Origin of the sequence: Rathayibacter sp. AY1E3, assembly GCF_002932235.1 — a bacterium.
Taxonomy (GTDB): Bacteria; Actinomycetota; Actinomycetes; order Actinomycetales; family Microbacteriaceae; genus Rathayibacter.
Genome location: NZ_PSVN01000020.1, coordinates 1 through 52,124, shown reverse-complemented (window position 1 = coordinate 52,124; position 52,124 = coordinate 1). Strand labels below are relative to the sequence as shown.

The following is a 52,124-nucleotide window of genomic DNA, read 5'->3' as shown; positions in this document are numbered from 1 at the left end:
GCCCGCCGTTCGGGCAGCGCGTCTCGCGACTGCGCTGGCCCCCCGCACGCCCCCAGCCTCACGCGAAACGTCCCGCCACCTCCGCCAGGCACTCCCGGAACACCCGCACGGCCGGCGACGCCAGCTGCGCCTCGCGCTGGGCGGTGAAGATCGTCCGGCGGGGCGTGCCGGGCAGCTCGAGGAGGCGGCAGTCCGGGGCCTCGCCCGCCCAGACCAGGTCGGGCATCAGGGCGACGGCGTGGCCGGAGGCGGCGAGGCGGATCTGCGCCTGCAGGTCGGCGGTCTCGAAGCGGACGTCCGGCTCGAACCCCGCGACCCGGCAGGTCTGCTCGGCGAAGTGGCGGCTCGCGGTACCGCGCGGCTCCATCACCCAGGCGGAGTCGCGGGCCGAGGCGAGGTCGACGACGGCGGAGTCGCGGCTCACGGCGAGGCGGATCGCGTCGGTCGTCAGGTCGCTGCGCACCAGTCCGGGCAGCCAGGAGGTCGAGTGGCCGGGGTACTGCTCGGCGACGACGAGGTCGAACTCCCGCGCCCACGACGTCTCGTGCAGCGCACCCTCGGGCTCGCGCTGCACCATCTCGACGCGCACCTCGGGGAAGCGGTCAGCGACGGCCCGGAGCGCGCCCGGCATGAGCGCGAGCGCGGCCGACTGGAACACCGCGACGCGCACCCGGCCGGTCACCGACTCCCCCGAGGCCGCGAGCGCCGCCTCCGCCCGCTCGAGCAGGGCCATCACCTCGCCGGCCGCTTCGACCAGGATCTCGGCCTGGGGCGTCAGCTGCACGCGCCGGCCCGCCTTCCGCAGCAGCTCGACGCCGGCCTCGCGCTCGAGCACGGCGAGCTGCTGCGAGACGGCGGAGGGACTGTAGGCGAGGGCCTCGGCCGCGGCGGCGAGAGTGCCGCGGATGGCCACCTCGCGGAGCAGGACCAGGCGGCGGACATCGAGCACGGCGTCTCTCCGATCGTTCAGCTGAGCTGACCGGTACCGGTAAGGAACGGTCGCTTCTGCTCAACGGTAGTCGGTCGAATACTGAAGACACCGCCTCTCAGAGCAGAAGGACCGCACCATGACGGATCTCGCCAGCCCCGCTCTCGCCACCGGCCCCGCCGCCGACGGCCCGTCCGCCGATTCGATCGATCCCCGCCTGGTCGACGAGAGCGTCGCGCTGGTGCGGCGCTGGCTGCGCGAGGCGTCCGCGATCCCGATCGACGCCTCCGGGGCGCAGCTGGCGGGCGTGCTGAAGGACCCGGCCGGCCTGGACTTCACGGTCGGCTTCGTCGACGGCGTCGTCCGCCCCGAGGACACCCGCGTCGCGGCGGCGGCGCTGAAGGCGATCGCGGGCGGCGTGCCGTCCTTCCTCCCTGCTCCGATGCGCGGCGCGGTCGCCCTCGGCGGCGTCATGGCGCCGCTCCTCCCGGACGTCGTGGTGCCGATCGCGCGCCGGGTGCTGCGACGGATGGTCGGCCACCTGATCATCGACGCGACCGACTCGCGCCTGGGCCCGGCCATCGCCGCGATCCGCCGCGACGGCGTCCGGCTCAACATGAACCTGCTCGGCGAGGCCGTCCTCGGCCGCGAGGAGGCCCACCGCCGCCTGGAGGGGACGCACCGGCTCCTCGCCCGCGACGACGTCGACTACGTCTCGATCAAGGTCTCCTCGAGCACCGCCCCGCACAACCCGTGGGCCTTCGACGCCGCGGTCGACGACATCGTCGAGGAGCTGGCGCCGCTGTTCGCCCGGGCCGCCGCCTCCTCGCCGCAGAAGTTCATCAACCTCGACATGGAGGAGTACAAGGACCTCGACCTCACCATCGCGGTCTTCACCCGCATCCTCGACCGGCCGGAGTTCCTCGGCCTCGAGGCCGGCATCGTGCTGCAGGCCTACCTGCCCGACGCGCTCTCGGCGATGATCCGCCTGCAGGAGTGGAGCGCCGCCCGCCGGGCCCGCGGCGGCGCCGGCATCAAGGTGCGCCTGGTCAAGGGCGCGAACCTGCCGATGGAGCAGGTCGAGGCCTCGGTCCACGGCTGGCCGCTGGCGACCTGGAGCAGCAAGCAGGACTCCGACACGAACTACAAGCGCGTCGTCGACTACGCGCTGCACCCGGAGCGGATCCGCAACGTGCGGGTCGGCGTCGCCGGGCACAACCTCTTCGACGTCGCGTACTCGTGGCTGCTCGCCGGCACCCGCGGCGTCCGCGAGGGGATCGAGTACGAGATGCTCCTCGGCATGGCCCAGGGCCAGGCGGAGGCGGTGCGCCGCACGGTCGGCTCGCTCCTGCTCTACACGCCGGTCGTCGCGCCGGCCGAGTTCGACGTGGCGATCGCCTACCTGATCCGCCGGCTGGAGGAGGGCGCGTCGAGCCAGAACTTCATGTCGGCCGTCTTCGAGCTCGAGGCCGACCCGGCGCTCTTCGCGCGGGAGGAGGAGCGGTTCCGCGCCTCCGTCGCCGCCCTCGACGGGGCCGTCCCCCCGGCGCACCGCGTGCCCGACCGGTTCGCCGCGAGCGGCCGTCCGGGACCGGGCGACTTCCGCAGCACCCCCGACACCGACCCGTCCGTCGCCGCGAACCGCGAGTGGGCGCAGGCGATCCTCGCGCGCGTCCCCTCCTCCCGGGCCGGCGCCGACGCGATCGAGGCCGCCACGATCGGCACCCTCGACGAGCTGGAGTCGGTGCTCTCCGGCGCCCGCGGCAGCGGCTGGAGCGACGTCCCGGCCGAGGAGCGCGCCCGCATCCTGCACCGCGCGGGCGACGAGCTGGAGGCGCGCCGCGCCGAGCTGCTCGAGGTCATGGCGGCCGAGGGCGGCAAGACCCTCGACCAGGGCGACCCCGAGGTCTCGGAGGCCGTGGACTTCGCCCACTACTACGCCGAGCGCGCCCTCGAGCTCGACGCGGTCGACGGCGCCCGCTTCCACCCGGCCGCGCTGACCCTGGTCGCTCCGCCGTGGAACTTCCCGGTCGCGATCCCGGCCGGCGGCGTCCTCGCGGCGCTCGCGGCCGGCTCCGCCGTGGTGCTCAAGCCCGCCGGTCCGACCGCGCGCTGCGGCGCCGTGGTGGCCGAGGCGCTGTGGGCGGCGGGCGTGCCCCGCGAGGCCCTGCGCCTGCTCCGCCTGCCGGAGGAGGAGCTGGGGCGCGACCTGATCGCCTCCCCGCAGGTCGACCGGGTGATCCTCACCGGCGCCTACGAGACGGCGGAGCTGTTCCGCTCCTTCCGGAACGACCTCCCGCTGCTCGCCGAGACGAGCGGCAAGAACGCGATCGTGGTCACCCCCTCGGCCGACCTCGACCTGGCGGTGAAGGACGTGGTGGCGAGCGCCTTCGGGCACGCGGGCCAGAAGTGCTCCGCCGCCTCGCTCGTGGTGCTGGTCGGCTCCGTCGCTCGCTCGAAGCGGTTCCGCGCGCAGCTGCTCGACGCGGTCTCCTCCCTCACGGTCGGCTACCCGACCGACCCCGCGACGCGGATGGGGCCGGTGATCGAACCCGCCGAGGGCAAGCTGCTGCGCGGCCTGACCGCGCTCGGCGCCGGTGAGACCTGGCTGCTGCAGCCGCGGAGCCTCGACGACTCCGGACGCCTGTGGAGCCCCGGCGTCCGCGACGGCGTGCGCCGCGGGTCCGAGTTCCACCGCACCGAGTACTTCGGGCCGATCCTCGGGATCATGACGGCGGCGACCCTCGACGAGGCGATCGCGATCGTCAACGAGGTCGACTACGGGCTCACCTCGGGCCTGCACGCGCTCGACCCGGAGGAGATCGGCACCTGGCTCGACGGGATCGAGGCCGGCAACCTCTACGTGAACCGCGGGATCACCGGGGCGATCGTGCAGCGCCAGCCGTTCGGCGGCTGGAAGAAGTCGGCGGTCGGCCCGGGCACCAAGGCGGGCGGGCCGGACTACCTGCTCGGCCTGGGCTCCTGGACCGCGGCGCCGTCGGAGGCGACCGCTCCGGTCGTCGGACCGGCCGCCCGCCTGCTCGCCGCGTCGCGCGCGGAGCTCCCGGCGCAGGAGCAGGCCGCGGTGGAGCGGACGGCGCGCAGCTGCGCGGTGGCGTGGGCCGCGAGCGCTCCTCGCGACGTGACGGGGCTGGAGGCGGAGCGCAACGTCTTCCGCCGCCTGCCCTACGACTCCGCCGTGCTGGTGCGACTGGCCGCCGGGGAGCCGCTGGGCTCGCTCGTGCGGGTGGCCGTCGCGGCGGCGACCGCGCAGGCACGGGTGGTCGTCTCGAGCGCCGCGGCGCTGCCTCCGCAGCTCGCCGCCGGTCTCGACGAGGCGGCAGGCGCCGTCGTGGTCGAGGACGACGCGGCGTGGGAGGCGCGGGTGCGCGCGCACGGCGCCGGACGGGTGCGCCTGCTGGGCGCGTCCGCCGCGACGGTGACGGCCGTGACGGGCGGGCGCCCCGACCTCGCGGTCTACGCGGGCGCGGCGACCGAGGCGGGCCGGCTGGAGCTGCTGCCGTTCCTCCGCGAGCAGGCCGTGTCGATCACGGCCCACCGCTTCGGCACGCCGGACCACCTCACGGACGGGCTGCTCTGACCGGCGTGATCCGACCGGCGTGATCCGACCGCCTGCCACGAGGTGCCGCTCCGGTACGCCCGCTCCGGCGTGTCGCTACCGGAGCGGCGTCTCGCGGAGAGGGCGACGGAGGGACGACGGGGCGGAGAGGGATCAGCCGCAGGCCGCACGTCAGTCCGCGTCAGCTCCGCGACGGGGCCGCAGGGGTGGAGCGCGCGTCGTTGCTGGTGCGCGGGCCCTCCGGGAGGAGCGCGGCGCGTCCCACGCCCGATCGACGGCGGCGGCCGGGATCAGCAGGATGTGCGCATGACCCGCCAGGAGAACGTCCGGCGCACCGCCGCGCCCGCCCGCGCGCCACGCACGCGCCCGACCGTCGGCTCCGCCTTCGACCCGCGGTCGAACAGCATCAACGCCCTGCGGCTCGGGCTGGCGGTCCTCGTCATCGTGTCGCACTCCTTCCCCCTCGGCGGCTACGGCGACGACCCCGGGCTCGGCGGCTCCACCCTCGGCGCCTGGGCGGTCGGCGGGTTCTTCGCCACCTCCGGCTTCCTGATCACCGCGAGCCGGCTGCGCTCGCGATCGCTGGTCGACTTCCTCTGGCGGCGCTTCCTCCGCATCTATCCCGCCTTCCTCGTCTCGCTCCTGGTCGTGGCCTTCGTCGCCGCACCGCTCGCGTCGCTCCTCCTCGGAGCCGGCGAGTACAGCGCGGCCGGGGCGGTGCGCTTCGTGGTCGCCAATGCGGCACTCTACATCCGGGAGTACGGCATCGCGGGGATGCTCGGCTCCGTGCCCTACCCGGGCGCGTGGAACGGCTCGCTCTGGAGCCTGTTCTACGAGTTCGTCAGCTACGTCGTGATCGGCCTGCTCGTCTCCCTGGCGCCCGCGCGCTGGGTGCGCCCCCTCGTGGTCGCGGGATTTGCGGGCCTCACCCTCGTCGCGGCGGTGCTCGCGACGGACCTCGTCCCGTTCCCGGCGCCCCTCAACCAGACGGTGACGCTCGTCGGGTACTTCCTCGCCGGCGCGCTCGTGCACCTGTACCGCGACCGCCTCCCCCTGACGGGCGCGCTCACCGCTGCCGCGGCCGTGCTGCTCGTCCTCGTGATCGCGGCCGGCCTCTACCGCGTGCTCGCCGGCCTCCCCCTCGCCTATCTGATGGTCGCGCTCGGCGCCAGGCTCCCCCTGCGTCGAGTGGGCGCGACCCACGACGTCTCCTACGGGATGTACATCTACGCGTTCCCCGTGCAGCAGCTGCTCTCGCTGGCGATCGTCGGAGCCGGAGCCGACGTGCCGCTCTGGGCGTACATCGCGCTCTCGGTCGCAGCGACGGTCCCCCTCGCGTGGGCGAGCTGGCTGCTGGTCGAGCGCCCCGCGATGCGGCTGAAGCGCCTCACCGCCCGGGCTCCCGTCGACGTCGAGGGCCACGTCCTGCGCTGAGGCCCGGAGCCGCGAGCCCGGAGCCGAGAGCCCGCGGCCGAGAGCCGAGCCGAGAGCACGGAGCCGCGAGCCCGGAGCCGAGAGCCCGCGGCCGTCCACGCCCGGTCGCGCCCCGGAGCCGCCCGCCCGCAGCCCCCACCGGCGCCCGCGAGCCCCGCGCAGCCGCCGGACTCCGACTCTCCGCGTCAGCCGTCCCAGCCGCCGGGGAGGTCGCGGACCACCCGCCAGCGAGGGTCGAGCTGCGTCGCCGCCCCTCCGTTCCACGCGCGGCTGTGGAACCACGGCGCGATCACGTCGGCTCCGCCGTGCACGTGGTCGCCGAGATGCGCGCCCCAGTACGAGAAGGTCGAGTTCGTCAGCACCAGGCGGCGGGACGCGGCCAGCAGGGCGAGCTGCTGCGGCACCGGCGTCCCCGCCCCCGGGAAGCGCACCTCGAGGCCCTCGAGGACGCGGGCCAGCTTCACCCGGCACCAGTCGAGGTCGTCCGACACGATCAGGACGCTGCGCACGGGCTCCCGCTCGCGGGCCAGGGCGAGCGCCGCGTCGACGTACTCGACCACGTCGAAGGAGTAGCGGCCGCGGAAGGCCGGGACGCTGTAGTAGTCGCCGCGCCGGATGTTCACGGTGAGGTCCGCCTCCGGTCGCGCCGCCGCCACCAGAGCGGTGAAGGGACCGCCGGGCGGGAGCAGCATCGTCGCGACGAAGTCCGCCAGCTCGTCCGTCGTGAACTCCACGCCGAGCTCCTGGTGGACGCTCCCGAGCTCGCGGGGGCTGAAGAACGACATCCCCGCCGGGGGCACCACGAGCTCCTCGACGACCCGCGGGAAGACCTCCGCCCACTCCGCGGTCCTCCGCGTCGAGCGCACCGCGGTCGGCACCCCGCGGCTCCGACGGGCGTGGGCCTGCAGCCAGAAGTAGGCGAGGTTCCCGACCCCGAACGACTCGCCGGGCAGCAGCACCGTCGTGCCCCGTCGGCGGAGGGGCGCCAGCAGCGTCGAGCGGACGTCGCCGAGCGTCACCACCGCGGGCCTCCCCCGCTCACGAGAGCTCTCCGAGCGCCACGAGCTGGGCGAAGCCGGGGTGCGCGGCCCGCACCTCCTCGAAGGTGCCGGCCCCCTCGATCCGGCCGCCGTCGAGGAAGAGCAGCCGGTCGGCGCCGCGCACGGTCGAGAGCCGGTGGGCGACCACGAGGACGGTCATGCTGCCGTGCAGCTCGGCGACGGCCCGCGAGATCTCGTGCTCCGTGCGGTTGTCGAGCGCCGACGTCGCCTCGTCGAGGACGAGGACGGAGGGGCGCCGGTACAGCGCCCGGGCGAGGCCGAGCCGCTGGCGCTGGCCGCCGGAGAGGCGGACGCCGCGCTCGCCCACGCGGGTGTCCAGACCCTGCGGCAGCCCGCCGACGAACTCCTCGAGCTGCGCCGTCCGCAGCACCTCGCGCACGCGCTCGTGGTCGACCTCGGCCGCCGGCACCCCGAAGGCGACGTTCGCGGCGACCGTCGCGTCCAGGAGGAACACGTCCTGCGGCACCACGCCGAGCCCCGCGTACCAGGCCGCCGGGTCCTCGTCGATCGGCCGCCCGCCGCAGAGGATCCGGCCGCTCGTGGGCGGGAGCAGGCCGAGGACCAGGTCGAGGAGGGTGCTCTTGCCGGCGCCGCTGGATCCGACGAAGGCGGTCGTGGCGTTCCGCTGGATCACCAGCGAGACGTCCCGCACCACGTCCACGTCGGAGTCGGCGTAGCGGTACGTGACGTGCTCGAGCGCGATGTCGCCGGAGTAGCGGCCGCCCGGCCCGGGCGTCTCGTCGTGCGCCCCCTCGGAGGCGAGCTCCTCGGCCGCCTCGGAGACGATCCGCAGCCCCGCCTGCCCGCTGCGCACGATCGCGAACGTGGCCGAGACGCGGTTGAGCGTCGGCAGGGCGCGGAGGGAGGCGGCCGCGAAGACGCCCAGGACGGAGAGCGCCTCGGCGCCGGAGCCGGTGGCGACGAGGATCCCCGAGACGCCCACGACGGCGACGACGAAGCCGATCTCGAGCAGGTACTTCGGCAGCTCCGAGACGAGCGAGAGGGAGCGCAGAGCCTGGGCGCTGCGGCGCTTGGCCCCGCTGAAGCCGGCGACCAGGCTCGCCGCGCTCGAGGTCAGGCGCGCCTCGCGGAACCCGTCGAGCGAGGAGAGCAGGAACTGCCACGACTCCAGCGCCGCCTCCGCCATCTCCTCGCCGATCCGGCCCTGCCGCCGCCGCAGGAGGGCCTGGACGCCGCCGAGCAGCACCGCGAAGAAGACGGCCGCGAACAGGGTCGCGACCGGCGAGGCGACCAGCAGGATCGCCACGATCGCGACGAGCACCAGCAGGTCGGAGGCGATGCCGATCACGCCGAGGAGCACGCCGGCCGCCTGCGCGCTGGCGTCGTTGATGGTTCGGTACACCTCGGCGAGGCGCCGGGAGCGGTGGACGGCGTAGGGCGCGAGGACGTACCGCCGGAGCAGCTCCGTCGCAGCGTCGGCCGAGATCCGCGTGGTGCGGCCGAGCAGCCACCACCGGAAGACGATCGTCCCGGCGCTCTTGAGCACGAAGACGACCGCGACGAAGCCGGCGATGATCGGGAGGAGGGTCTGGACGTCGGTCGAGCCGAGGACGCCGGAGAGGACGCCGAGCGCGCCCGTGGTGGTGTCGGTCCCGGTGAGCAGCGCCATGAGCGGCACCATCGCGGCGACGCCCAGGGTGTCGAGGACCGCGAGCGCGAGGGAGCCCGCGACGGCGGCGGTGATCCAGCCCGGAGAGGCGGCGCCGGCCAGCGAGAGGAGGGTGCGCAGTCCCGGTCGCAGGGACCCGCCGCTCACGCCGCCACCCCCTCGTACACGGCGGCGATCCCGCCGCACATGGCGGCGACGTCCCGCACGGCGCGAGGAGCCGCGGCCCTCGACGCCTGCCGCTCCAGCGCCGCGGCCACCGCCTCCGGGTCGTCGGCGTCGACCAGCGAGTCCCGGTCGACGATCTCGGGGTTCCCGCCCACCGCGGAGGCGACCACGCCGATCCCGCGGGCGGCCGCGTCGAGCAGCGTGTAGGAGCAGTTCTCCCAGACCGAGAGCTGGGCGACGACGTCCGCCGCGGCGAGCGCCGCCTCCGGATCGGCGAAGCCGGGGAAGGACACCGCGTCGCCGAGGCCGAGCCGCTCGGCCCGGGCGCGCAGGGCGCCGTCGAGCGGTCCCTCGCCCGCGACGGTCAGCGTGGCGCCGGGGACGCGCCGGCGCAGCACCGCGAAGGCCTCGAGCAGCGCGTCCAGGCGCTTCTCCGGCGCCAGGCGCGCGAGCGAGAGGACCCGGAGGGAGCCCGGCTCCCCCTGCTCGCGGTCGCGGGGCGCGGCGTCGACGCCGTTCAGCACGACCTGCACCGGCAGGCTCGGCCGCCACTTCTCGATCATGGTGCGGCGGGTGGCCTCCGAGACGGCGATCGCGCCGTCGAAGGACCGCAGCCGCGCGTGGTGCGCCGCCGCGGTCGTCCGCGCCCGCAGGGCGGTGGGGTGGTAGACGTCGGGCCCGGCGATGCCGTGCTCCGTCGTGACGCGGCGGACCCCGCTGGGCAGCGGGGTCGCCGCGGTCACGAGGTCGGCGTGGGCGAGGTGGGAGTGGACGATCGCCGGGCGGAGAGCCGCCGCGGTCGCGCGCAGGGTCGCCACGGAGGCGGCGGCACCGGCGGACACTCCGAAGCGCCCGGTCGTCACGGCCGAGCCCTGCTCCCGCAGCCGCTCGGCGAGCGCTCCCTCCGGGCAGAGCACGACGAGGCGGTGGCCGGGGATCCCGTGCCGGGCGGCGTCGAGGACGTGGCGGGCCACCCCGCCGAACTCGCCGACCGGCACCGCCCAGAGCGCGAGCGGGGTCACAGCCACTCCTCCAGCCGCTCGAGCGCGGTCCAGAAGCCCTCGCCGCTGTTCACGTGCCCCTGCCAGATCTCGGGGATGAACGGCACCCCGGGCGCCAGCTCGTCGAGCGACGCCGCGAAGTCCGGCCAGTCGATCTCGCCCTCGCCGATCTGCACCCCCTCGCCGTCGACACCCGTCGCGTCGACGAGGTGCAGGTGCGCGCTGAGCGGAGCGAGCAGCGCCACCGCCTCCGAGAAGGCGAGCCCGAGGTGGTTCGCCGCGAGCTTGGTGTGCGAGGCGTCGAGGCAGAGCGGCGTGCCGGTCGCGGCCGCGAACTCGGCGGTGTCGCGCGGGTCCACGAAGAGGTTGTGGAACTGCTGCCCGCCCATGAGCCACGGGTAGGGCGGGAGGGTCTGCGCCAGCACGCGGACGCCGCTCGCGTCGATCCGCTCGAGGGCGTCGGCGACGCGCTCGTAGAGGGGAGCGCGCTGATCCGGAGCCACGTGCGCGTGCCGGGTGAAGCCGCCCATCGTGACGACCATCATCGGGTCCTCCTCCTGGCGGAACCAGCGCGCGAGGCTCCGGGTGGTCTCGACGGTGCGCTGCACCTCCGCGATCGAGCGCTCCCACACGTCGTCGTCGAAGGAGGCGAGGTCGACGAGGAAGTCGCCCGCGAACAGGTCCGGCAGGTGGGTGGTGAAGCCGGAGTCGAGGCGGCGGGTGAACACGTCGTCCGGCTCGATCTCCAGGTCGCGGTACGAGAAGTGGAACTCGAGGAAGTCGGCGTTCGACTCCGCGGCGAGCGCCGCGTGGTCGTGGTACCGCACCGGCAGGCCCCAGGGGCGGCGGAACCGGAACGGCCGGCCGGACGGCGTGCTCTCGCGCAGGTCGCCGGCGAAGAAGAACCCGCCCTCCTCGACGTCGCGGTGGAGCGCGCGGCCGAGCAGCTGCGGCAGCTCGTTGGGCTGGAGGCCCCGGCCGGGGCTGCGGACGACGACGTCGGCGGCGCGCACCACGTCCCCGATCGAGAGGTCGCGGGAGGCGACCAGCGACTTCGCGAGCGAGACGCGGTTCATCGACTCCCCCGTCGAGACCGATCGGGCGTCGCGCGTGCCGAGCGAGTCCTCGATGTCGCGGATCTCGCCGACCATGCGGCGGAACTCGTCCGGGAGCAGGGACACCGTGTGGTCGTTGCCCTCCATCCCCCGGTCGACCGTGAAGTGCTTCTCGACGATGCGGGCCCCGCGGGCGACGGCGGCGACGGGGACGTGCCAGCCCCGCTCGTGGCCGGAGTAGCCGACGACGCCGCCGCCGATCTCGGCGAGCCGGTCGAGGTAGGCGAGGTTGAGGTCGCGGTAGGGCGCCGGGTACGTCGACTGGGTGTGCAGCAGGGCGAAGGAGGTGCCGAGCGAGCGCAGCAGCGCGACCGACTCGAGGATCTCGGACTCGCGGGACATCCCGGTGCTGAGCAGCAGGGGCAGTCCCCGGGTGCCGGCGTCCTCGATCAGGCCGTGGTTGGTGAGGTCCGCCGAGGCGATCTTGAGGCCCGGGATCCCGTAGTCGACGAGCGCCTGCACGCTCGGGGCGTCCCACGGGGTGCAGAGGACGTCGATCCCGGCCTCGGCCGCGTGGTCGAAGACCCGGAGGAGCGGCTCGGCGGGCAACGAGAAGCGGCGCAGGAGGTCGATCGTGTACTGGGCGCCGAGGTCCTCCCCCGCGGTGGCCCCGCCGGCGCGCCGGTAGAGAGAGTCGAGGTCGCGCAGCTGGAACTTCACCGCGTCGGCTCCCGCCTCGACCGCGAGGTCGACCAGCCGCCGCGCCAGATCGACCGAGCCGTTGTGGTTGTTGCCGATCTCCGCGATCAGGAAGGCCGGGTGGCCGTCGCCCACCTCGTGGCGGCCGATCCGCAGCGCCCGATCGCCCTCGACCGCGATCGCGACGAGGTGCCCGCGGTCGTCGACGAGCGGGAGGTGGCTGATCCCGTCGCGGCCGAGCCGGGCGGCGATCGCGGTGGCCGGCTCGTCCGCTCCCGCCGTGCGGACGGCGGTGTTCGCGACGGCGAGGGCCGGGACGTCGAGGGAGGCCGTCGGGTTCGCGATGATCCAGCGGCGGAAGTCGCCGTCGGACACCGACCCGCGGAGGATCCCGTGCCCGTCGACGCAGAAGACGATCCGCTGCTTGTTCGCGTTGATCTTGGCCAGCGCGGCGAGCACCGGGTCCTCGGCGAAGACGATGAACGGGGCGAGGTGGCGGTCGATGATCATGCGCCGCCTCCCGCCGCGAGGCCGAGGAGGGTCTGCTCGACCACCGCGAGGTCCGCCTCGGTGTCGATGTCCCCGCCCTCCGCCTCGTCCATGACGAACAGGCCGACCCGGCCGCCGATCCGGTTGCGCTCGCGCTCGTAGACCTCGGTGCGGGTGAGGTAGAGGGACCCGGTCTCCCGGTAGAAGAAGTCGGCCTCGGCGAGGTCCTGGCGCCGCGGCCGGGCCGTGACGTCGTACTGCGGCACGGAGGTGCCCTCCTGCAGGCGCCAGAGGAACGGCGTCTGCGGGACGACGCCCACCAGCGAGTCGACCTCCGTCGAGGCGAACTGCTCGAGCGCGCGGGCGAGGGTGCCCGGGAGCCGGATCGGCGAGGTCGCCTGGAGCAGCATCACCGCGTCCGGGCGGCGCCCCAGCGCGGCCCGGTGCTCGATCGCGTGGAGCACGACGGGCTCGGTCGCCGTCTCGTCGCGCGCCAGCTCGGCGGGCCGGAGGAACGGCACGTCCGCTCCCGCCCCCTCCGCGATCGCGGCCAGCTCTGGGTCGTCGGTCGACACGAGCACGTCGAGACCGGCGGCGAGCGCCTGCTCGATGCTCCAGACCACCAGCGGGCGGCCCGCGACGGGGCGGGCGTTCTTGCGCGGGACGCCCTTCGAGCCCCCGCGCACGGGGATGACGCAGAGAACGGTCACGGGGTGCCTCCTTCGGCGATGGCGAGTGCCCGGCGGGCGACGGCGACGGCCGGCTCGACGGACGGGACGGGCGGAGCCGCGGTCGGCGTCTGCCCGCCCCAGCGCGCGAGCCGGTACCGGCTCCAGAACTCGAGCACCCAGGCGGGCGGGTCCTCGCAGACGACCCACGCGGGGATCCCGGCGGCCGCGGCCTCGAGGACCCCGGTCGAGAAGATCGAGGCGACCGGCCGGGCCTGCGCGGCGAGGTCGCCGCCGCGGAGCACCCGGATGCCGCGGCGCTCCCACCGCGCGTGCTGCCAGCGCGAGCGGCGGTCGACCTCGGCGGGGTGGGGGCGGTAGTCGGCGCCCGCCTCGCGGCAGAAGCGGGAGGCGGTGGCCGCGGCCGTCCGCCGGGGCAGCTCCGCGCCGTGCAGCTGGCCGAGGAACAGGGGCCGCTCCTCGAGCCGCTCGGGGCGCGGGCGGCGCGACGCGGTCCAGAGCAGCTGGCTGCCGACGACCTCGGTCTCCACGTCGCTGCGGCCGGAGGTCCAGAAGGTCGCGTCCTCCTCTGAGAACGCCAGCAGCGTCGCTCCGGGCGGGAGCGGCGGGGCGGAGGGGGTGAGCAGGCCGTGCTGCACGACCAGGAAGCGGGCGCCGAGGATTCCGGACCAGCGGTGGGCGGCCGCTCCCGCCGCGAGGAAGTGGCCGGTGGCGATCACGGCGCGGAGGCTCCGCAGCTCGGCGGGCGGGTCCGCCTCCGGGTCGACCGGGTGCGCCCTCCAGCGGCCCGGCAGCAGCCCGGACAGCGCGTCGCCGGCTCCGGAGGGAGCGAGGACCGCCGCGGGAGCCCCGCCGAGAGGAGCGAGCGAGGCCGCGGTCGAGGCGAGGGCGCTCGCCGTCGACGCCTCCACCGCGAGCAGGAGGGCGGGCCGGTCCCCGCGCACGTGCAGCACCAGGCGGGTCGGCTCGGAGCGCCGCAGCGCCGCCCGGGCGGTGCGCAGCGGGTCGCGGCCGCGCTGCCAGCGGCGCCAGGCCTCCAGGTCGGTCGGGTGCGTCAGCGCCACAGGGCCCTCACCTCCCGCATCCGGTGCACGAAGGTGTGCTCGGCGCCGGTGCGGCGCGCGCCCGCCTCGCGGATGCGCCGCGCCCAGGAGGGGTCCGCGCCCGCCCGCCGCACGTGCTCGACGAGCTGGTCCCGCTCCTCGAAGACGAGCACCTCTTTGCCCACCTCGTAGAACTCCGCCACCTCGGGGCGGTCGATCAGGGTCAGCGCCCCGACGCCCGGCGCCTCGAAGGCGCGCATCGAGAGCCCGCCGTGGCCCGCGCCGTGCAGCGCCAGGGTCGCGGTCGAGCCGGCCATCACTCCGTAGTAGCCCGCCCGCGGGACGTCGCGGCGGGCGGGGACGCCGGCCGAGCGCCAGCGGCCGGTGCGCGCCACGTCCCAGGGGTGCCGCGACCACTGCCGCCCGTACGCCTCGACCGCGACCCCGCCGGCCGCGAGCTCCCGCAGCACGCGCTCGCGCTCGGGGTAGCGGGCGCCGACGAAGGTCACCGCGGCGGAGGGGCGGGGGCGGAAGGAGAGGAGGGAGTCGAAGGCGTCGGGTAGGTGCCCGGCCGGAACCCCCGCGCGGGCGAGCTCGGCGACGTCGGCGGCGGAGTAGCTGACGATCGACACCGCCTCCCCGGCGAGGGAGCGCAGGCGGTCGACGGGGTGCCCCATGTTGCGGAGCTCGTCGTAGAGCCAGAGCACCACGGGGACGCCGGCGCGGCCGATCTCCTCCCACCAGGCGTCGCCGAGGGAGTCGCCCTTCACCACGAGGACGGCCCGGGGCCGGACGGCCCGCAGCGCCGCGATCGCGCGGTCGGTCTCGGCGCGCATGGACGAGCGCCGGAGCCGGCCCCCGGGGAGCCGGTGGCCGAGGGCGTCGCGCACGTGGGCGAGCCCGGTCGCGGCGTCGTAGCGGTGGACGACCACGTCGTCGCCCAGGTGGGCCAGCGCCGATTCGAGCGCCTCCCAGTAGCCGTGGAAGACCGGGCTCACCACGAGCACGGGCCCGCTCACCGGGACGCCGCCTCGGCGGCGGCGACGAGCCGGAGCTCGCGCCGGAGGACGGTCAGCGGGCGCACGTCGCTGCCGGCGGCGGCACGCACCGCGTTGGCGGCGAGGTTCACGGCGGAGGCGGCGCGCAGGGCCGCGGCGAGGGCGGCGGGGCGCCCGCCCCACTTGCGGGCGTAGCGCAGGCGCGAGGCGACCAGCCAGATCAGCCGGCGCGCGGGGTCGGAGGAGCCGCCTCCCGTGTGCTCGGCGACGACGGAGCCGGCGAAGACCGAGGGCACGCCGCGCTCGCGCAGCCGGCGCTGGAGGTCGACCTCCTCGCAGTTCATGTGGAAGGACTCGTCGAACCCGCCGACCGCGCGGAACTCGGCCACCGGCAGCAGCATCACGGCGCCCACCACCCAGTCCACCGGCACTGTCGCGCCCGGGGCGCACCGGGTGTCGTGGCCGACGGCGGCGTGCAGCCGCGGGCGCCAGCGCGCGAGCGGAGTGAGCCACTCCACGACGTAGTGGCGCAGCCGCGGGAAGCGCCGGCCGACCCACTGCCGCTCCCCGCCCGCGTCGACGAGGTCCGGAGCGACGACCGCGGGCAGCCACGGCCGTCCCGCCTCGAGCAGGTCGCGGAGGAAGGAGGGTCCGACGACGAGGTCGCTGTTGAGCACCAGGAGCAGCGGGTGGCGCGCCCGGGCGGCGCCCGTGTTCACCGCGGCGCCGAAGCCGCCGTTCCGCTCGCGCCGCACGACCTCCACTCCGTCGATCCCGGCCGGGAACGGGACCGGGGAGGCGTCGTCGACGACGACGATCTCGAGGGCGGGGGGCGACTCCTGGCTGCGGAGCCGCTCGACGAGGGCGAGCGCGGGCGCGGGGTCGCCGTAGTGCGGGATCACGACGCTCACCCCCTCGGCGGTCACCTCGCGACCGTCTCGGCGGCGCGGTCCCGGCGGAGCGAGCGGCGGGTGCTCCGGACGGTGGCGGCCGGGGGCTCCGCGCCGACGGGCAGAGCGCCGAGAGCGGGGAGGATCACCCGGAGCAGGGCGTCGATGTCCTCGACGGCCGCCGCGGCGACGTCCGGTCCGCGCCCGAACGGGTCGGCGAAGTCGTCCTCGGCTCCGTAGGGGGCGGTGTCGTCGGCGAGCAGCCGCAGGAGCGGGACGCCGGGGGCGGCTCCCGCCAGCCGCGCCGCCCGGCGGACCGTGGTGGTGCGGCGCGCGGCGGCCGGGAAGTGGCGGGTGACCCACTCCCGCTGGCCCGCCTCGAACACCAGCACGGGATCGGTGCCGGCGAGCATCCGGCCGTCGGCCTGGCGCGCGCGGTGCCCGGCAGTGGAGAGTCCGCGGGCCCGCAGCGCATCGCTGAGCTCGGGGTCGAGCCCGCGGCCGGCCTCCGCGTGCGTTCCCGCGCTCTCGACCCGCCAGTCGGAGCCGGCGCCGAGCAGGCGCGCCGCGATCAGCTCGGCCGAGGGCGACCGGGCCACGTTCGCATGGCAGAGCAGGAGCAGGCGCCCGCTCATCGAGCCGCCCGGCGGGACGTCTGCGGAGGCAGGGCCCGCGACTCCACCGGGGCGAGCTCGGACCGGCGCGGTGCCGCCGCCGCGCGCTTGCGCCCCGTCGCCGGCTGCGGCTCGGCGTAGTACGCGTTCTTGCGGTCGTAGTAGTAGTACCCGGTGTCGCCGTCGCGGGCGGTGACCATGTTGAGCACGGTGCCGAGCACGCGGGCGCGGACCTGCTGGACGATCCGCCGGGCGGCGACCACCTCGGGCCGGCGCGTCTGGTTCGAGGCGACGACGAAGACGACGCCGTCGACGACGGTCGCGACGATGGACGCGTCCGTGACGGGCAGCACGGGCGGGGCGTCGATGATGACGAAGTAGTCCTTCGAGAGGCGCGCGACCAGGGCGCGCATCGCCTCGGACCCGAGCATCTCGGACGGGTTCGGCGGGATGTGCCCGGCCGGGAGGGCGTAGAGGCCCGCGGTGCCGGTGGGGCGGATCGCGTCGTCCACGGGGATCTGGTGGCTGAGGACCTCGCTGAGGCCGATGGCGCCGTCGATGTCCAGCATCCGCGCCACGGAGGGCCGGCGGAGGTCCGCGTCGACCAGGAGGGTGCGCTGCCCGGACTCCGCGGTGACGCGGGCCACTCCGGCGGCGATCGTGGACTTGCCCTCGGCCTGGTTGGCGCTGGTGATCACGACGCTGCGCGTCTCCTCGTCGACGCTGGAGAAGCGCAGGCCCGTCCGGAGCGAGCGGAACGCCTCCGCGGTGAGCGCGTCGGTGCCGCGGCGGCCGCCGGTCCGGCCCGGGCGCCCGGCCTTGGGGATGCGGCCGAGGACGCCGACGCCGAAGAGCTCGGTGAGGTCGTCGACGGTCCGCACGCGGATGTCGAGGGCCCGCCGGAGGAAGGCGAGACCGAAGCCGAGCACGAGCCCGCCCAGGGCGCCGAGCAGGATGTTCCGCACCCAGTCGGGGCTCGTCGGAGCGGCGGGCGGCTCCGCGTTCTCGAGCGGGACGACGGTGATCTGCGGTGTGCGGTCCGCGGTGGACTGCGTCTCGATGTCGGTGATGACGGCCGCCAGCGCCGCGAGCGCCCCGTTGGCCAGGGCTGCGGCGTTCTGCGCGGTCCCGGCCTCGGCGGTGACCTCGATCAGGGTGCTGCCCGGAGCGACCCTCGCGGTGAGGCGGCCGCTCAGGGCCTCTCCGCCGGGGTTCGCCTCCGGGTCGGCCTCGATCCGCTCGGAGACGGCGCTGCTCGAGATCAGCGGCAGGTAGGCGTTGGCCCGGGTCACTGCGGTCTGCGACCCGCTGATCGCATCGGCCGAGCTGCCGTCGCTCGCGGCGATCACGAATCCTGCCGAGCTCGACTCGTAGACCTTCGGAGTGAGGAACGAGAAGGCGGCCATCGCCAGGGCTCCGACGAGCACGGCGACCGCGAGGGTCCGCCAGTTCCGCCGGATGAATGCGATGAGATCGACGACAGTCACTGCGCACCTTTCTGCGTGCCGCGCATGCGCCGCACGACGATGCTGAGGTGTCGGTCACGCTAGCAATGGGGAGCGCCTTTCCCTAGGCGGTCCCCGACCCCTCGGGAGGCCCTTTCTGCGAGGATGACGACATGTCCGTGCCAGGGGGAGAGATCGCCGTCGAGAGGCGTTCCCCGCTCGTTCACGCGGCCTTTCCGATAGCACATTCCGCTCGGATACTCGATGCCGTCCTGATGGGCCTCTTGGTCTACCGGCTCCCCACCCCCTTCCTCCCGGGGAGCGTCCCGCTGGCCCAGACGGCGCTGGCCGCCCTGGTCCTCGTCAGCCTCTTCCGGCGGCCCACCCGCCGTCTCGGACGGGCCGCCTGGTACCCGTGGCTGTGCCTCGCCCTGCTCGCCTTCGTCCTCGCCGGCTCGTCCTTCGACGGCCTCGACGCCCTGCGCCGGGCGGCGAACATCGCGCTCGTCATGCTCGCCGCGGGCTTCCTCGCGAGCGGGCGGATCGACGTGGTCTCGGGGCTCAAAGGACTCGCCGCGGCGCTGTCGCTGAACGCCGTGCTGTTCGTCGCGGGACTCGCCCCGGACAGCTACCAGGGCGCCCTGACCGGCTACCTGCAGGACAAGAACGTGGCCGGTCTCGTCTACGGAGCGGCGGCACTGCTGGTCTCGGCGCTCAGCTCGCGGCTGTGGCTGCGGATCGGCGTGCTCGCGCTCGGAGGCGCTGCGGTCGTCGCCACCGACTCCCGCACGTCGATGGCGGCCTACGCCTGCGCGCTCGTGTGGCTCGTCGCGGCGCCGTACCTGCGCCTGCTCTTCCGCGCGCTCCTCGGCGGCGGCCTCGTCCTGCTGTTCCTCTGGGCCGAGCGGAACCTGGCTACGGCGGGCGACTACGGGGTGGAGCGGGCCGGCTCCGACGCCCTGCGCGCCCGCATCCTCGACGCCTCGGTCGACAAGGTGGCGCTCTCGCCGTGGACCGGCTCCGGGCTCGGCGAGGCGACCGCGCGGGTCGACGGGATCGACTGGTTCTTCCACAACTCCTTCCTGGCCCTGATGGCCGAGGGCGGCGTCGTGCTGCTCGTCGGCGTCATCGGCACCGTGCTCGTGGCCGGCTTCGCGACCACGGCCGCCGGGGCCGGGAGCCGCCCGGGGCACGCGGTCGGCGCGGCGAGCATCCTGGTGCTGCTGTGCGCGACGCAGCTGGGCGAGGTGTTCTTCGCCCCGATCTCGTTCGTCGTGATCGGCGCGGGTCTCGCTCTGCTCGCGGAGCGGTCCGCTCGCGCCCGCGCTCTGCCGCCGGAGTAGCGCCTCCCGCGTCCGCCCGATCCGGCGCGGATCCGCGGGTCCGGGGCGCGGAGGTCCCGGTCGGCGGGCCCTTCCCGGTGGGGCGGAGGTCGCCTGGTGTTGCCCCGGCCGACCGCTGCTCAGCCCCGGCCGCGCTCGCGGACCGCGTCGCGGAGGATGGCGCGGACGCCCGCCCACATGTGCCGCGCGTTCAGCTCGGCCAGCACCCGCTCCCGGCCCGCGCGGGCGACCTCGGCCCGCTTCCCGTCGTCGCTCAGCACCGCCTCCAGCACCGCCGCGATCCCCGCCGGATCGTGCAGGGGCAGCGAGAAGGACGTCTCGCCGTCGCGGACGTAGCCGGTCATCGCGGCGCTCGCGGTGACCGCCGTGCAGGTCCCGCAGCCGGAGGCCTCCAGGAGGACGCTCTGGCCCGTCGGGTAGGCGAGGTCGTGGCTGGTGACGACGACGAGCTCGGCGTCGCGCAGGTTGTCGCGGTGCCCGCCGACCGGGACGGGGTCGTGCAGGACGACGTTGGCCGGCAGCGCCCGGGACGGCCGCCGTGCAGGAGTGGTCACGATGTCGAACCGCCGGTGCGGCAGGCGCTCGGCGGCGGCGACCAGCGAGTCGAAGTCGCGCCCGCGGTCGACCCCGACGGCGAGCACCTCGAACCGCTTCGGACGCGGCGGAACGGGCCGGTAGTAGTCGGAGTCGACCCCGAAGAGCACCGGTGCGATCCGCCGCTCGTCGACGCCGTGGCGGGCGAAGACCTCGCGCTGGTTCTCGCTGAGCACGACGAGCCGGTCGACCCCCTGAAGTAGCCGGACCACCTGTCGGCGCCGCTGCGGCGAGCCGGTGAGCAGCTCCTCCGCCCACCAGCAGGAGAGGACCACGAGCGGCGTGCGGCCGTACGGCCCGAGCCGCGCGCTGCGGAGCAGCGCCGGGAGGCCCGCCTCCGGCTCGAGCACGCAGAGCACCGCGTCGGCCGAGCGGACCGCCCGGAGTGCGCGCAGCTGCGTGTCCACGTTCAGCCCCGTGCGGTGCTCCACGACGTCGCGCAGCTTCACGTGCGCGGGCCGAGACGCGTGACCGGGGACGAGGAGCCGCGTCGAGTCGTCCCGGAGGAGGTCAGCCCGGTACGGCAGCCTCCCGCGGGCGAAGGGCTCGCCCGGAGCCAGGCGCAGTGTCGGGTGCTTGAGGAACAGTCCGAGCACTCTGAGGACTTCCGGTTCGCGGGTCATCGTCGTCCTTTCCCGAGGGAGGAGGAGAGGCTCCCCGCGGCATTCCCCGGAAAGCGGATCGGTCTCCTGGCGGGAGGATCAGGAATCATCGGAGAGGGCCATCCGCGCCAGAAGTCCGTCGATAGCCGACTTCCCGGAGGACGGGGAGTAGGAATCGTTCCAGCGGGCACGATCCCTCTCCCGCGACTCCGATAGTCCTCTCTTCTTCCGGGCTCTGATCAGCTCGGCCAGAGCCCGCGGATCCCCGGCTCTGAACGTGGCGTCGATCGACGGGCCGACGACCTCGGGGAGCGCACCGGTATCGCTCACCACCACGGGGACGCCGGCCGACATCGCCTCCGTCACGACCAGGCCGAACGACTCCGGCTGCACCGACGGCACCACCAGGAGGTCGATCCGCGAGAAGAGGTCGCCGGGCTCGATCCACCCCGGCCGGTCCACCAGAGCGGCGACCGGAGCGAGGGCCGCCTCCACCTCGCGACGCTCCCGCTCCGCCACGAACCGGGGCTCGCCCGCCAGCACCAGGCGATACGCGCCCGGTTCCCCGGCCTCCAGCAGCGCCAGCGCCTCGGTGAGGACCCGCACCCCCTTCGCGAGCGAAGGACGCCCGAGGAAGCCGAGGACGGTCGTCCCGTCCTCCCGCGGCCGCGCCTCCGGCAGGTCGACGCGGCGGCTCCAGTTCGGCAGCACGGTCGACCCGGGGACGACCCCCGCCAGGTAGCGGGAGGGGACGAGGGTCGCCAGCGCGCCGCGGCGGGCCACGGGCGCGAGCAGCCGCTGCAGGCCGGACGGGCGCTGGTGCAGATGCACGATCCGCCGCGGACGCCCTGCGGTCGCGACGGCCGGCACCAGCCCGTTGCACCACAGCACGCCCTCGCGGGAGGAGGCGTCCCAGCGCCGCAGCGCGCGCATCCAGGCGGGTCTGCCCGTGGCCTCGAGCTCGACGACCCGGTGGCCGGCGGCGAGGGCGGCGACGACGAGCGCACGCGGCTCCGAGGGGCCGACGACCACGACCGGGACCTCGAGCGCCTCGAGCGCCTCCGCGATGCTCAGCAGCATCACCTCGCCGCCGCCGATGTCGCCGTTGTTGGTCGCGAGCGCCACCGGAGGCCGCCCGGCGCCGCCCGCTCCCCCGTGGATCATCCGCCGCCCCGCCCGCCTCCGTGCGGCGCCCCCGCGGCCCGCGGGCCCATCCTCACCGAGACGAGCGCTCCGCTCCACCGCCCCCGGCCGGGCTCCGCGGGCCGCAGGAGCGCTGGAATACTGACCGGATGGAGCTCGTGGGCGTTCTCTGGGCCGACGAGGCCGTGCCGCTGGTGTCGGCGTTCGTCCACCGGCGGGCCGACGCGGCGGGCCTGCGCGCACTCGTGCTCAAGGGACCGACCGCCGCCGCCGACCGGCTCCGGCCGCCCCGCGCCTCCGGCGACGTCGACCTGCTGGTCGCCCCCGACGACCTGCCCCGGATCCTGGCCCTCCTGGCCGCCGACGGCTGGACCGAGCGGCCCTGGCCGGACGGACCGACGCTCGCGGCCAAGCACTCGCGCTCCTACCGGCACGCCGCGTGGCCGGTCGACATCGACGTGCACTGGCGGTGGCCGGGATTCCTCGTGCCGCCGCGCGACGCCTTCGAGGCGCTGTGGAGCCGGCACCGGATCGTGGAGCTGGCCGGCCGTCCGGTCGCGACCGCGAGCGTCGCCGACTCGGCGCTCGTGCTGGCGCTGCACGCGCTCCGCGACGCCTGGCAGATCACCGACCCGCGCCTCACGCGGCCCTCCGACTACGACCTGCTCGTCGAGGCGGTGGCCGCCCGCGCGGAGCTGCACGCTCCGCTCCGGGCGGCGGCGGAGGAGCTCGGCGCCGTCCAGACCGCGCAGCCCTTCCTCGACGCGCTCGGCATCCGCGCGCGCGCCGGGGAGGTGCCCGCGGCCGAGCTGCGGGCGTGGCGGATCAACGCGAGCTCGCCCCACGCCTCCGCGGGGTGGGTGCAGGCCGTGCGCGCGGCCGGCTGGCGGCAGCGGCCGCTGCTCCTCGCCCGCGCCGTCTTCCCCGCCCCCCACGCCCTGCGTGCCGCCGACCCCGCCATCGGCCCGCGCCGGATCGACGTGGCGGCCGGCTGGTGGCGGCGGCTGCGCCGCGGTGCCCGCACGGCTCCGCTCGCGTGGGACCACCTCCGACGGACGGACAGGACCTGACATGACCCGCCGGCTGATCCGCGCCCCCTTCGGGCTCGGCGTGCGCTTCACCTTCGACGACACCGTCCCCGACCGCTTCGTGACGGAGGTGGAGGAGTCGTGGAACGACGTGGACGACGACGCCGATCGCCCGGGCTCCGAGTACCGGGTGTCGCTGACCGAGCCGGTCGGGGAGCCGGGAGTGATCGCGCAGCCGACCGAGGACGCCCTCGCCGAGCACATCGGCGCCGCGCTCACCCTCGCGGCGGCCGACGCCTGCGAGGGCCGGCTGCTCAGCGTGCACGCCTCCGCGGTCGCCCTGACCGACGGCCGCGTCGTCGCGTTCGTCGGCCGGCCCGGTGCCGGGAAGTCGACCCTCGTGAGCCTCGCCGCTCGGCGGTACGGGTACGTGACCGACGAGACGCTCGCCGTCCGCCGCGACGGGCGGGTGCTGCCGTTCCGGAAGCCCGTCGCCCTCCTCGACGGCGGCGACTGGAAGCGGCACCGCTCCCCCGCCGCGATGGGCCTGCAGCCGCTGCCGGACGCTCCGCTGCGCCTGGCCGCCCTGCTCCTGATCGCCCGCGACCCGTCCGGCCCGGCAGAGCCCCGGCTCGAGCCGATCGCCTTCGACGAGGCGCTCTCGGTGCTGCTGCCCGAGCTGAGCCACTTCGCACGGCTGCCCGCGGCGCTGCACCACCTCGCGGGGCTGCTCGACTCCGTCGGCGGGGCCCGGGTGCTCCACTACCGCGAGGCGGAGACGGTGCTGCCGCTCCTGGAGCGCCTCGGGGAGGCGTCGCCGGTCGTCGCCGACGCGCCCGAGGCCGATGCGGCGGCGCCCGGCCCGGGTCTGCTCGCGCGCGCCGCCGGCGTCGAGTGGGTCGAGCGCGACGGAGTGGTCAGCTGCCTCCTCGACGAGCGGGTCGAGACGCTCACCGGGATCGGCCCGGTGCTGTGGCGTGCTCTCGGGACGCCCGCGACGGTCGACGCGCTGACCGGGGCCGTCGTCGCCGAGCACGGCGCCCCGCCCGCGGGCGACCCCCGGGCGCACGTCGAGGCCGTGCTCGACGCGATGGTCGAGCACGGCCTCGTGGTCCGCGGCGCCTGACGGCGCCGAGCGCGGCTAGCCCGTGCGGACGTTCGGCCCGACGGAGCCGCGGGCGATGAACAGGTCGAGCAGGTTCACGAGCCCCACCGCGCGGATGTAGAGCGCCGCGACGTCGTAGCGGCCGACGGGGAGCGCCTCGAGGGCGGCGGGCCCGGTCGGGTTGGTCGAGCGGTTCTGCGCGTTGACGTCGATCTGGATGACGTCCCGCAGGGCGGCGAAGACCGGGGTGATCGCGGTGGTGACAACGGCTCCGACAAGAGCAGGCAGGGCCGCGAGCAGCGGGTTCAGCACGTTCAGGACCAGGGTCAAGACGCTGGCGAGCACGCCAGCGCCGTTCAGCGGGATCCCGAGGATCCTGATGTTCTCGCGCAGCCGCTGTGTGAGCACGGTGACCAGCGACGTCGTGAAGGCGGTCAGGGCCGCCGCCGGAACGCCGAGTCCGCTGTCCACGAGGAGCGTCGAGTTCGGCGGGAGGTTGTTGAGGAAGGCGGAGTAGGAGCCGAACTGCGTGTTCCCGGGCTGCCCGGGAGCCGGCCCGAGGAGGGAGGCGAGATCGATGGTCAGTGTCGCCGGAGTCGTCCCGAGGCTCGCCTGGATCGGCTGACCTCCACCCGGCAGGTTCCCCGCGAGGATGGCGGCGGTGTCGACGGTGACAAGACCGATATTGCCGATCGTCGTCAGGGCGGTCGTCACTTGAGTGACGAGAGCTGTCAGCGCCGTCGACGTGAGCACCAGGTTCAGCCTGGTGATCTGGTAGTCGCGCTGCAGGTTGTCCGACCCGGGCACGCAGGCCGACTGAAGAGCTGCGCGTCCGGTGACGGCGCCGATCTGCAGAGTGAGCCCGGCAACGTTGGTCAGGAGGTCAGACAGATCCGGCCTGCCGACGGCGGCGAGGATCGCCTGCAGGTTGACGGTGCCGAAGTCGGGGTAGCTCCCCGAGGTCGGGGTCAGCGCCAGCTGGCCGGCATTGGTGATCGCACCGGAGGCTCCGCGGACGGTGCCGGTGGTGCTCGCCTCCGCGTACTGGTTGAGGGTGCCGACGCCGGCGGGAGCCGCCAGCGTGAGGAGGGAGGAGAGCGTGCCGGTCAGCCCGGTCGCGTTCACGGCGATGCCGTTCAGTACCGTGGCGTTGACGCCGCCCGTCACGACGACCGGGTCGGGCGGATTCGGTCCCGACGCCGGCGCAGTCGCCGTCACGCCCGAGACACCGGCGACATTGTCGAGGTTCACGCCGCCGAGGAAGCCGCTGAGGAGGCGTCCGCGGGCGACCGCCTGGAAGACCGTCCCCACCGGGAAGCAGCTGATCGAGACAGCGGAGGCGGACTGCGCCAGCATCACCGCGGGCACCGACCAGACCGCTCCGGCCACGACCGTCCGCCGTGCGAAGACGCCCGCGGAATTCGCGCTCTTCTTCTCGCTCTTATCGCTGATATCGCTGGATGCGAGCGGATTAGACTCCGACATTGGCGGCCCTCCGGTGCTGTCGCTCGACGTACACCCCTTGGCGCGTCGGCGGCAAACATAGCGAGAGAGGCGTCGCGATAAGAGGCGCTGGCGGATTTCTACTCGCACTGGCGGTGATCAGCGGAGAGGACGCGGAGAAGATGGCAGAGGACCCCCGGCTCCTTCTCTGGCGGCGCCGCCCGGACACGGCCTCCGTCGATCTGAACGGGCGCGTCCTGGTGCTCCCGCTGGACGTCTCCCCGATGGGCAGCCCCTACGCGCTGCGCGAGAGCGTGGCCGCGACCTGGCGGGCGCTCGACGACGAGCCGCAGGACTTCTCCGGCCTGGCCGACCGGCTCGCCCGCCTCCACTCCACCGATCCCGGCGCCATCGCCGACGACCTGGCGCGCGTGCTGAGCGGGCTGGAGGAGCTGCTCCTGGTCGAGAGCAGCCCGCGCGGCGAGGAGTCCCGATGAGCGTCGCGAGCGTCGTCGTCCCCAGCTACGCGGGGGCGGCCCGCCTGCCCCGCCTCCTCGCCGCCCTCGCGGCTCAGACCCACCGCGATCTCGACGTGGTCGTGGTCCTCGACGGCGTCGTCGACGCCAGCGAGCGCGCCCTCGACGCCTCCCCCGTGCCCGTGCGCCGCGTCGTGCTCCCCGAGAACCGGGGGCGCTCCGCCGCGCTCACCGCCGGCTTCGACGCCGCGCGGGGCGACGTGCTGATCCGCTGCGACGACGACCTCGAGCCCGGCCCGGGCTGGGCCGCCGCGCACGTCGGGGCCCATCGGGACGCGGTCGTCGGCGTCGTCGGCCTCTGCCCCGACGTCGACCCGGGCACCGCCTACTCCCGCGCCTACGGCCGGCCCGCCGGCGAGCGCTTCCGCCGCGGCGCCTACGCGGCGGGTTCCGACGCAGCCTGGCGCTACTGGGGCGGCAACGTCTCGGTGACGCGGACGACCTACGACCGGGTCGGCGGCTACAGCACCGACTACCGCGAGTACGGCTGGGAGGACGTCGACTGGGGCTACCGGCTGCACCGCCTGGGAGTGCCGGTGCGGATCGAGCCCGGCGCCGAGGCCCTGCACCACGGCGCCTCCGTCTCGGCGGCGGTCCGCAGCCGCCGCGCGTTCCTCTCGGGGGCGGCCCGCCGCACCTTCGAGCGGCTGCACCCCGAGCAGGTGCGGGAGGCGGTGCCCGCAGCCGGCGCGTGGGACGCGGTAGTGCGCCTCCTGGCCCGCGGCGGGAGCGAGCGGCGGACGGCACTGGTCGCGGGATTCGCGGACGCCGCGCTCGGAGTGGTGCCCCGCCCGGTCGGCGAGAAGCTGGTCGCGCTCGCCGTCGAGTCCGCTGCGATCGCGGGCTCCGACCGCGGCAGAGGGCGTCCCGCGCACGGGTGACGGCGGCGCGGATCGACGGATCCGCGGGCCCGGCAGCGGCGCCGACGCCGTGCGGGAGCCGATCTAGGCTTCCCCGCATGCGAGTCCTTCTGGTGGGCGGAGCGGGCTACATCGGGAGCCACACCGCCGTCGCGCTCCTCGAGAGCGGCCACGAGGTGCTGGTCGTGGACGACCTCTCGCACGCGAGCGAGCGGACCCTCGACGCGGTGGAGGAGCTGACCGGCTCGGTGGTCCCCCGCCTGATCGCCGACGCGCGCGACACGGCCGCGCTGACCCGCTTCCTCGCCGCCCACGGACCGGTCGACGCCCTGGTCCTGCTCGCCGGGCTCAAGTCGGTCGGCGACTCGGTGCGGCGGCCCCTCGAGTACTGGACGGTCAACGTCGGGCTCGCCACCGCGGCGTTCTCGGTCGCAGCGGAGGCGGGGATCCGCACCGTCGTGTTCTCGAGCTCGGCGGCCGTCTACAGCCCGGGCGGCGCGATGCCGGTCGGGGAGGACTCCCCCGCCGGGCTCAGCGCGGCGAGCCCCTACGGCGCGACCAAGCGCGTCATCGAGGAGATCCTCGGCGACGCCGCGCGCGCCGATCCCCTCCTGCGCGCGGTCAGCCTCCGCTACTTCAACCCCATCGGCGCGCACCCGTCGGGGCGGATCGGCGAGGATCCGGCCACGGCGCCGGGGAGCCTCCTGCCCGTGCTGACACGGGCCGCAGGCGACCCCTCCCGGTGCGTCGACGTCCTCGGCGACGACTACCCGACCCCCGACGGCACGGGGCTGCGCGACTACATCCACGTCTGCGACCTCGCGGCCGGGCACGTCGCGGCGCTCGAGCGCGCGCGGCCCGGGCACCGCGTCTACAACCTCGGCACGGGCTCACCGACGAGCGTCCTCGAGCTGATCGACGAGGTCGAGCGGGCGAGCGGGGAGACGGTCCGGTGGCGGGCCGTGGGGCGCCGGCCGGGCGACCTCGCCGCGAGCTGGGCCGACCCGGCGCGCGCCGACCGGGAGCTGGGCTGGCGGGCGGTGCGCACCGTGCGCGAGGGCGTCCGCGACCAGTGGCGGTGGCAGACCCTGCAGCGCATCGGCGTCTCCTGATCCTTCCGGCACGGCGTCACTGAAAGAGTGACTTCTTCCTCTCCGCGACTCTCCTCCATCGTTGTGATCTCCGAGGGAATAGCGCCTCCGCGACGCACTCCAGACGATCCTCGCCATTCCGCTCGCGGCTTATCCGGATTATCGGACTCTCCTTTCCCCGTCGTTCTGCGACGACTCGTACTCGCCTTTCGATTCCTTCTCCACGAGCCGGTTAGCTTCTACTGCACTGCTGATCGGTCACCGACGACGGATAAGCATTCGGAGCCGCTCCCGTCTCCGGATGGCCGCCCGATCCTCACCGCACGCCCGGGGGAAGGGGCCCATCATCACTGCCGTCATCGACGCGACCACCCGTTCCCGATCCGTCCCCCCGGTCGGTCCCGGCCTGATCGTGCACGAGTGGGTCGAGCGCCGCGGAGGCGCCGAGCGCGTGCTCGAGGCGATGACCGAGGCCTTCGCCGACGCCGACGTCCGCGTCCTCTGGAGCGACTGCGCCGAGGTCGTCGGCAGGCCCGTCTCGGAGTCCTGGCTGGCGCGCACGCCGCTGCGCCGCCACAAGGTCCTCGCCCTGCCGGCGATGCTGCCCACGTGGCGGCTCCCGGTCGGCGCCTCCCGCGAGTGGGTGCTGGTCAGCTCGCACCTCTTCGCCCACCACGTCCGCACCAGCGGACCGACCCGCAAGCTCGTCTACGCGCACACCCCGGCCCGCTACATCTGGGAGCCCGACCGCGACGGCCGCGGCAGCAGCCTCGCCGCCCGCACCGCGAGCCTGCTCCTCAAGCCGATCGACCGCCTCCGCGCCGCCGAGGCCTCCTCCATCGCGGTGAACAGCCTCTTCACCGGGCAGCGGGTGCGCGACGCGTGGCACCAGCCGTCGAGGGTCATCTACCCGCCGGTGAACACCGAGCTGCTCTCGACGATCACCGACTGGCGCTCCCCGCTCGACGACGACGAGCTGCGCCTCCTCGACTCGCTCGCGCGGCCGTTCATCCTGGGCGCCTCGCGGTTCGTCCCCTACAAGCGCCTCGAGAAGGTCATGGACGCCGGAGCCCGCACCGGGCTGCCGGTCGTCATCGCCGGGCACGGCCCCTGGGAGGCGCGGCTCCGCGCCTACGCCGAGGAGATCCGGGCCGACGTGACCTTCGTCATCTCGCCCTCCGACCAGCTGATCCGCGCGCTCTACGCGCAGGCGCTCGTGTACGTCTTCCCCGCCGTCGAGGACTTCGGGATCATGCCCGTCGAGGCGATGGCCTGCGGGACGCCGGTCATCGGGACCGACATCGGCGGAGTGCGCGAGAGCGTGTCCCTCGCCGGCGGGGGCGTCATCGCCGACCTCGAGGGCGATCCGGACTGGAGCGACCTGCTGCGCCGTGCGCTCGCGCTCGACGTCGACGCCTTCCGGGCCCGGAGCCGGGTCTTCTCGCGCCGGCGCTTCATCGCCGAGATCCAGGACTGGGTCGCCGAGCAGACCGCCTGACGACGGCGCTCCCCGCCGCGGGAGGCCGTCCGTGCGCGCGTCACCGTGCGTGCGGACGACCCTCCCGCGGCGGGATCAGAACAGGCCGCGCGGGGGCTCGATCGAGGCGAGGACGCCGGGGGCGGCGATCACGCTGAGGCGGCCGACCTCCTCCGGGGTCAGCTCGGGCAGGCGCTGCGCGAGGTCGAGGAAGCGCTCGATCTCGGACTCCTCGAGCACGTCGGCGGCGAGCGTGCGGAACTTCGACACGTACTGCTCTCGGCTGAACGGGTGCGCGCCCAGCGGGTGCGCGTCCGCCACCGCGATCTCGTCGACGATCGTCGTGCCGTCCGTCATCAGGATCTCGACGCGGGCGCCGAACGCCTTCTCGCCCGGATCGGTGGAGTGGTAGCGGCGCGTCCACTCCGCGTCCTCCTGCGTGGTGACCCGGTGCCAGAGCGCGATCGTGCCGGCGCGGGCGGCCCGCTCGGGGGCGTAGCTGTGCACGTGGTGCCAGGCGCCGTCCTGCAGCGCCACCGTGAAGATGTACGGCACGGAATGGTCCAGCGTCTCGCGGGACGCGGCCGGGTCGTACTTCTGCGGGTCGTTCGCGCCCGAGCCGATCACGAAGTGCGTGTGGTGCGAGGTGTGCAGGACGATCCGCTCGACGCGCTCGGGATCGGCGGCCTCGGGGTGCGTGCGGTGCAGGCGGCGGGCGAGGTCGATCAGCGCCTGCGCCTGGTACTCGGCCGAGTGCTCCTTCGTGTACGTGTCGAGGATCGCGCGCTTGGCCTCGCCGCGGTCGGGCAGCGGGACGTCGTAGCTCGCGTCGGCGCCGTCGAGCATCCAGGCGATGACGCCGTCCTCGCCCTCGTAGATCGGCGACGGGCTGGTCTCGCCGCGCATCGCCCGGTCGACCGCCTCGATCGCCATCTTCCCCGCGAAGGCCGGCGCGTACGCCTTCCAGCTCGAGATCTCGCCCTTGCGCGACTGCCGCGTGGCGGTCGTCGTGTGCAGGGCCTGCGCGACGGCCTGCTCGATCGTCGCGACGTCGAGGCCGAGCAGCGTGCCGATCCCGGCCGCGGCCGAGGGGCCGAGATGCGCGACGTGGTCGATCTTGTGCCGGTGCAGGCTGATCGCGCGCACCAGGTCGACCTGGACCTCGTAGCCGGTGACGATGCCGCGGACGAGCTGCGCCCCGCCGATGCCCGCGTGCTGGGCGACGGCGATCAGCGGAGGGATGTTGTCGCCCGGGTGCGAGTACTCGGCCGCCAGGAACGTGTCGTGGTAGTCGAGCTCGCGCACGGCGACTCCGTTGGCCCAGGCCGCCCACTCGGGCGAGACCCGGCGGGCCGGGTCGACGCCGAGGACGACCGAGCCCTGGCCGCCGATGGAGGCGGGGTGCGCGAGAGCCTGCGCGCGGGCGGCGACGACCGGGCGGCGCAGGAGCGACGCGGTGGCGACGGCGGCGTTGTCGATGACCCGGTTGACCACCATCTCGGCGACCTCGTCGTCGATCTCGACCGGATCGGCGGCGACCTCGGCGAGCGCGTGGGCGAGCTGCCCGTGTCGCGGGAGCTCCTCGTCGCTGCGGTGGACGCGGACGTGGTGTTCGTGCACGGGCGGCTCCTTCGTCTCTCCCCCAGGCTATCGCCCGCCTCCGGCCCCGGCCGCGCGGGCAGAATGGGCGGATGTCCTCCCCCACGCGCGTCGCGGCGCTCGACTGCGGCACCAACTCCCTCCGCCTGCTGATCGCCGACGTGGAGGGCGGCCGCCTCCGGGACGTCCAGCGCCGCACCGAGCTCGTGCGGCTGGGCCGCGGAGTCGACCGCACCGGCCGCTTCGATCCGGCCGCGCTCGAGCGGACCCTCGCCGTCACCCGCGAGTACGCGGCCGCCGCGCAGGAGGCCGGCGCCGAGCACCTCCGCTTCGTCGCCACCTCGGCCACCCGCGACGCGGCCGACCGCGAGGACTTCCTCGCCGCCGTCGAGCGGATCCTCGGCGTCACCCCGGAGACGATCTCCGGCGAGGAGGAGGCGCGGCTCTCCTTCCGCGGCGCGGTCTCGGCCGTCGACTCCGCCCGGCCCGTGCTGGTCGTCGACCTCGGCGGCGGCTCGACCGAGCTCGTGCTCGGCGGAGCGGAGCCGGAGCAGGCGCACTCGATGGACGTCGGCAGCGTCCGCCTGACCGAGCGCCACCGCCGGGCCGCCGCGCCGACGGAGGGCGAGCGCGCGGCGATCCGGGCGGACGTGGGCGCCGCGCTGGCCGCCTCCTCCGTCGACCTCTCGCAGGCCCGGAGCGTCGTCGGCGTCGCCGCGACCGTGCTCACGATCACCGCGCACGTCCTCCGCACCACCGACCGCGCCGCGCTCGAGACGTCCCTCCCCCTCTCCGACGTCCTCGCCGCCTGCGACGAGCTCGCCGCGCTGTCTCCGGAGGGGACGGCGGCCCTCCCCTGGGTCCGCCCGGGGCGCGAGGACGTGCTGGCGGCCGGCGCGCTGGTCTGGGGCGAGGTCCTCCGCACGGTCCACGAGGCGTCGCCGGGCGTCGACCGGGTCCGCTCGACCGCGCACGACATCCTCGACGGCATCGCGCTCGGCCTCGCCTGACGCCCGCGCGGGTCAGGCGGTGAGGGCGCTCCCGGAGTCGCGCGGGAGCCGGGCGGCGGCGGCGAGCGGCACGAGGGTCAGCACCGCGAGGGCGAGGAAGGCGACGCGGTAGGGGACGAGGCCGGGCCCGATCGCGGTGCCGACGGCGAGCGCCACCGCGCCCACTGCGACTCCGAGTCCGGCCGCGATCTGCTGCGTGGTGGCGTTGAGGGTGTTCGCGCCCGACATCCCCTCCTGCGGGACCTCGGCGAACGTGACGGTGTTGTAGGCCGTGAAGCCCGCCGAGCGGGCCACTCCGCTCAGCACCAGCAGCGCCACCACGAGCGCCACCGGAGTCGCCGGCTCGAGGAACGCCATCGCCGCCATGCACGCCGCCCCCACCGCGCTCGCCGCGACCAGCACCCCGCGGAAGCCGAGGCGCCGCAGCAGAGGAGTCGTGGCCGGCTTGATCGCCAGGTTGCCGACGAAGAGCGCCAGCACCACGGAGCCGGCCTGCACCGGGCTCCAGCCGAACGCGTCCTGGAACAGCAGCGGGAGCAGGAACGGCACCGCGTTCACGGTCGCCCGGTAGAGCGATCCGCTCGCGTTGGCGACCCGGAAGGTGCGGAAGCGGAAGGCGTCGAGCCGCACGAGCGGATGCTCGGCGCGGCGCAGGTGCCGCACGGCGAGCGCCGTCACGACCGCGCCGACGAGCAGCGGCGCCACCGCCCGCCCGTCGAGCTCGGAGCCGGTGAGGAGCCCCGCCGCTCCGACCAGCGCGCCGAGCCCGACCGCGACGAGCACCAGCCCCGTGACGTCGAGCGGGGGCGGCGCGCTCTCGGCGGTGCCGGGGACGATCCGGCGCGCGATCGCGAACGCGACGACCCCGAGGGGCAGGTTGATCAGGAAGATCCAGTGCCAGGAGGCGACGGTCGTGAGCAGCCCGCCGAGGAACGGCGCGATCACGGGGGCGACCAGACCCGGCCAGACCAGGATCGCGATGGCGTGGATGATCCCCTCCCGCGGAGTCGCCCGCAGCACCGCGAGCCGGCCGACCGGCACCATCAGCGCGCCGCCGACGCCCTGCAGGACTCGGGCGCCGACCAGAAGCGGCAGCGTGGGGCTGAGCGCGCAGAGCAGGGAGGCGAGGGTGAAGACGGCGATCGCGCTGGTGAAGACGCGGCGCACACCGAAGCGCTCGCTGAGCCAGCCCGAGGCCGGAATGAGGACGGCGACGGTGAGGAGGAACGCGGTGACGGTGATCGAGACCGCGGCGGAGTCGACGCCCAGGTCGGCGGCGATCGCGGGCGCGGCGGTCGTCACGATCGTGGCGTCGAGGTTCTCCATGAAGAAGCAGCCGGCGACGAGCAGCGCGAGGGAGCGGTGGCGGGGGTCCGTGCTGTCCTCCTCGGCGTGGGGCTGTCGGCGGCGAGCGTAGCGCGGCGACGGCGCGGCCGCCGGGCGGGTACCGTCGCAGCATGAGCGCTGCAGCCGAGACCAGGACGATCCAACTCCGACGCTACGAGCTGATGGACGGGGTGATGGACGACTTCCTCGCCTGGTTCCCCGAGCGGATCGTGCCGGCGCGCGAGGCCCACGGCTTCCGGATCGAGTTCGCCTACGCCGACCGCGAGGTGAACGAGTTCGTCTGGGCGGTCAGCACGGCCGGCGACGCCGACGCGTTCGCCGAGGTCGAGCGGGCGTACCTGGCCTCGCCCGAGCGCGACGCCGCCTTCGCGGGCGAGCCGAAGCGCGTCGCGGTGCAGCACGTGCGGCTGGTCGAGCGGATCGTCTGACCCGGGCGGCGTCCGAGCCGAGCGGCGTCCGACCCGGGCGCCGTCGTCTCCGGGGCGCCGCCGACTCCGGGCGCCGTCGGGTCCGGGCCCGTCAGCTCCGGGCGCGCCGCACGGCCGCGAGGACGCCGCGGACCACGAGCGTCCCGACCGCGATCGACCCGATCGCTCCGGTCAGGCGCGCCCAGACGTGCTTCGGCCGGTCGATCCCGGCACGGTCGGCGGGCGAGGGGAGCGAGGCGGGCGCGAGCGTGCGTCCCGCGGCTCCCGCCTCGGCCATGTGGGCGAGCCGGCGCACGGCCTCGCGGTTGCGGATCCAGAGGAACGAGTGCATCAGCGGCTTCGGGACGAGCGTGCCCGGGCCCTTCACGGGGGCCTCGTGCATCCGCACCTTCGCGCCGCGCGCGTGCGGCTCGACCTCGACGTGCACCCGGGCCTCGCCGAGCGGCCAGCCGGCGGCCTGGATGACCATCCGGCGAGGCGGGTCCCACTCGAGAACCGTGGTGCGGTCGTCGATCACGAGCGGCCACAGGCCGAAGGAGTGGTGCAGCTGCGAGCCCACGTGCGGGAAGTCGGCGTCGACCTTCCGCATCCGCGACGCGCCGACGACCCAGCTCGGGAACAGCCAGCCGGAGGCGAGCACCGCGAAGACGGACTCGGGCGGGCAGTGGACGACGCGGGTGGTGCGGGACATCGCGGACTCCTTCGAGTGGTGGTGGGGCGCGTGGGGGCGCCGTCCCTCAGCCTGGCAGGCCGGGGGCGGCGACGGGCGCAGCGCAACGGCGGCGGCTCAGGCCGGGCGCGCCTCCGGCGACAGGTCGGGCGACTCGCGCACCCCGAACTCGTGCCGCAGCGCGCTGCGGGCGGCGTGCCAGCCGGCCATGCCGTGCACGCCCGGCCCGGGCGGGGTGGACGAGGAGCAGAGGTAGAGCCCCTTCGCGGGCGTCCGCCACGGGTCGGTCGTGGGGACCGGGCGCGAGAGCAGCTGCGCGACGCTCGCGGCGCCGGCGGCGATGTCGCCGCCCAGATAGTTCGGGTTGTAGGCCTGCATGTCGCGGGCGGTCATCGAGGAGGCGCCGATCACGCGGTCGCGGAACCCGGGGGCGAAGCGCTCGATCTGGGCGGTGATCGCCTCCTGCTGGTCGGCGGGCGAGTACCGGGGGACGTGCGTGTACGCCCAGAGGACGTGCTTGCCCTCGGGCGCCCGGGTCGGATCGGCGATCGAGGGCTGCGCCACCAGCACGTAGGGGCTGCGGCTGTGCCGGCCGCGCTTCACGTCGCGCTCGGCGGCCGCGATCTCGGCGCGGCTGCCGCCCACGTGCAACGTGCCTGCGCCGGCGAGCTCCGGGTTCGTCCACGGCACCGGCCCGTCGAGGGCGAAGTCGACCTTGGCCACGCCGTTGCCGTAGCGGAAGCGCTGGAGGGCCGCGGCGTACGCCGGGGGCAGCCGGTCCCCCGCCATCGCGAGCAGCGCCGTCGGCGTGCCGTCGACGAGCACGGCGCGGGCCGGGGGCAGCTCGGAGAGCGAGGTCACCTCGACGCCGGTCTCGATGGTGCCGCCGTGCGCCCGGAGGTCGTCAGCGAGCGCGTCGACGATCGACTGGCTGCCTCCGATCGGCACCGGCCAGCCGCGCGCGTGGGCGTAGGCGCCGAGCGCCAGGGCGGCCGCGGCCGTCGACGGGCTCGGCATCGGGCGGATCGAATGCGCGGCGACCCCGGAGAACATCGCCGGGGCGACGTCGTCGCGGAAGCGCAGGTTCCACACCGGGGTGCCCTGCTCGAGCACCCGCAGTCCGAAGCGGATCAGCACGCTCGGGTCCGTCGGGATCCGCAGCAGCGCGTCGTTCGTGAAGCCCGCGACGCGGTCGGCCCGCTCGGAGAGAGGTCCCATCAGGGCGCGCCACGCCGCTCCGTCGCGCCCCAGCGCCTCGGCCGTGCGGTCGAGGTCGCGGTAGGCGATGCCCGCGCGGCCGCCGTCGAGCGGATGCGCGTACGAGATCTCGGGGACGACCAGCTCGATGCGCCGGTCGAGCCCGAAGGCGCGGAAGAAGCCGGACGCGAGCGCCATCGGGTGCACCGCCGAGCAGACGTCGTGGTGGAACCCGGGCAGCGTCAGCTCCGCCGTGCGCGCGCCGCCGCCGATCGTCTCGTTGCGCTCGAGCACGGTGACCGAGAGCCCGGCCCGCGCGAGCGTGACCGCGGCGGCGAGGCCGTTGGGCCCCGCCCCGATGACGACGGCGTCGACCACGGTCACTTCCTCCGCAGGGCCGAGACGACGCCCGCGGCGCCGGCGGCGAGGGCCGCGGCGGCCCCCGCGTAGCTCAGGGCGCGGTGGCGGATCATCCAGATCTGGGGCGTCATGGTGTGCGCGCGGTCGCTGAAGAGGCCGCGCGCGCCGTGATCGCCGGGGACCGGCTCGTAGACGTTGTTCGGCAGCATCGGCTCCGTCTTGTCGGGGGCCTGCTGACCGTCGAAGGCGCTGCGGGCGAGGTACCAGTCCATGAAGCGCCCGGCGAAGCGGTCGCCGAGGATGGTGCCCGCGGTCGGCTCGCCGACCCACGTGCGGCGGCGCGGCTTGTCGGCCACGTCGGCGATCGCGATCGCCCCCACCTCGGGCTCGTAGATCGGCGGCACGGGCTGCGGGTGGTGCGGCAGCTGCGACTTCACCCAGTTGAACTGGATGGTGTTGAGCGCCGGCATGTCGACCTCGGACAGGCGCACGCGGCTCTTCGCGTGCAGCAGCTCCGCGGTGACGGCCTCGGTGAAGCCTCGGGCGCCGAACTTGGAGGCGCAGTACGCGGCCTGCAGCGGGATGCCCCGGTGCGCGAGGGCGGAGCCGACCTGGATGACGTGCCCGCGGTCGCGCGGGGTCATCCGGGAGAGGGCTGCGCGGGTGCCGTTGACGAAGCCGAAGAAGTTGACGCCCACGGCGCGCTCGAAGTCGGCGGGCTCGGTCGAGAGGAACTCGCCGAAGACGCCGACCATCGCGTCGTTGACCCACAGCTCGATCGGGCCGAGCTCGGCCTCGACCCGGTCGGCCGCCGACTCGACGGCCTCGCGGTCGGCCACGTCGGTCGGGATGCCCAGCCCGCGCCGGCCCTTCTGCTCGATCTCGGCGACCGTGGCCGCCAGTCCGTCCTCGCCGCGCGCCAGCACGGCGACGTCCCAGCCGCGGGAGGCGAGCTCGCGGACCGTGGCGCGTCCGAGCCCGGCCGTGCCGCCCGTGACGACGGCGACTCCGCGGCTCATGCGCGGGCCTCGCGGGAGGAGGTCTCGAGGCGGGGGTGCTGCGTCATGGTGCGGGCTCCTTCGTGAGGGCGCGGTGTGCGTCGGGAGTCCCACGCTAGGCGGGAGCGGCGGCGCGGCGCGCGGGGTTGCGCCCGATCGGTGGAGAGCTCGGTGGATCCGCGCCCGGGGAGGAGAATCGCTCCCGACAGCTCCCGGCTCTCCTCCAGAGACCGCCGCCAGACTGACGCCCGCCCGAGCACCCTCCGACCGGATCGACGCATGACCTCTCTCCTCGACCTGAGCCTCGTCTCCGGCCCCTTCGTCGTCGCCGTCTACGTGCTCGCGATCGGAGCGCTCCTCCTCCTGCTCGCCGCCCACGTCCGCGCTCCCCGCCGCGGGCGCTCCCGACGCGGCGGGATCGCCGTCGCGGTCCTCCTCCTGGGCCTGATCGGCGGCGCCGCCCTGGCCGCCCTCGTCGACGGGCCCGACGGCCCGTTCGGCGTCGACTTCACGCCGGTCACCCGGGTCGCGATCGGCCTCGGGATCGGCGGATTGGGCGTCGCCCTGGTCGTCCTCGGGCACGCGATCGCCCGCCGCCGCGCGCGGGGGGTTCTCGCATCGCTCGCGGCCGGAGTGCTCGTCGTCGCGGCGGCCGCGATGACCGTCAACATCGACTTCGGCCAGTACCCCACGGTACGCAGCGCGCTCGGGATCAGCGCGTACTCCGACTCCTCCGTGCCGGTCGCCGCCGCGGACGGACCGCACTCGGACCTCGCGACCTGGACGGCCCCGGCCGGGATGCCCGCCGTCGGCTCGGTCTCGACGGTCGCCATCCCCGCCACCGCGTCGGGCTTCCCGGCCCGCGACGCCGTGGTCTACCTCCCGCCCGCGGCCCTCACCGCGACCCCGCCGCTGCTGCCGGTGATGATCATGCTCTCGGGGCAGCCGGGGTCGCCCTCCGATCCGCTCTCGACCGAGAAGTTCCAGCAGACCCTCGACGCCTACGCCGCCGCGCACGCCGGCCTCGCGCCGATCGTCGTGTCGCCCGACCAGCTGGGCGATCCGGACAGGAACCCGATGTGCGTCGACTCGCCGCTCGGGAAGTCGGCCACCTACCTCACCGTCGACGTCCCGAACTGGATCCGCGCCAACCTGCCGGTGCTCGGCGACGCGCAGCACTGGGCGATCGGCGGCCTCTCGCAGGGCGGGACCTGCTCGATCCAGCTCGGCGCCGGCCACCCGTCGCTCTTCGGCAACATCGTCGACGCCTCGGGCGAGCTCGCGCCGACCCTCGGCAGCGAGGCGGCGACGGTCGCGCAGGGGTTCGGCGGCGACCAGGCCGCCTACGAGGCCGCGAAGCCGGTGAACGTCCTCGCGGAGAACGCCCCCTACACCGGCACCGTCGCGATCTTCGGAGTCGGCGCAGAGGACACCTCGTTCCTCCCCGGGGCGAAGGCCGTCTACGCCGCGGCCGTCGCCGCCGGCATGAGCGCCACCTACCTCGAGGTGCCGGACAGCGCCCACGACGTCACGGCGTGGTCGGCGACCTTCGACAAGGGCCTCGAGATCCTCGCCGACCGCTGGAAGCTCGTCCCCGCCTCCTGAGCGGCTCCGTGCCTCAGGCGCTCTCGACCAGCCGGACCGCCGCCTCGATCCCGCCGCTCCACGGCGCCCCGTGTCCCGGGACCACCCAGCGCGCCCCGGTGGGCAGGAGCGCCCGGAGCGACGCGAGCGCCTGCTCCGGCTCGTCGGTGAAGGGCGCGGGCTGCGGACCTGTGCGACCGGTGAGCACGTGGCGGGTGGTCAGCCCGTCGCCGACGAAGACCGCGTCGGCCAGCGGCACGTGCACGGCGATGCTCCCCGGGGAGTGGCCCGGGAGCGCGATCACGCGGGGAGCGCCCGGCAGGTCGAGCGTCTGCCCGTCGTGCACCTCGACGACCTCGGTGAGCGGCGGGACCGTCGCGATGCCCTTCCGCAGCGCGTAGGCCGCGAAGCCGAGGAGCGGCAGGACGCGCAGCCGCGGTGTCGCGGTCCTCGGCTTCGCCCCGCCCTTCGCCCGCTCGGCGTCGGCGGCGTGCACGTGGACCGGCACGCCGTGGTCGCGGCGCAGGCGCTCGGCGAAGCCCACGTGGTCGGAGTCGCCGTGGGTCAGCACTACGCCGCGCACGTCGTCGAGGGTGCGGCCCATCGCGCGCAGCTCGGCCAGGAGCTCCGGCCAGAGACCGGGCAGGCCGGCGTCGATGAGGGTGACGCCCTCGTCGGTGTGGACGAGGTGGACGGCGACGATGTCGGTGCCGATGCGGCGCAGGTGGGGTCCGAGTTCCATGATGGCTACGCTAGTTAGCCATCATGGCTACTGTCAATAGCTATACTCGGCGCATGCCCACTCCCGACCGCACCTCCCTCGAGGCGATCGTGCGCGCCGCCGGCGAGCTCCTCGAGCGCGACGGGCTCGCCGGGGTCACGATGCAGGCCGTCGCACAGAGCGTCGGAGTCCGCGCCCCCTCCCTCTACAAGCGCGTCGAGGGACGCGAGACGCTGATCCGCCTCGTCGCCGCGGACGCCCTGACCGTGCTCGCCGACCGCCTCGCCGACGCCCCGGACGCCGCCGCGCTCGCCGACCGCCTCCGCGCCTTCGGCCACGAGCGGCCGGCCGCGTTCCTCCTCGTGATGGCCCCCGCTCCCGGCACGCCCGTCACCGCCCAGGAGTACCGCGACGCGGCGAGCGCCCGCCTGCTGGACCTCACCGCGCAGCTGGCGGGCGAGGAGGACGCCCTCGAGGCGGCGCGCACGCTGACCGCCTGGGCGACGGGGTTCATCGGGATGGAGATCACCGGCGCCTTCACCCTCGGCGGCGACGTGGAGAGCGCCTGGCGCTTCGGGCTGGGGCGGATCGTCTCCGCGCTCGCTCCGGCCGCGTCGCGCTGAGCGCCGCCGCTCAAGCCCGGCGGAGCGCCGCCTCGTCCTCGAGGAACCGCGGACGGCACGCGACGATCCCGCTGACCAGCAGCACCGCCACTCCGGCGAACAGCAGCGCGTACGCGCCGCCCCAGTCCCCCTGCACCTCGTAGAGCACGCCGATCAGCAGCGGACCGAGGCAGGCGAGCCCGTAGCCGAGCCCCTGCGTGGCGCCGGAGAGGGTCGAGGAGCCGGTGGTCGTCCGCGTCCGCGCGTTCACGAGCGTCAGCGTCATCGGGAACGTGCTGACGCCGAGCCCGAGGCAGACCACCCACGCCACGGCACCCTCCAGCGGAGCGACGACGAGGCCCGCGTAGCCGACGGCGAGCAGCACGCAGCACACCACCACGACCACGACCGGGTTGCGCATCCCCAGAGTCAGCGGCGGCACCACGAAGGCGGCGGCGAGGCCGAACACCGAGAACAGCGCCAGCAGCGCCCCGCCCTGCGCCGGATCCGCGCCCGCGTCGACGAGGATCGTCGGCAGCCAGGTGATGATCCCGTAGGTATGCAGACCGGTCATCCCGAGCATCAGCACCATCGCCCAGAGCAGCGGCGTGCGCCACGCCCCGTCCACGCGGCCGCCGGCGGCGGCCGGAGCCGCCCCGCCTCCTCCGCGGGCCGCGAGCGCCGCCCAGAGCAGGCAGGCCGCGGCCGTCATCACGGCCCAAATACCGATCGCCCAGCGCCACCCCGCTGTCGAGGCCAGCGGCACCGCGACCAGCGGAGCGACGAACTGGCCCACCTGCAGCAGCGCCAGGTAGAGCGAGCTGACCGTCTTGATCCGCTCGGCGAAGTACCGCTTCACGATCGGCACGATGAGCACGTTCGTGGTGCCCACGCCCGCGAAGGCGACGACGGTCGAGAGCACCAGAGCGACCGGGCTCGGGCTGAGCGCGCGGAGGGCGATGCCCAGTGTGGTCACCAGCGTCGCGATCGCGAGCGTGCGCTCCAGGCCGATCCGGCGCGAGACGGCCGCGGCGACGAAGCCGAAGACGGCGAAGGAGGCGGTGACGATCGTCCCCAGCGCCCCGTAGAGCGAGGGCCCGAAGCCGAGATCGGCGCCGATCGTGTCGAGCAGCGGGCTGAAGCCGGTGACGGCGGTGCGGAGGTTCAGCGCGGTGATCGCGATGGCGGCGAGGGCCAGGAGGGCGGTGGCGCGGAGCGTCGGTGCTGCGGTCATGGAGTCCCCGAGAGATAGGATGATGGGATGAATCCTGGCGAGTCTAGCCCCGCGGCGCCGTTCCAGCGCGAGAGCGTGATCGACCACGTCACGGCGCTGTTCCACGAGGAGATCCGCTCCGGCCGCTGGGCCGTCGGCGAGCGGATCCCGGTGGAGGCCGAGCTCGCCCGCTGGACCGGCGCCGGACGCAACTCCGTCCGCGAGGCCGTCCAGGCCCTCGTGCAGGCGGGCCTCGTGCGGCGGGAGCAGGGGCGCGGCACGTTCGTCACCGCGCGCTCACAGCTCGCCGAGTCGCTGCGCCGCCGCATCCCGAGCGCCGCCCGCCGGGAGGGCCTCGAGCTGCGGTTCGCGATCGACGGGGCGACGGCCGCGCTGGCGGCCGAGCGCCGCACCGGGGAGGACGTCGCCGCCCTCCGTGCCCTGCTGGCCCGCCGGGCCCGCTCGTGGGAGGCGCCGGAGCTCGCCGAGCGGATCGCCGCGGACACCGCGCTGCACCGGGCCGTCGTCGTCGCGACCCACAACGACCTGTTCGTCGAGCTCTACGACGGCCTCACCGGCATGTTCGAGTCGGTGCTGGAGGAGGACGTCGTCGGCGAGGAGGACGTGCACGCCCGCCAGCACGCCGAGCTGGTCGAGGCGATCGCCGCGGGCGACGCCGAGGGGGCGCGGCGCCGGATCGAGGAGCTGCTCGCGCCGCTGCTGGCCGAGGCGCAGCAGGGCGTCTGAGGGGAATCCTCCGCGGCCGGCGGCGGACGGCACGCGCTCGCGGCCGGTTCCGTGCCGCCCGCCGTGTGGGATCAGCCCCGCGGACGCCGGGTCGACCAGAGCGCCCACGCCACCAGCAGCGGCTGGAACGCGAGGCGCACGGCGCGCTTGCGGTCGGTGTCGAGGCCGAAGGCGCTCGTCCGCGTCACCCATTGCGAGACGTTGCCCGGGAAGATCGCGGTGAAGAAGGCGGCGGCCGCGGCTCCGACCAGCGGCGCCCGGCGGCGCGCGAGCACCAGCGAGGCGCCCAGGCCGATCTCGACCACGCCCGAGGCGAGCACGACCGCGTCCTTGTCCAGCGGCACCCACTCGGGCACCTGCGCCTGGAACTCCTCCCGCTTGCGGGTGAGGTGGCTCACCCCCGCGAAGAGGAGGGCGGAGCCGAGGAGCACCTTGGCGCCGGTGCGGAGGAGGGAGGGGGAGGAGGATGTCATGCGCTCCATCGTTCCCGATGCGGGCCGCCGCCGCCGCCGTGGCGCGGCCACTGCGCACGAACGTGCCGGTGTCGGAGGCGGCGCCTAGTCTGATCGCGTGACTGACCGCATCCTCGTCCTCACCACCGGTGGCACCGTCGACAAGGAGTACTCGCTCGCGGGCGAGCTCGAGATCGGCGCCCCGATGGTGCCGCGCCTGCTCGCCCCGGTGCTCACCACGCTCGAGTTCCGCGTCGAGGAGGTCCTCGCCAAGGACAGCCTCGAGCTCGACGACGCCGATCGGGCCCTCATCCGCGAGCGGGTGCTCGCCGCCGAGGAGGACCGGATCGTCCTCACCCACGGCACCGACACGATGACCGCGACGGCCGAGGCCCTCGGCGTCGTCCGCGATCGGGTGGTCGTCCTCACCGGCGCGATGCAGCCCGCACGGATGCTCGACAGCGACGCCGCGTTCAACCTCGGCACCGCGGTGGCCGCCGTGCAGCTGCTGCCGCCGGGCGTCTACCTCGCGATGAGCGGGCGGGTGCTGCCCGCCGGCTCCGTGGTGAAGGACCGGTCGATCGGGGTGTTCCTCCCGGCCTGAGCCGGACCAGGATCGAGGGGCGCCCGCGGACGGGCTCCCGGCCGGACCGGCGTCAGGCCTCGGCGAGCTCCGCGGTGCAGGCCGCGCAGAGCCCGAAGACGTCCACGACGTGGTGCGCGTCCGTGAAGCCGTTCTGCGACGCGACCGAGCGCGCCCACTCCTCGACCTCGTCGGCCGCGATCTCGACCGTCAGCCCGCAGCGGCGGCAGATCAGGTGGTGGTGGTGCGTCCCCGGCGTGCAGGCGCGGTAGAGGCTCTCGCCCTCGGGCGACTGCAGCGAGTCGGCCTCGCCCTCCACGGCCAGGTCCGAGAGCGCGCGGTAGACCGTCGCGAGCCCGATCGGCGAGCCGGAGGCGTGCAGCGCACTGTGCAGGCCCTGGGCGCTGACGAAGTCCTCGCGACGCCCGAGAGCCTCGCGCACCGCCTCGCGCTGCCACGTGTTGCGCTTGACCACTGGACCACCTCCACTCCGCACGACCCGGGCCACGCTACCGCCCCCCGCCGACGGCGAGCCGGGAGCGCCGGACGCCCTTGCGGCCGATGATCCGGCAGACCGCGTAGATCGCGAACGAGATCGTCGTCACGTAGGGGCTGATCGGGATCGATCCGCCCAGCGCGAGCAGGATGCCGCCCACCAGCGCGCCGACGGCGAAGAGCACGCTCAGCAGCGGCACGACCACCGGCGAGGCGGAGAGGCGCAGTGCCGCGGCCGCCGGCGTCACCAGGATCGCGAGCACGAGCAGCGAGCCGACGATCTGCACCGAGACGGCGACCGCGAGGCCGAGCAGGAGCATGAACGCGATCGAGAGCGCCCGGGTGGGGATGCCGCGCGCGGCCGCCACGTCGGCGTCGACGCTCGCGAAGGTGAGGGGGCGCCAGATCAGCGCGAGACCGACGAGGACGACCACCGAGATGCCGATCAGCCATCCGAGCTGCGGGTCGTCGACCGCGACGATCTGCCCGGTGAGCAGGCCGAACTTGTTCGCGCTGCGGCCCGGGTAGAGAGCCAGGCAGAGGATGCCGATGCCGAGTCCGAACGGCATCAGCACCGCGATGATCGAGTTGCGGTCGCGGGCGCGCGAGCCGAGCACGCCGATCAGGACCGCCGCGATCAGCGAGCCGACGATCGATCCCTCGACGACGCCGACGCCCAGCAGCAGACCTGCGGACGCCCCCGCGAACGAGAGCTCGCTGATGCCGTGGACCGCGAAGGCCATGTCGCGCGACATCACGAAGACGCCGATGAGCCCGCCGACCACTCCGAGGACCGCGCCGGCGATCACCGAGTTCATCAGGAGCGACAGCAGCGCTCCGTAGTCCGAGAAGTCGAAGATCTGCGACCAGACGTCCGTCACGACTGCCCCTCCTCGTGCTCGTGCACGTGCGAGTGGTCGGGGGCGCCGACCACGATGACCCGGCCCCGGGCGCGGATCACGTCGACGGGTGCGTCGTAGAGCTCGCTGAGCACCTCCGAGCGCAGGACCTCGTCGGGGGTGCCGATCCGGAATCGGCCGCCGGCGAGGTAGAGCACGCGGTCCACCATGCCGAGCACCGGATTCACGTCGTGCGTGACGAAGAGGACGCCGAGGTTCCGCTCGCGGCGGTGCCGGTCGATCAGCTCGCTGACCGCCCGCTGGTGGGCGAGGTCGAGCGCGATCAGCGGCTCGTCGCAGAGCAGGAGCGCCGGGTCGCCCGCGAGCGCCTGGCCGACGCGGACGCGCTGCTGCTCGCCGCCGGACAGGCTGCCGATGGGGGCGTCGGCGAAGGCGGTGGCGCCGACGGCCTCGAGCAGCGCGTCGACGGCCGCGCGCCGGGAGCGGGAGGGCAGGGGCAGGCCGAACCGGTGGCCGTCGATCCCGAGCCCGAGCAGATCGCGCGCGCGCAGCGGCGTGCCCTCGTCGGCGAGCTTCTGCTGCGGGATGTAGCCGATGCGCCGGTTGCCGCGGTGCACGGGCTCGCCGAGCACCTGCAGCTCCCCCGCGCTCAGCTGCTGCTGGCCGAGCACCGCGCGCAGGAGGCTCGTCTTGCCGGAGCCGTTCGCGCCGAGCACCGCGACGAACTCGCCGGCGCGCACGTCGAGGTCGACGCCGCTCCACAGCTCGCGGTCGCCGAAGCGGAGGCCGGCGCCGCGCAGCCGCAGCACGGACGCCGAAGGGCCCGCCTCCGGGGAGACGGGCCTGGTCGCGGAGTCGTGGCTCACTGGGAGAGGGCTCCCTCGATCGCGTCGAGGTTGGCGGTCATCCAGCCGGTGTAGTCGTCGCCCTCGGGCAGCGTCTCGGTGACGGGGACGGCCGGGATCCCGGCGGCCTTCGCGGCGTCGAGCACCGCGTCCGTCTGCGCGCCCTCGGTCTGCTCGTTGTAGATCAACGCGTCGACGGCCTTGCCGGAGAACAGCGCCAGCGTCTCCTGGAGCGTGGTCGCGGGGACGTCGGTGCCCTCCTCGACCGCCTCGCTGAAGGCCTCGGGAGTCGCGTCGGTCAGGCCGAGCGCGTCGGTCATGTACAGCGGGACGGGCTCGGTGATCGCGATGGAGCGGCCGGAGAGCGTGCCCTTCAGCTCGCCCTCGCGGGCGATCAGAGCGTCGAGCCCCTCGTCGAGGGTGGCGAGATTGGCGGAGTAGGCGGAGGCGTTGTCGGGGTCGAGCGCGGCGAGCTCGTCGCCGATCCGCCCCGCGACCTCCTTCATCACCGAGAGGTCGTACCAGACGTGCTCGTTGAACTCCGCGTGCTCGTGCCCGCCCTCCGACTCCTCCTCCTCCGCGTGGTCGTGGACGTCCTCCAGGCCGGCGATCACGGTGGCCGTGATGACGGGGGCCTCGGTGCCGGCCGCGCTGATCATGGTGTCGAGGAAGTGGTCGTAGCCGCCGCCGTTCTCGATCACGAGGGTCGCGCCGGACACGGCGAGCTGGTCGCGGGCGGTGGCCTCGTACTCGTGCGGGTCCTTGTCCGGGCTGTCGATGATGCTGGTCACCTCGACCAGGTCGCCGCCGATGCTCGAGACGAGGTCGCCGTAGACGTTCGTCGACGCGACGACCTTCACGGGCCCGCCCGCGGCGGCGGCGGAGGAGCTGTCGGAGGCGCTGCCCGCTCCGGAGCAGCCGCTCAGGGCGAGCGCGGTGCCGCCGAGGAGGGCGGTGAGGGCGAGGAGGCGGGTCTTCACGGTGAGCCGATCTGGGTCAGGGGCCGGGCGGGTGCCCCCACGCTAACGGCTATTGATAACGATTGTCAAAATCGTGCAGAGGCGCCCGCCGGTCATCCGCGGACACACGCGGACACGGGGCGACACGCGCCTCGCTCCGGCCCCCTCGCCCCTGGCACAGTCGCTGCACACCGCCCCCGACGAGACGAGGACACCGTGACCACCACCGCACCCACGACCACCGGCGCCGACGCCGCGACGACCATCGGCACCGACGCCGCGACGACGATCGTCGCCGCCGCCGAGCACTGGTCGACCGCCCCCCGGCCCGACTCCCCCGACGCCTGGCTCGTCCGCGCCGAGGAGGTCGCCGCCGTGCTCGCGACCGACGCCCTCGAGCGCGACCGCGCCGGCGCCGCCCCCTTCGCCGAGGTCGCCCTGCTCAAGGCGGCCGGCCTCGTCACGCTGCTCGGGCCCGCCGAGCACGGCGGCGGCGCCCAGGAGTGGACCACCGCCCTCCGCGTCGTCCGCACCGTCGCGCGCGGCGACGGCTCGATCGGCCAGCTGCTCGGCTACCACTACCTCTGGGCCTGGGCGGCCCGCCTCGTGGGGACCCCTGAGCAGATCATCGCGGTCGAGCAGCTCGCGACCGAGGGGGACCTCCTCTACGGAGGCGCGGTGAACCCGCGCGACTCCGACCTCACCGTGCGGGAGGAGGGCGACGAGCTGGTCTTCACCGGCCGCAAGTCGTTCTCGACCGGCGGCGTGGTCAGCGACCTGACCGTGCTCGAGGGGGTGCTCGAGGGGACGGACACCCACCTCTTCGCGATCGTCCCCACCGATCAGGAGGGGATCGTCTTCGGCCGCGACTGGGACAGCCTCGGCCAGCGGCTCACCGAGTCCGGCTCCGTCGAGATCCGCGGCGTCCGCGTGCCGTGGGCGGCGGCGGCCGGCTTCGTCGACAGGGTCTACCGTCCGCTTGTCTACAACACCCTCAACGTGCCCGTCATCCAGCAGGTCTTCGCCGAGTTCTACCTCGGCATCGCGCAGGGAGCTCTCGAGCGCGCGGCGCAGTACACCCGCGAGCGCACCCGGGCCTGGCCGTACGGCGGCGACGACAAGGAGCGCGCCGGCGACGAGTGGTACGTGCTCGAGGGATACGGCGACCTGCAGTCCCGGCTCTGGGCCGACGAGGCGCTGATCGACGCGACGGGGGCCGCGCTCTCGGCCGCGCTGCACGCTCCGCGCGAGGAGCTGACGCCTCGGCGCCGCGGCGAGATCGCCGTGCGGATCGCCGCGGCCAAGGCGCGGATCGTGGAGGACGGCCTCGCGACGGCGACCCGCGTCTTCGAGCTGACCGGCGCCCGCGCCTCCGCGAGCTCGGTCGGACTCGACCTCTACTGGCGGAACCTCCGCACCCACTCCCTGCACGATCCGCTGCCCTACAAGCGCCGCGAGGTCGGCGTCTTCGCCCTGCTCGACACCGTCCCCGAGCCCAGCTGGTACACCTGATCGGCCGCGGGGCGCGTCCTGCTCCGGCGGCGCGCCCCGCCCGCACGCCGCCCCGGCGTCGATCCGCGACAGGCCGGAGCGGAGCCCCGGGGTAGCGTGAGGGCCGAGCGGAGGGAGGACCGTGGCCGTCACGCTGCACGACGTCGCCCGCGCCGCCGACGTCTCGATCAAGACCGTCTCGAACGTGATCAACGACTATCCGCATGTGCGCCCGGCCACCCGCTCCCGGGTGCAGGCGGCCATCGCGCAGCTGGGCTACCGCCCCAACCTCTCCGCGCGGAGCCTGCGCCGCGGCCGCACCGGCGTGATCGGCCTCGCCCTGCCGGAGCTGAGCCTCCCCTACTTCGCCGAGCTCGCCGACAGCGTGATGCGCGCCGCCGACGAGCGCGGCCTGACGGTGCTGATCGAGCAGACCGGCGGCGACCCCGAGCGCGAGCGGAGCGTCCTGGCGAGCGAGCGCCGGCAGCTCACCGACGGCCTGCTCTTCAGCCCGCTGGGCCTCGCCGACGAGGACGCACTCGCGGTCGGCTTCCCCCTGGTGCTGCTCGGCGAGCGGATCTTCACCGGGCTGGTCGACCACGTCACCATGCAGAACACCGCTGCGGCGCACGCGGCCACCGCGCACCTGCTCGCCTCCGGAAGGCGCCGGATCGTGGCGCTCGGGACCCACCCCGACGCCGCCGTCAGCTCGGCGTCGCTCCGCCTCGAGGGCTACCGCGCCGCGCTCGCCGAGGCCGGCATCGCCTACGACGAGCGGATGATCGGCGTCTCGGGCCCGTGGCGGCGCTCCGGCGGCGCCGAGGCGATGCGCCGCGTGCTCGCGTCCGGGCTCGACTTCGACGCCGTGTTCGCGCTCAACGACACCCTCGCGCTCGGCGCGGTCCGCGCGCTCCAGGAGGCGGGGGTCCGCGTCCCCGAGGAGGTGGCGGTGATCGGCTTCGACGACATCGACGAGGCGGGCTACTCCTCCCCCAGCCTCTCCAGCGTGGACTCGGGGCGCGACGAGATCGCGCGCACCGCGGTCGAGGTGCTGCAGGCCCGGATCGAGGGCACCCGCACCGGCCCGGGGACGCTCCACGAGGCGGCGTTCACCGTGGTCGCCCGGGAGTCGACCGCGGTCCGGCCGATCGCGGAGGACCCGCCGGTCGGCCGGGCGTCGGCCGGGGTCTAGGCGCAGGTCCCGCTGCCGCAGATCTCGCGGCGGATCCACGCTCCCGCGTCCACGACGGCCAGCTCGCCGCGGCGGAGGAGCCGACTCCACTCCACGGCCCGCGTCGTCAGCCGGTCGTCGGCCGAGCCGCGGACGTCGCCGCCGACGGTCCGGAGGAACAGGTGCGCGAGCGGGCCGCCGAGGTACAGCGTGGCGCCCGCGACGCCGGCGAAGTGGCGGGCCTGGCCGCGGGTGCCGTCGTCGTAGGGGCGGCGGAAGCCCTTCCCCCGGACCCGGTTGCGGCCGCCGTGCGCCAGGTCGAGAGCGCCGAGCGGGGCGCTGCGGATGCCGGCGACGTCCTTCGCGACGGCCGCGAGGAACGCGCGCGGGCGGGGATGCGACGCCGCGAGGGCGTCGGCGCGGTCGGCGAGCTCGGAGCAGGCGTCGGTGACGGCATCGGAGGAGGGCACCCGCCCAGTCGAGCACAGGTGCGCTGAGCGGCGGCGGGGAGACGCGACGCCCGAAGAGGTCTGCTGCCGTCGGCAGCGGCGAGCAGCGAGGCAGGAGGGGGCCGGTGCCGCTCTTGACAGCGGCCGAGCCGGGGCGGACCATCGTGTACAACGTTAGAAAGACCGCTCGCCGCCGAGCCCGCTGCGGGAGCCCGAAGCCCGAAAGGCCCTCATGACCGACGCCCCCGCCGCCACCGCGCGCATCAGCCTCGACCCCGCCGCGGTCGTCGCCCCCGTCACTCCGCGCCTCTTCGGCTCGTTCGTCGAGCACCTCGGCCGCTGCGTGTACGACGGCATCTACGAGCCCGGCCACCCCGCCTCGAACGAGGACGGATTCCGCCTCGACGTGGTCGAGCTGGTCAAGGAGCTGGGCACCACGACGATCCGCTACCCCGGCGGCAACTTCGTCTCGGGCTACCGCTGGGAGGACGGCGTCGGCCCGCGCTCCGAGCGCCCCCGCCGCCGCGACCTGGCCTGGCACTCGCTCGAGACCAACGAGGTCGGGCTGGACGACTTCGCGAAGTGGGCGGAGCTGACCGGCAGCGAGATCATGTACGCCGTCAACCTCGGCACCCGCGGCGTCCTCGAGGCGCTCGACGTCCTCGAGTACGCCAACGGACCGGCCGGCACCGCTCTCGCCGACCAGCGCATCGCCAACGGCGGGACCGAGCCCTACGACATCCGCATGTGGTGCCTCGGGAACGAGATGGACGGCCCCTGGCAGGTCGGCCACATGAGCGCCGACGACTACGGCAAGCTCGCCTCCCGCACCGCCAAGGCCCTCAAGATCGCCGACCCCTCGCTCGAGCTGGTCGTCTGCGGCTCGTCGAGCTCGTCGATGCCGACCTTCGGCGAGTGGGAGCGCGTGGTCCTCGAGCACGCGTACGACGACGTCGAGTACGTCTCGTGCCACGCCTACTACCAGGAGTACGACGGCGACCTCGGCTCCTTCCTCGCCTCCTCCCTCGACATGGAGTACTTCATCGCCACCGTCGCGGCGACTGTGGACCACGTGAAGTTCAAGCTCAAGAAGACGAAGGACATCAAGCTCTCCTTCGACGAGTGGAACGTCTGGTACCTCGAGGAGTGGCAGGCCAAGGAGAAGGCCGACGCCGAGGGCGACCAGAGCACCCGCGAGTGGGCCTACGCCCCGCGCCTGCTCGAGGACGTCTACTCCGTCGCCGACGCCGTCGTCCTCGGCAACCTGATGATCACGCTGCTGAAGAACTCCGACCGGGTCACCTCCGCCTCCCTCGCGCAGCTCGTCAACGTGATCGCGCCGATCATGACCGAGCCGGGCGGAGCCGCGTGGCGCCAGACCACGTTCTTCCCGTTCTCGACCACCGCGCGCCTGGCCTCCGGCTCGGTGCTGCGCCCCCGGATCGACGCGGGGACCTACTCGACCGCCCGTCACGGCGACGCTCCGCTCATCGACTCCGTCGCCACCGTCGACGAGGGCCGCGCGGCCGTCTTCCTGGTGAACCGGTCGCAGACGGAGCCGATCGAGGTCACCGTCGACGTCAGCGGCCTCGGAGTCTCGAGCATCGCGGAGGCGCTGGCCCTGTTCGACGAGGACCCCTACGCGAAGAACACGCGTGACGACCAGAACCGCGTGCGCCTGCGCGAGGCCACGGCGACGCTCGAGGACGGCGTGCTGACGCTGACCCTCCCGCCCGTCTCGTGGACGGCGGTCGCGCTCACGGCGTAGCGGCGTCCGACCCGCGGGACCGCGTCCGGCTTCCCGGAGCCGCGCGGACCCGCGGGCCCCGTCGGGAACCGTCCCGGCTCAGGCCGCGGGCCGCAGCGGGGAGGAGGCGCTCGAGCTGGTCCGCGAGGTCGTCCGCCACCCCCACGAGTACGTGGCGGGGATCGGGCTCGACAACCTCGAGACGGCGGGTCCGCCCGAGCGCTTCGCCGACGCCTACCGCCTCGCCGCGGAGGCCGGCCTGGGCCGGACCGCCCACTCCTCCGAGCACGCCCCGACCGCGGCCAACGCGACGACCTGCCTCGATCTGCTGGGCTGCGACCGGATCGACCACGGCTACTTCGTCCTCGAGGACCCCGCCGTCGTCGAGCGCGTCCGCGAGCAGGGCGTCGTGTTCACCGTCGCCTCGACGACCTCGCGCCGCTCCTGGCGGCCCTGGCGGCGCGCGTCCATCCGGGCGATGCTCGACGCGGGACTGCGGGTCGTGCCGTGCTCCGACGATCCCGGGATGTTCCCGACCACGCTCGCCGACGAGTACCGCCTCGCCGCCGGCCCGATCGGTGCGACCGCCGCGCAGCTGCGCGCGATGGCGCTCACCGGAGCGGAGGCCTCCTGGCTGCCCGCCGATGAGAAGGAGAGTCTGCGCGCGTCGTTCGCCGCGGAGCTGGACGCGCTGGACACGGAGTTCGGGCTCGTCTGAGGCCCGGAACGCGACGGGCTCCCCGCCCTGACAGAGTGGACGGATGAGCCCCCTCCCCGATCCCCTGGCCTTCGACCTCGAGGCGCTGCGCCGGGAGGTGCTGCCGGACGACGGGGGCGAGGTCGACGACAGCATCCCCGCGCTCGCGGACGCCGACCCGGGACTCTGCGCGATCGCGCTCGTCCTGCCCGACGGGTCCGTCCGCGCGAGCGCCGACGCGGAGTCGCGGTTCAGCATCCAGTCGGCCGTCAAGCCGTTCCTGTTCGCGCTCGCGCTCCTCGACACCGGCGGTGACGCGCTCGACCGCGTCGGCATCGAGCCCACCGGCGAGGCCTTCGACGCCCTCACGCTCGAGAGCGGCACCGGGCGCCCGCCGAACCCGATGGTCAACGCGGGAGCGCTGCTGACCGCCGCCCTGGTCGACGGGGGCGACGCCGACGGCCGGAGCGAGCGGATCCTCCGCGGCCTCTCCGCCTTCGCCGGCCGCCCGCTCTCTGTGGACGAGAGCGTCGCCGCCGACGAGCACCTGCTCGGCGACCGGAATCACGCCCTCGCGCACCTGATGCGCGCGGAGGGCACCCTGCACCGCAGCGCCGACGACGCCGTCTCCGCGTACGCCCGGGCGTGCGCCGTGCTGGTCGACGTCCGCGACCTGGCCGCGATGGGCGCGACCCTCGCGTTCGGCGGCGTGCACCCGGGGACCGGCGAGCGGGTCGTGCCGGCGTCGGTCGCGCGCGACGTGGTCGCGGTCATGGCGACGTGCGGTGTCTACGACGGCTCGGGCCGCTGGATGCGCGCGGTCGGCGTCCCCGCCAAGTCGAGCGTCTCGGGCGCCCTCGTCCTCTCCGCGCCCGGCCGCCTCGGCGCCGCCGTCGTCAGCCCGCCGCTGGACCCCCAGGGCACCAGCGTCCGCGGCGCCCGCGTCGCCGCCCGCC

47 protein-coding genes are annotated in these 52,124 nt (G+C 74.8%); 20 read left to right on the top strand and 27 right to left on the bottom strand.

Translation table 11 applies throughout. The annotated features are described in order from the left end of the window. Window positions 1–58: 58 nt before the first annotated feature. Entirely contained in the window at window positions 59–949 is an 891-nt protein-coding gene (locus C5C53_RS14435) for a LysR family transcriptional regulator (protein ID WP_104267855.1), read from the bottom strand. A gap of 118 nt (window positions 950–1,067) precedes the next feature. On the opposite strand from C5C53_RS14435, the gene C5C53_RS14430 reads away from it, so the two are divergent. Both C5C53_RS14430 and C5C53_RS14425 read left to right on the top strand, forming a co-directional pair. Then, window positions 1,068–4,529, top strand: a complete 3,462-nt coding sequence (locus C5C53_RS14430; RefSeq protein WP_104267854.1) for a bifunctional proline dehydrogenase/L-glutamate gamma-semialdehyde dehydrogenase — start codon at window positions 1,068–1,070, stop codon at window positions 4,527–4,529. Between the two features lie 285 nt (window positions 4,530–4,814). Next, on the top strand, window positions 4,815–5,942 hold the full coding sequence (locus tag C5C53_RS14425; RefSeq protein WP_104267853.1) for an acyltransferase: 1,128 nt from the start codon (window positions 4,815–4,817) through the stop codon (window positions 5,940–5,942). A gap of 185 nt (window positions 5,943–6,127) precedes the next feature. Here the strand turns inward: C5C53_RS14425 and C5C53_RS14420 are convergent, their stop codons facing one another. The 10 genes from C5C53_RS14420 to C5C53_RS14375 are packed head-to-tail and all read right to left on the bottom strand — an operon-like array spanning window position 6,128 to window position 17,763. Beyond that, window positions 6,128–6,964, bottom strand: a complete 837-nt coding sequence (locus C5C53_RS14420; RefSeq protein ID WP_104267852.1) for an alpha-1,2-fucosyltransferase — start codon at window positions 6,962–6,964, stop codon at window positions 6,128–6,130. A 16-nt stretch (window positions 6,965–6,980) separates the two neighbouring features. Continuing rightward, a complete protein-coding gene (locus tag C5C53_RS14415) occupies window positions 6,981–8,780 on the bottom strand; it encodes an ABC transporter ATP-binding protein (protein ID WP_104267851.1) in 1,800 nt (599 codons plus the stop codon). Further along, complete coding sequence (locus C5C53_RS14410) at window positions 8,777–9,820, bottom strand: glycosyltransferase family 4 protein (RefSeq protein ID WP_104267850.1); 1,044 nt, start codon at window positions 9,818–9,820, stop codon at window positions 8,777–8,779. The genes C5C53_RS14415 and C5C53_RS14410 overlap by 4 nt, the downstream gene beginning before the upstream one ends. Beyond that, on the bottom strand, window positions 9,817–12,063 hold the full coding sequence (locus tag C5C53_RS14405) for an N-acetylneuraminate synthase family protein (RefSeq protein ID WP_104267849.1): 2,247 nt from the start codon (window positions 12,061–12,063) through the stop codon (window positions 9,817–9,819). Before C5C53_RS14405 ends, C5C53_RS14410 begins: the two co-directional genes overlap by 4 nt. After that, complete coding sequence (locus C5C53_RS14400; protein WP_104267848.1) at window positions 12,060–12,752, bottom strand: cytidylyltransferase domain-containing protein; 693 nt, start codon at window positions 12,750–12,752, stop codon at window positions 12,060–12,062. The genes C5C53_RS14405 and C5C53_RS14400 overlap by 4 nt, the downstream gene beginning before the upstream one ends. Beyond that, window positions 12,749–13,795, bottom strand: a complete 1,047-nt coding sequence (locus C5C53_RS14395) for a hypothetical protein (protein ID WP_104267847.1) — start codon at window positions 13,793–13,795, stop codon at window positions 12,749–12,751. The genes C5C53_RS14400 and C5C53_RS14395 overlap by 4 nt, the downstream gene beginning before the upstream one ends. Then, window positions 13,786–14,793 (bottom strand): glycosyltransferase, encoded by a 1,008-nt coding sequence (locus tag C5C53_RS14390; RefSeq protein ID WP_104267846.1) that lies wholly within the window; start codon window positions 14,791–14,793, stop codon window positions 13,786–13,788. Before C5C53_RS14390 ends, C5C53_RS14395 begins: the two co-directional genes overlap by 10 nt. Then, entirely contained in the window at window positions 14,790–15,698 is a 909-nt protein-coding gene (locus C5C53_RS14385) for a glycosyltransferase family 2 protein (RefSeq protein ID WP_104267845.1), read from the bottom strand. The genes C5C53_RS14390 and C5C53_RS14385 overlap by 4 nt, the downstream gene beginning before the upstream one ends. Beyond that, entirely contained in the window at window positions 15,695–16,297 is a 603-nt protein-coding gene (locus C5C53_RS14380) for a hypothetical protein (protein WP_104227202.1), read from the bottom strand. Before C5C53_RS14380 ends, C5C53_RS14385 begins: the two co-directional genes overlap by 4 nt. Then, window positions 16,294–17,763, bottom strand: coding sequence for a polysaccharide biosynthesis tyrosine autokinase (locus C5C53_RS14375; protein WP_104267844.1), 1,470 nt, complete (start codon window positions 17,761–17,763; stop codon window positions 16,294–16,296). The genes C5C53_RS14380 and C5C53_RS14375 overlap by 4 nt, the downstream gene beginning before the upstream one ends. 233 nt (window positions 17,764–17,996) lie before the next feature. Between C5C53_RS14375 and C5C53_RS14370 the strand changes: the two genes are divergently transcribed. Then, the gene (locus tag C5C53_RS14370) at window positions 17,997–19,064 is read left to right on the top strand and encodes an O-antigen ligase family protein (protein WP_104267843.1); all 1,068 of its coding nucleotides are present in this window, start codon (window positions 17,997–17,999) and stop codon (window positions 19,062–19,064) included. Window positions 19,065–19,183: 119 nt separating this feature from the next. On the opposite strand, the gene C5C53_RS14365 is transcribed toward C5C53_RS14370, so the two are convergent. Both C5C53_RS14365 and C5C53_RS14360 read right to left on the bottom strand, forming a co-directional pair. Further along, window positions 19,184–20,281 (bottom strand): glycosyltransferase family 4 protein, encoded by a 1,098-nt coding sequence (locus C5C53_RS14365; RefSeq protein WP_104267842.1) that lies wholly within the window; start codon window positions 20,279–20,281, stop codon window positions 19,184–19,186. Between the two features lie 78 nt (window positions 20,282–20,359). Beyond that, window positions 20,360–21,424: a glycosyltransferase family 4 protein gene (locus C5C53_RS14360; protein WP_104267841.1), complete on the bottom strand. Its 1,065-nt coding sequence runs from the start codon at window positions 21,422–21,424 to the stop codon at window positions 20,360–20,362. A 128-nt stretch (window positions 21,425–21,552) separates the two neighbouring features. Here C5C53_RS14360 and C5C53_RS14355 point away from each other — a divergent pair, with 128 nt between their 5' ends. Together C5C53_RS14355 and C5C53_RS14350 are read left to right on the top strand one after the other, a co-directional pair. Then, entirely contained in the window at window positions 21,553–22,473 is a 921-nt protein-coding gene (locus C5C53_RS14355) for a nucleotidyltransferase family protein (protein WP_104248013.1), read from the top strand. Between the two features lies 1 nt (window position 22,474). Further along, the gene (locus C5C53_RS14350; protein ID WP_104248012.1) at window positions 22,475–23,557 is read left to right on the top strand and encodes a PqqD family protein; all 1,083 of its coding nucleotides are present in this window, start codon (window positions 22,475–22,477) and stop codon (window positions 23,555–23,557) included. 15 nt (window positions 23,558–23,572) lie between these two features. Here the strand turns inward: C5C53_RS14350 and C5C53_RS14345 are convergent, their stop codons facing one another. After that, window positions 23,573–25,021: a choice-of-anchor G family protein gene (locus C5C53_RS14345; RefSeq protein WP_146084679.1), complete on the bottom strand. Its 1,449-nt coding sequence runs from the start codon at window positions 25,019–25,021 to the stop codon at window positions 23,573–23,575. Window positions 25,022–25,161: 140 nt separating this feature from the next. On the opposite strand from C5C53_RS14345, the gene C5C53_RS14340 reads away from it, so the two are divergent. The 4 genes from C5C53_RS14340 to C5C53_RS14325 all read left to right on the top strand — a co-directional run bounded on the left by C5C53_RS14340 (window position 25,162) and on the right by C5C53_RS14325 (window position 28,964). Then, the gene (locus C5C53_RS14340; protein ID WP_146079006.1) at window positions 25,162–25,476 is read left to right on the top strand and encodes a hypothetical protein; all 315 of its coding nucleotides are present in this window, start codon (window positions 25,162–25,164) and stop codon (window positions 25,474–25,476) included. After that, window positions 25,473–26,396: a glycosyltransferase family 2 protein gene (locus C5C53_RS14335; protein WP_104267839.1), complete on the top strand. Its 924-nt coding sequence runs from the start codon at window positions 25,473–25,475 to the stop codon at window positions 26,394–26,396. The genes C5C53_RS14340 and C5C53_RS14335 overlap by 4 nt, the downstream gene beginning before the upstream one ends. A 77-nt stretch (window positions 26,397–26,473) precedes the next feature. Further along, a complete protein-coding gene (gene galE / locus C5C53_RS14330) occupies window positions 26,474–27,487 on the top strand; it encodes a UDP-glucose 4-epimerase GalE (RefSeq protein WP_104233571.1) in 1,014 nt (337 codons plus the stop codon). Window positions 27,488–27,767: 280 nt separating this feature from the next. Further along, window positions 27,768–28,964 (top strand): glycosyltransferase, encoded by a 1,197-nt coding sequence (locus tag C5C53_RS14325; protein WP_104227213.1) that lies wholly within the window; start codon window positions 27,768–27,770, stop codon window positions 28,962–28,964. A gap of 75 nt (window positions 28,965–29,039) precedes the next feature. On the opposite strand, the gene C5C53_RS14320 is transcribed toward C5C53_RS14325, so the two are convergent. Next, window positions 29,040–30,563: an MmgE/PrpD family protein gene (locus tag C5C53_RS14320; protein ID WP_104233570.1), complete on the bottom strand. Its 1,524-nt coding sequence runs from the start codon at window positions 30,561–30,563 to the stop codon at window positions 29,040–29,042. Window positions 30,564–30,634: 71 nt separating this feature from the next. Between C5C53_RS14320 and C5C53_RS14315 the strand changes: the two genes are divergently transcribed. Next, entirely contained in the window at window positions 30,635–31,552 is a 918-nt protein-coding gene (locus C5C53_RS14315) for an exopolyphosphatase (RefSeq protein ID WP_104267838.1), read from the top strand. A gap of 12 nt (window positions 31,553–31,564) precedes the next feature. Here C5C53_RS14315 and C5C53_RS14310 read toward each other — a convergent pair whose 3' ends face one another. After that, on the bottom strand, window positions 31,565–32,878 hold the full coding sequence (locus C5C53_RS14310; RefSeq protein WP_104267837.1) for an MFS transporter: 1,314 nt from the start codon (window positions 32,876–32,878) through the stop codon (window positions 31,565–31,567). Between the two features lie 131 nt (window positions 32,879–33,009). On the opposite strand from C5C53_RS14310, the gene C5C53_RS14305 reads away from it, so the two are divergent. Further along, window positions 33,010–33,327 (top strand): NIPSNAP family protein, encoded by a 318-nt coding sequence (locus C5C53_RS14305; protein ID WP_104224531.1) that lies wholly within the window; start codon window positions 33,010–33,012, stop codon window positions 33,325–33,327. 91 nt (window positions 33,328–33,418) lie between these two features. Here the strand turns inward: C5C53_RS14305 and C5C53_RS14300 are convergent, their stop codons facing one another. From C5C53_RS14300 to C5C53_RS14290, 3 genes are all read right to left on the bottom strand, one after another. After that, window positions 33,419–34,018, bottom strand: coding sequence for an SRPBCC domain-containing protein (locus C5C53_RS14300; RefSeq protein ID WP_104267836.1), 600 nt, complete (start codon window positions 34,016–34,018; stop codon window positions 33,419–33,421). 96 nt (window positions 34,019–34,114) lie between these two features. Next, entirely contained in the window at window positions 34,115–35,572 is a 1,458-nt protein-coding gene (locus C5C53_RS14295) for a phytoene desaturase family protein (RefSeq protein WP_374954100.1), read from the bottom strand. 2 nt (window positions 35,573–35,574) lie between these two features. Then, entirely contained in the window at window positions 35,575–36,573 is a 999-nt protein-coding gene (locus C5C53_RS14290; protein ID WP_104233564.1) for an SDR family oxidoreductase, read from the bottom strand. Window positions 36,574–36,831: 258 nt separating this feature from the next. Here C5C53_RS14290 and C5C53_RS14285 point away from each other — a divergent pair, with 258 nt between their 5' ends. Next, window positions 36,832–38,157 carry an esterase family protein gene (locus tag C5C53_RS14285; protein WP_104267834.1) on the top strand — a complete coding sequence of 442 codons (1,326 nt, stop codon included), beginning with the start codon at window positions 36,832–36,834 and terminating at the stop codon, window positions 38,155–38,157. Between the two features lie 13 nt (window positions 38,158–38,170). Here C5C53_RS14285 and C5C53_RS14280 read toward each other — a convergent pair whose 3' ends face one another. Further along, on the bottom strand, window positions 38,171–38,878 hold the full coding sequence (locus tag C5C53_RS14280) for an MBL fold metallo-hydrolase (RefSeq protein ID WP_104251043.1): 708 nt from the start codon (window positions 38,876–38,878) through the stop codon (window positions 38,171–38,173). Window positions 38,879–38,931: 53 nt separating this feature from the next. On the opposite strand from C5C53_RS14280, the gene C5C53_RS14275 reads away from it, so the two are divergent. Continuing rightward, window positions 38,932–39,480 carry a TetR/AcrR family transcriptional regulator gene (locus C5C53_RS14275; RefSeq protein ID WP_104267833.1) on the top strand — a complete coding sequence of 183 codons (549 nt, stop codon included), beginning with the start codon at window positions 38,932–38,934 and terminating at the stop codon, window positions 39,478–39,480. A 10-nt stretch (window positions 39,481–39,490) separates the two neighbouring features. Here the strand turns inward: C5C53_RS14275 and C5C53_RS14270 are convergent, their stop codons facing one another. After that, the gene (locus C5C53_RS14270) at window positions 39,491–40,693 is read right to left on the bottom strand and encodes an MFS transporter (RefSeq protein WP_104267832.1); all 1,203 of its coding nucleotides are present in this window, start codon (window positions 40,691–40,693) and stop codon (window positions 39,491–39,493) included. Between the two features lie 27 nt (window positions 40,694–40,720). Between C5C53_RS14270 and C5C53_RS14265 the strand changes: the two genes are divergently transcribed. Further along, entirely contained in the window at window positions 40,721–41,419 is a 699-nt protein-coding gene (locus C5C53_RS14265; RefSeq protein WP_104267831.1) for a FadR/GntR family transcriptional regulator, read from the top strand. 71 nt (window positions 41,420–41,490) lie between these two features. On the opposite strand, the gene C5C53_RS14260 is transcribed toward C5C53_RS14265, so the two are convergent. Then, window positions 41,491–41,901 carry a hypothetical protein gene (locus C5C53_RS14260; protein WP_181027249.1) on the bottom strand — a complete coding sequence of 137 codons (411 nt, stop codon included), beginning with the start codon at window positions 41,899–41,901 and terminating at the stop codon, window positions 41,491–41,493. An 88-nt stretch (window positions 41,902–41,989) separates the two neighbouring features. On the opposite strand from C5C53_RS14260, the gene C5C53_RS14255 reads away from it, so the two are divergent. Further along, complete coding sequence (locus C5C53_RS14255; RefSeq protein WP_104224541.1) at window positions 41,990–42,475, top strand: asparaginase domain-containing protein; 486 nt, start codon at window positions 41,990–41,992, stop codon at window positions 42,473–42,475. Window positions 42,476–42,527: 52 nt separating this feature from the next. Here C5C53_RS14255 and C5C53_RS14250 read toward each other — a convergent pair whose 3' ends face one another. From C5C53_RS14250 to C5C53_RS14235, 4 genes are read right to left on the bottom strand one after another with little or no spacing between them, the layout of a single operon-like run. Next, complete coding sequence (locus C5C53_RS14250; protein ID WP_104238381.1) at window positions 42,528–42,929, bottom strand: Fur family transcriptional regulator; 402 nt, start codon at window positions 42,927–42,929, stop codon at window positions 42,528–42,530. A gap of 34 nt (window positions 42,930–42,963) precedes the next feature. Then, complete coding sequence (locus C5C53_RS14245; RefSeq protein WP_104224551.1) at window positions 42,964–43,767, bottom strand: metal ABC transporter permease; 804 nt, start codon at window positions 43,765–43,767, stop codon at window positions 42,964–42,966. Window positions 43,768–43,826: 59 nt separating this feature from the next. After that, on the bottom strand, window positions 43,827–44,675 hold the full coding sequence (locus tag C5C53_RS14240; RefSeq protein WP_104267830.1) for a metal ABC transporter ATP-binding protein: 849 nt from the start codon (window positions 44,673–44,675) through the stop codon (window positions 43,827–43,829). Then, window positions 44,672–45,634, bottom strand: coding sequence for a metal ABC transporter solute-binding protein, Zn/Mn family (locus C5C53_RS14235; protein ID WP_104267829.1), 963 nt, complete (start codon window positions 45,632–45,634; stop codon window positions 44,672–44,674). Before C5C53_RS14235 ends, C5C53_RS14240 begins: the two co-directional genes overlap by 4 nt. A 195-nt stretch (window positions 45,635–45,829) precedes the next feature. Here C5C53_RS14235 and C5C53_RS14230 point away from each other — a divergent pair, with 195 nt between their 5' ends. Beyond that, complete coding sequence (locus C5C53_RS14230; protein ID WP_258075434.1) at window positions 45,830–47,125, top strand: acyl-CoA dehydrogenase family protein; 1,296 nt, start codon at window positions 45,830–45,832, stop codon at window positions 47,123–47,125. 121 nt (window positions 47,126–47,246) lie between these two features. Continuing rightward, window positions 47,247–48,296 carry a LacI family DNA-binding transcriptional regulator gene (locus C5C53_RS14225; protein WP_104267828.1) on the top strand — a complete coding sequence of 350 codons (1,050 nt, stop codon included), beginning with the start codon at window positions 47,247–47,249 and terminating at the stop codon, window positions 48,294–48,296. On the opposite strand, the gene C5C53_RS14220 is transcribed toward C5C53_RS14225, so the two are convergent. Next, on the bottom strand, window positions 48,293–48,745 hold the full coding sequence (locus tag C5C53_RS14220; RefSeq protein ID WP_104267827.1) for a hypothetical protein: 453 nt from the start codon (window positions 48,743–48,745) through the stop codon (window positions 48,293–48,295). The two genes, C5C53_RS14225 and C5C53_RS14220, sit on opposite strands and share 4 nt — an antisense overlap. Window positions 48,746–48,956: 211 nt before the next feature. Here C5C53_RS14220 and C5C53_RS14215 point away from each other — a divergent pair, with 211 nt between their 5' ends. From C5C53_RS14215 to glsA, 3 genes are all read left to right on the top strand, one after another. Continuing rightward, a complete protein-coding gene (locus tag C5C53_RS14215; RefSeq protein ID WP_104227228.1) occupies window positions 48,957–50,492 on the top strand; it encodes an alpha-N-arabinofuranosidase in 1,536 nt (511 codons plus the stop codon). A 115-nt stretch (window positions 50,493–50,607) separates the two neighbouring features. Next, entirely contained in the window at window positions 50,608–51,189 is a 582-nt protein-coding gene (locus tag C5C53_RS14210; RefSeq protein ID WP_104267826.1) for a hypothetical protein, read from the top strand. Between the two features lie 43 nt (window positions 51,190–51,232). Next, the coding region (glsA, locus tag C5C53_RS14205) for a glutaminase A (protein WP_104267825.1) at window positions 51,233–52,124 on the top strand (892 nt) is incomplete at its 3' end.

Excerpts from the sequence above, each read along its gene's own strand:
- C5C53_RS14430 (WP_104267854.1), top strand. The coding sequence starts at position 1,068 with ATGACGGATCTCGCCAGCCCCGCTCTCGCCACCGGCCCCGCCGCCGAC.
- C5C53_RS14425 (WP_104267853.1), top strand. The coding sequence starts at position 4,815 with ATGACCCGCCAGGAGAACGTCCGGCGCACCGCCGCGCCCGCCCGCGCG.
- C5C53_RS14405 (WP_104267849.1), bottom strand. The coding sequence starts at position 12,063 with ATGATCATCGACCGCCACCTCGCCCCGTTCATCGTCTTCGCCGAGGAC.
- C5C53_RS14380 (WP_104227202.1), bottom strand. The coding sequence starts at position 16,297 with ATGAGCGGGCGCCTGCTCCTGCTCTGCCATGCGAACGTGGCCCGGTCG.
- C5C53_RS14370 (WP_104267843.1), top strand. The coding sequence starts at position 17,997 with ATGGGCCTCTTGGTCTACCGGCTCCCCACCCCCTTCCTCCCGGGGAGC.
- C5C53_RS14365 (WP_104267842.1), bottom strand. The coding sequence starts at position 20,281 with ATGACCCGCGAACCGGAAGTCCTCAGAGTGCTCGGACTGTTCCTCAAG.
- C5C53_RS14360 (WP_104267841.1), bottom strand. The coding sequence starts at position 21,424 with ATGATCCACGGGGGAGCGGGCGGCGCCGGGCGGCCTCCGGTGGCGCTC.
- C5C53_RS14355 (WP_104248013.1), top strand. The coding sequence starts at position 21,553 with ATGGAGCTCGTGGGCGTTCTCTGGGCCGACGAGGCCGTGCCGCTGGTG.
- C5C53_RS14350 (WP_104248012.1), top strand. The coding sequence starts at position 22,475 with ATGACCCGCCGGCTGATCCGCGCCCCCTTCGGGCTCGGCGTGCGCTTC.
- C5C53_RS14345 (WP_146084679.1), bottom strand. The coding sequence starts at position 25,021 with ATGTCGGAGTCTAATCCGCTCGCATCCAGCGATATCAGCGATAAGAGC.
- C5C53_RS14340 (WP_146079006.1), top strand. The coding sequence starts at position 25,162 with ATGGCAGAGGACCCCCGGCTCCTTCTCTGGCGGCGCCGCCCGGACACG.
- C5C53_RS14335 (WP_104267839.1), top strand. The coding sequence starts at position 25,473 with ATGAGCGTCGCGAGCGTCGTCGTCCCCAGCTACGCGGGGGCGGCCCGC.
- galE (WP_104233571.1), top strand. The coding sequence starts at position 26,474 with ATGCGAGTCCTTCTGGTGGGCGGAGCGGGCTACATCGGGAGCCACACC.
- C5C53_RS14325 (WP_104227213.1), top strand. The coding sequence starts at position 27,768 with ATGGCCGCCCGATCCTCACCGCACGCCCGGGGGAAGGGGCCCATCATC.
- C5C53_RS14315 (WP_104267838.1), top strand. The coding sequence starts at position 30,635 with ATGTCCTCCCCCACGCGCGTCGCGGCGCTCGACTGCGGCACCAACTCC.
- C5C53_RS14310 (WP_104267837.1), bottom strand. The coding sequence starts at position 32,878 with ATGGAGAACCTCGACGCCACGATCGTGACGACCGCCGCGCCCGCGATC.
- C5C53_RS14305 (WP_104224531.1), top strand. The coding sequence starts at position 33,010 with ATGAGCGCTGCAGCCGAGACCAGGACGATCCAACTCCGACGCTACGAG.
- C5C53_RS14300 (WP_104267836.1), bottom strand. The coding sequence starts at position 34,018 with ATGTCCCGCACCACCCGCGTCGTCCACTGCCCGCCCGAGTCCGTCTTC.
- C5C53_RS14290 (WP_104233564.1), bottom strand. The coding sequence starts at position 36,573 with ATGAGCCGCGGAGTCGCCGTCGTCACGGGCGGCACGGCCGGGCTCGGA.
- C5C53_RS14285 (WP_104267834.1), top strand. The coding sequence starts at position 36,832 with ATGACCTCTCTCCTCGACCTGAGCCTCGTCTCCGGCCCCTTCGTCGTC.
- C5C53_RS14280 (WP_104251043.1), bottom strand. The coding sequence starts at position 38,878 with ATGGAACTCGGACCCCACCTGCGCCGCATCGGCACCGACATCGTCGCC.
- C5C53_RS14275 (WP_104267833.1), top strand. The coding sequence starts at position 38,932 with ATGCCCACTCCCGACCGCACCTCCCTCGAGGCGATCGTGCGCGCCGCC.
- C5C53_RS14270 (WP_104267832.1), bottom strand. The coding sequence starts at position 40,693 with ATGACCGCAGCACCGACGCTCCGCGCCACCGCCCTCCTGGCCCTCGCC.
- C5C53_RS14265 (WP_104267831.1), top strand. The coding sequence starts at position 40,721 with ATGAATCCTGGCGAGTCTAGCCCCGCGGCGCCGTTCCAGCGCGAGAGC.
- C5C53_RS14260 (WP_181027249.1), bottom strand. The coding sequence starts at position 41,901 with ATGGAGCGCATGACATCCTCCTCCCCCTCCCTCCTCCGCACCGGCGCC.
- C5C53_RS14245 (WP_104224551.1), bottom strand. The coding sequence starts at position 43,767 with ATGAACTCGGTGATCGCCGGCGCGGTCCTCGGAGTGGTCGGCGGGCTC.
- C5C53_RS14215 (WP_104227228.1), top strand. The coding sequence starts at position 48,957 with ATGACCGACGCCCCCGCCGCCACCGCGCGCATCAGCCTCGACCCCGCC.